This is a genomic window from Thioalkalivibrio sp. ALE20 (genome assembly GCF_000381405.1).
Taxonomy (GTDB): domain Bacteria; phylum Pseudomonadota; class Gammaproteobacteria; order Ectothiorhodospirales; family Ectothiorhodospiraceae; genus Thioalkalivibrio.
In genome coordinates, this window is sequence record NZ_KB906477.1 from 10,141 (window position 1) to 67,320 (window position 57,180).

The following is a 57,180-nucleotide window of genomic DNA, read 5'->3' on the forward strand; positions in this document are numbered from 1 at the left end:
AGGCCTTGGTCATCGCATCCGCCGCCTCGATCGCCGGAACCAGACCGCGGGTCTCGATCATGCCCAGGGCCACACCAAAGTTTTCACTCGCCATTGCTATTTTCTCCCGGAGTTACGGTTACTTCGAAAATTCGACGCTCACGCGGCCCTGCGTCCGCCATCCGAGCGCCCGGTATCGGTCTGGTCCTGCCCAGCCTTGTCCCTGGTCGACGACGACGTGTCGTCACTGCCGTCATCCCAGTAATCAATGATCCCCCCGATCGTCAGGTCGGTCAGGATCGAATTGTCGTCCAGCGCCAGGCGCGCGGCCGATCCGCTGATCGTGAACACCCAGTTCCCCGGGTGCGCACCGACCGGATCCACCGCGACCGCGCGACCGCCCTTCGCATCCACCAGCACGCGCAGGGACGCCGTTTTCAGGCCATCGACCCGACGGGTCACCGTCAGCTCGTCCTCCACGCGCATGATGTCCATGTCTTACTGCTCCTCCCAGTGATCGATGATCCCGACGATCGTCGCGTCACTGGGATAGGACTTGTCCCCGGCCGCTTCGCGCGCCGCCGACGAGCCCACCACGATCACCCAGTCCCCCGGGACGCAGCCCACGGCGTCCACCGCCACGGTCCGCGGCCCGCCGACCTTCTCCTGCACCACCAGCAGGGGCCGATGTCCCAGATCGCGAATGCGATTGGTCGATACCAGCGTCTTCTCTACCTTGCAGATCTTCATGTCGTTCCCGTTGGCCTCAGGCCTCCAGCGGCTCCAGCTGCGAACCGCTGCGCTTGTCCCGAATCACCATGTGGCAGCCGATCAGCCCCTTTTCGGACAGATCCCGATAGCGTTTCATGATCTCGTCGCGTACCCGCCGGCAGCGCGCCTCCACCCGCTCGCGCGAACCGGGCACCTTGCGGTCGTAGCGGAAATGCACCACCACCGGCACCGGCAGACCACGTTCCACGTTCAGCTTGCGGAACACCTTGTTCACGCCGACATCCATGCTCTCGGCACCCTCTTCCATGGTGTCCAGATGGGCGATGTAGGCGAAGTTGCGCACCTGCATCTCTTCCACTTCCTGGCCCACGATGATCATCCGTTCGCGATGCCCGACGTCGGCGTAATGGCCACCGTGATAGCGGGCGACGTAATCCAGCTGCGACAGGTTGTTCATCAGCAGCCGTGAGATGAATCGCAGCATGCCTTCGTGCGGCGCCCCGTTCCCGGTGCCCCAGCCCTGCTGATGCACCGTGTCCTGAATCGCGCGATACACCGCGAGCGACGCGTCCTGTTCGTTCATGTCCTGCGTCTCGCGGTACAGCGCCGCGCTGTCCACAAAGCGGTACAGGCTCATCCGCGTCTCGCCATCCGGCACGTGGACCTTGATGGCATCCGTATCCGTATCCACCCCGATCAGCAGGGTGTCCACCGACGCGCCGCAGCAGTAGGTGTTTTCCACCGCCTGCCGGAACGCCCGCAGTTGCCGCAGCGCGGCGTCCGCCGCCTCCCGTTCGCAGGAAGCATGAGCGGTGCAGCCCTGGTGATCCGGGTCCGCACTGCTGTAATGGTACGCCGCCACCTTCAGGTACCGGCTCGGCACGTCCGCAGTGGTCGGCCGCCCTTCACGAAACCGCAACAGCTCCCGCTTGGTCCAGTGCCGCACGTCCTCCTCGATATCGAACAGGGCGCCCGCGTAGCTCTTCACCCGCACCGCCATGTCCGGCAGGCGCAGGATAAAACGCCGCAGGCCGAGCAGGCGGCCATCGGAGCACGGCGAGATATCTACTTCGTGGAAATCGCAATCCAGGAACCACGCGATCGCCGACTCCGCTTCGGCCACCAGATCGTCGCGGCCTGCCCAGTACTCGTTCACCATCCGGTCAAACAGCCGGAAACTTCCTTCGAGGTACAGCCGCCGGGTATCCAGATGATTGATCCAGGCATCTTCCAGCACCTGCCGCGGCAGGCTCACCCCCAGGCGACGTTCCGCCACCGACTGAGCCCGTTCGGCGAAGTCCTTTTCGTGCTGCATTGCATGGATCTCACGCAGCACCGGGATCAGGGCGGCGAAGCGATCGCGAAACCCCTGTTCGAATCCCTGCAGGCGTTCGTTACCACGCACATCCGCCAGAGGATGCCCCGGCCGCACACCGCTGCCGTCGTCGACCGGCGCATAACGCCCGACCTCGCCGAGCTCGGGCCCGCCCGCTGGCTCCGTACCCACGAGGGGTGCCGGTTGAGCCTGCGGCGCCGACGCCGAGCCACGCCCGCTCACATTCCCGCGAGGGCGCAGAGACGTCGGTTTGCGGCGGCGGCGAACGACCATGAGCTCCCGACTCCCCGGATCAGCCGCGGGCGCCGCCGGACAGGGTCACCAGCGACCCGGCGTCCGTACTGCCCGAGGACCCGGTGATCCGGCTCGCAGGCACTTCCTTGCGTTCCAGCTCGCGGTTGCTCCAGGCACTGCTGCCTTCGCCCCGCGGATTCCCGCGCATGCTGACGTTGCGCCGCGTCGAAAAGCCTTCCGTGCCGGTCACCGACTCCCCGCGCTGCCAGTCGTCACCGGTAATCGCGAAGTCTCCGCCGGCCCCATTGACGGTCACGCGTTCGGCACCGCCACGGTCCTGCTCCGCAGCCTCAACCTCGGCCATCGCCGCCCGGGCCTGAGCCTGGGCCATGGCCATGGGTGCGCCCGCCCGGGCACGCGCCTCTCCGTAACGGAACTCCTCGGTGCCGGACACCAGGCCCACCGCCTTGTTCACCGAGCCCGTGATGGATCCGCTCGAACCGTAGGCCGTACCCGTCACGCGCCGTTCACGCGCCTCGCGGGCCGGAGACGGCACACTGAAGCCGCCCGCCGGCACTTCGGCATCACCCGCCGCCGGGGCGGCCTGGTATGCAGCGGTGGTCTGCATCACCGCGTTCCCTTCGAATCCTTCCGGACGCAGGCGGGGATGCAGGTCGCCGGCCACATTGGCGCAGGTGGACGCGAATTCGTCGGCACCGACATAGGGCGCGCCAGAAACGTCCTGGCAAGCACCGTGTTCGGTTCCGGTCACCCGGTCGTCATAACCCGGCTGACTGCCGGAAACGGCGTGCCCCGGGGTCGAATGCCGCTGTGCGACGCGCACGCCGGCCGAACGCGCTTCCTCGGGGGCACAGTACTGCTGATACTGGTCCGGACCCACGTACGAGGTGCCGCTGATCGGCTTGCACGCCCCGTACTCATCGCCGGTCACGCGCGAGGACGGTCCCATCGCCGGGCCCGAGACCCCCTGCTGCTTCCAGGTACGGCCCATCGTGACCTTGTCCGGGCCGGCTTCCGGCGTGGTGCCGCACAGTGTTTCGTAATGATCGGATCCCACGTATTCCGTCCCGGTAATGGGCTTGCAGCCCCCGTATTCATCGCCGGTGATGCGACTGGACGATTCCACCCGCGTTCCCGACACCTCGCCGCCATGCAGGGTATGCATCACGCCGACCTTGTGGACGCCACCGGCCGCCGGCTGCTCGCAGAGCTCCGCAAAATCGGCCCGGTTGTAGTAAGGCGTCCCCGTCAGCGAGGCGCAGGAACCCGTCTCGTCTCCGGTCACCCGCGGACTGCGATCCACGGCCACACCGGTCAGGGACCGGCCGTGCGCGGTGTGCATCTCGCTGACACGGGAGGCCGCCGGTTCGCCGCGCGTCCCGCAGCGCTGGAAGTCCTCGCTACCCAGGTATTCCGTACCCGTCACGGGCTTGCAGTCCCCGTGTTCAACACCCGTCACTGGAGAGGAGCGCCCGACGTCGGTGCCGGTCAGTTCACGACCCCGCAGGGTGTGCATCACACCGGCCCGCGCCGGCGCTCCGTCAGGCTTTCCCGTGCAGGGAACCTCACTGTCGCGGGTATTCAGATACTCGGTCCCGGTCACGCTCCGGCAGGAACCCGACTCATCACCCGTTACCTTCGGACTGCGACCGACCGTCGTGCCGGAGACATCCTCGCCGCGACCGGTGTGCATCACGCCGGTGCGCAGAGTGCCGGGTGCCGGACGCGTGCCGCAGAAGCCCTCGTACTGTTCCGTACTGAGATACTCGGTGCCGGTGATCGCCTCGCAACTGCCGCGCTCGTCGCCGGTGACCTGGCGGGACCGCCCCACCTCGGTTCCACTGACTTCCTGCCCGTGGCTCGTATGCGAATGGCCGACCTTGGGCGAATGGGCCTCGGGGAGGGTCCCGCAGTAGCGATCGAAATGTTCCGCGCCCAGGTATTCGGTCCCGGTCACGTCGTAGCAGCTGCCGGCTTCGCCACCGGTCACGGCATAAGTGCTCTCGACCTGGGTGCCGCTCACGTGCCCGCCGGAAAGGGTGGTCCCTTCCTCGACTTTCGGCGGCGCATCATGCTGGGCGTCGTGCCGCGGCCGGCCGCAAGGCCGGCCCGGCTCGGACGAACCGCGGCCAATGCTGCACAGTTCCTGGCGCCGCTGACGCGCGATCTCCCGGGTCGTCATGCCCTTGCGCTGGGCCGCTTTCCACGAGCCCTCGCGCGGCAGATCGGAAGGCCGCTTGGTGCCGGCCTGATAACGCCGACGCAGCGCCTTCTTGCCCTGGCTCGCCATTGCGTCCCGGCGCGCCATGCAGATGGCCCGCACGTCGGAGATCATCGGCTTGATCTCGCGATCGTTCTCGTCCTGACGCTGTTCCACCTGCTCGCACAGGCGATCCAGCCCCTGGTCCAGCGCCTCTCCCGCACGTTCGGCGGATTCATCGGCCGCCGGCGATTCCGGCTGCCGCGCGGCCTCCCGCGGCGGACGCGTCGGGCGCGGCGGTTCCGGGTCGCGCTCACGGCCACGCAGACGATCCTCGCGCCGCGGTTCGGTCGCCATCGCCTTCTTGCCGTTCTGCGCCAGCGCCTGACGGCGCAGGCGGCAGATCTCGCGGCCGCTCATGTTCTCGCAGTCAACGTCCTGGCTCTGCGCAAGGACTTCGAGCTGCCGCGAGCGTTCGGAGCCGGCCCGGGCAAATCCGCCCGAGCCGCGCGTGCTGCCCCGCCCCAGGGCCTTTTTGCCCTGACGTGCCATCTTCTGCCGACGCTCGAGCGCGGCCTGACGCCCGTTGGAGGCACCCTGGTGGGCGCCCGGAGGCGGCGCGTCGGACCCATCGGTCTGCCGCTCCGCCCGCGGTTCGGCGAACCGGGGCTCGGGCTGCGCGGGCGCGTCGGACTCACGCCCCGATTCCGGGGCCGAGGGAGCCGGCTCGGGCGCAGGCGCCGCGGGCGCGGGGTTCTGACGAACCACCTGGGACCGCGAGACGCCCTGGTTCGAGCCCTTCACGGCGGCCTTGCCATTGCGGGACATGGCCTTGCGCCGTTCGCGGGCCAGCTCGCGACCGGAGAGGCCTGCAGACGCGGATGTCGGATTACTCATGGCACTTCCTTACAGTTGGCGACGGCAACAGTAAAACCCTGTATGGAATGGCCGGGCCGGCGACAGCCGACCCGGCCGCAGCCGGATCAGCGGCCGCGATCGACCACGAAGGCCATGCCCAGGCTCTGGGCGTAGTTATCGTACGCGACGAAGCGCACCATCATGCCGGGATTGCTGCGACGGCACTCTTCGATTTCCTGCAGCACGGCTTCCACCGACTGCTCACCGAAGAAGGGCAGCTTCCACATGTACCAGTAGGGGGACATGGCGTGCTCCTTCTCGGAGTACTCCACGGAGGGGTTCCAGCCCTGCGCGAGGCAGTATTCGATCTGCTTGCGCACCTGGTCGGCGTTCATCTCCGGCAGGTAGGAGAAGGTTTCGTACTTCTGCACCGGCTTGAAGTTCTGAATATCGGACATGTCGGTCATCCTGTGTCTGGTTCGTTCAGGGTGCGGACGGCGCCGCCAGCGGCCGTCCGCACTCGGGCGATCACTTGTGCTGGGAATCGAGCTTGTCGACGGTGTCGAACTCGAACTTGATCTCCTTCCAGGTTTCCATCGCAATCTTCAGCTCGGGGCTGTGCTGCGCGGCCTGGGTGAGGATCTCCTTGCCTTCGCGCTCGACGTCGCGGCCTTCGTTACGGGCCTGGACGCAGGCTTCCAGCGCCACGCGGTTGGCCGTCGCACCCGGGGCGTTGCCCCACGGATGGCCCAGCGTACCGCCGCCGAACTGCAGCACGGAGTCGTCGCCGAAGATGGTGACCAGCGACGGCATGTGCCAGACGTGGATACCACCGGAGGCCACCGCGAACACGCCCGGCAGGGAGCCCCAGTCCTGATCAAAGAAGATACCGCGGGAGCGATCTTCCGGGACGAAGGATTCGCGCAGCATGTCGATCCAGCCGAGGGTCGCGGCACGGTCGCCTTCCAGCTTGCCGACCACGGTACCGGTGTGCAGGTGGTCACCGCCGGACAGGCGCAGGATCTTCGCCAGCACGCGGAAGTGGATACCGTGCTTCGGATGACGGTCGAGGACGGCGTGCATCGCACGGTGGATGTGCAGCAGCATGCCGTTGTCGCGGCACCAGTTGGCCAGGCCGGTGTTGGCGCAGAAACCGCCGGTGATGTAGTCGTGCATGATGATCGGCGCGCCGATCTCCTTTGCGAACTCGGCACGCTTGTACATCTCTTCCGGGGTCGGCGCGGTCACGTTCAGATAGTGACCCTTGCGCTCGCCGGTTTCGGCTTCGGCCTTCTCGGTCGCTTCCTGCACGAACTCGAAACGCTCGCGCCAGCGCATGAACGGCTGCGAGTTGATGTTTTCGTCGTCCTTGGTGAAGTCGAGACCGCCACGCAGGCACTCGTAGACCGCACGCCCGTAGTTCTTGGCCGACAGACCCAGCTTCGGCTTGATGGTGCAGCCCAGCAGCGGCCGGCCGTACTTGTTCATCTTGTCACGCTCGACCTGAATACCGGCAGGCGGACCACCGCAGGTCTTCACGTAGGCGATCGGGAAACGCACGTCTTCCAGGCGCAGGGCACGGATGGCCTTGAACCCGAACACGTTGCCCACCAGCGAGGTGAACACGTTCACCACCGAGCCTTCCTCGAACAGATCGATCGGATAGGCGATGAACGCGTAGAAGGACTCGTCGTCACCCGGCACGTCCTCGACGGCGTAGGCACGGCCCTTGTAGTAGTCCATATCGGTAAGGAGGTCGGTCCACACCGTCGTCCAGGTCCCGGTGGAGGACTCGGCGGCCACGGCGGCTGCGGCTTCTTCGCGGTCGATGCCCGGCTGCGGGGTGATCTTGAAGCATGCCAGCAGGTCGGTATCCAGCGGCATGTATTCCGGCATCCAGTAGGTTTCGCGGTAATCCTTGACACCCGCGGAGTACTTCTTGGCGGCCATGTGGCTTTCTCCTACGCGTTGGTTAATCGTGACGGTCGCCTAGGTTAGGAAGGTTAACCACTAATAACAAATAAATAATCTAGATACGACCGATTGACGTTCATCTATGGTTTCCCGGGATCCGTCGTTTACGGGTTCCCGGCGATGGGGGGCACGCGACCTTTCCCGCACGCTCCCGCTGATGAGCCGCCCGCGATTCTAGCCGAAAACCCCGGACGGTGCATGCCAATGACGACACGGTTTCGCGGACGCCGGCCGGCAGGCACCCGCAGCACGCCGGCCTGGACTGCGACGAAGGGATAGGGGATGCGAGGGGTGACGAAGGGAAGAAACGGAGCCGCCCGGGACGCCGGGCGACTCCGGGAAGGGCCCGGGAGGTGTCAGGTGCCGCGCAACAGGCGCACCATGGCGTCGGCGACCGCCCGCGCCGACTGCGGGTTCTGTCCGGTCACCAGGCGGCCATCAACCACCACGTGTTCCGCCCAGTCGTCGGCGGCGTCCACCTTGCCACCGCGAGCCTCCAGACGATCCTGCAGCAGAAAGGGGACCGCGGCATCGAGACCGACGCCTTTTTCTTCGCTGTTCGTGAAGGCGGCCACCCGCCGGCCGGAGACCGCGGGGCTGCCATCCTGGAGCATGGCGCCCACCAGACAGGCCGGGCCATGGCAAACCGCGCCGAGTACCTTGTCGTGCTCGAGGAATTCGACGACCAGCCGCTGGACATGCGGATTATCCGGCAGATCGAACATGGTGCCGTGCCCGCCGGGGAAGAACAGCGCTGCGTACTGCTCGTGCTGCACCGACGCATCCAGCGGGATGGTGTCATCCAGGGCCTGTTGCGCGGTCGCCGCCGCGGGCCCGGGGTGGGCCGCCTCGAGGCTCCGCGGGTCCAGCGGAACCGGGCCGCCCCGGGGACTGGCGACCTTGATCTCGTATCCGGCCTCGCGAAACCGCTGATAGGGGTCTGCGAATTCGTCAAACCAGAGTCCGGTCGCATGCCCCGGGGCGAGCTCGTCGTGACTGGTGGTCACGATCAGGATGGTCTGCATCATGGCGCCGTCTCCTTCCGATGGTTGTCCGTGGTGGACAAACGGTGGATCGGCCACGTTCCCGCAGTTGCCTCAGCGGGCCCCTTCCTCATGGTCGGGCAGAGTGATGTTGAGCTCGAGCACCTCGCAGTCCCCTTCGCGATCGACGTTCATCTGCACCGCGTCGTCGTCCACTTCGACGTATTTGCGGATCACCTGCAGCAGCTCCTGCTGCATTGCCGGGAGGTAGTCCGGGCCGGAACGCGCCGCGCGCTCGCGCGCCACGATGATCTGCAGGCGCTCCTTCGCAACGTTCGCACTCTTCTGCCGTGGCTGACGGAAATAATCGAAGATGCCCATGGACTCAGCCTCCGAACAAACGGCCGAAGAAGCCCCGCTTCGGCACGTCCACGAAACGCAGCGGACGCTCCTCGCCCAGGAAGCGGCCGACGGCATCGTCGTACGCCTGCCCGGCATCCGACTCCGCGTCCAGGATGACCGGCTGCCCCGCGTTGGAGGCATTCAGCACCGCCTGGGATTCCGGAATCACGCCCAGCAGGTCGATCGCCAGGATCTCCCCCACGTCCTCGATGCTGAGCATCTCCCCGCGCTCCACCCGCTCGGGGGAATAACGGGTCAGCAGCAGGCGCCCGGGCATGGGATCGCCGCCCTGTTCCACCTTGCGGGTCTTGGAGGCGAGAATCCCCAGGATCCGGTCCGAGTCACGCACGCTGGACACCTCGGGATTGGTGACCACCACCGCCTCGTCGGCGTGATAGGCAGCCATCAGGGCACCCCGCTCGATGCCGGCCGGGCTGTCGCAGATGATGTAATCGAACTCTTCCGCCATCTCGCCGAGCACGCGCTCTACGCCATCCTCGGTCAGCGCTTCCTTGTCGCGAGTCTGCGATGCGGGAAGGATGTGCAGATTCTCGACCCGCTTGTCGCGGATCAGCGCCTGTTTCAGGTTCGCGTCACCGTTGATCACGTTGACGAAGTCATAAACCACGCGCCGCTCGCAGCCCATGATCAGGTCGAGGTTGCGCAGACCGACATCGAAATCGATCACTGCGGTCCTGTGGCCCCGCTGGGCCAGGCCGGTCGCGATCGCGGCCGAGGTCGTGGTCTTGCCCACGCCCCCCTTGCCGGAAGTCACCACTACGATACGTGCCATGTTGGCTGCGTCTCCTTGAGAATCGAGGGAAGCGGAATCCGCTCAGGACTCCGTGATGTTGAGGCTTTCGCCCGCCAGTGTCACCAGCCGGTTGTCGCCGCGCTCGGCTTCCGTGATGTCTTCGGCAATCCGGTAGTGTCCACCGATCGACAGCAGCTCGGCCTCCAGGCGGCGACAGAAGATGCGCGCGCTCACCAGCCCGCGCACTCCGGCCAGGGCGCGGCCACGCAACGGCCCCAGTACGGTGATGTGGCCGTCCGCCAGCAGCTCCGCACCGGCGGAGACCGGAGCCGTCACCAGCAGATCCCCGCCGCGTGCGTAGACCTGCTGCCCCGAGCGCACCGGCTGGTCCACCACGCGTGTCGCGCTGTGCACCGCCACCGGCGCCGCCGAAGCCGCGGAATCGCGTTCCTCCGGGCCCTCCGCGGATGGGGCCTCCCGCCGCGCACGGCCCTCGCCCAGGGCCACCTCGCCGGAACCGCCGCGGCCACCCATGGCCAGACGCGGCGGCAGTCCGGCGGCATCCGCCGCTTCAAGCGCCTGCGCCGCCTCGCCGTCCTGCAGCCCGATCAGGCGAAAGCCCGCGGCCCGCACCTGCTGCACAACCGCGCGCAGCGCGGCGTCCCCGGCATCCGCCACCGGCTGCAGATCCAGCACAATGGGCATGTCGCGCATCAGATCGGGCGCCTCGTCGCGTCGCGCGGCGAGCATGTTGCCCAGGTTGTGCGGCTCGGCGTCGTGCACCCGCAGCACCGAGACCAGCAGCATGCGGCCCTTGAGTTCCATGGCCTGGACGGAGCTGGGGGAAGCGCTCATGCTCGGTTCCACGTTCGGAGGATGGTCGGCGTCGCCCCGGACGGGACGGAATCGCGCATTTATAGCGTGCCGGCCCCGGGTCCGGCAAGCCTGTGCGTCGCTCAGCGCCGGCGCGGGCGCCCCGGGATCAGCGCCGGGGTCCGTGCAACGTAGTCGGCATAACCCGGGCGGGTCTCGTGCAGGTGTGATTCGAGGAGCGTTACCCCGGATACCCGCAGGATCAGAACGATCATCAGAACCGCCGACGGGATACCCCACCAGCCGCCGGCCGCCAGCGCCAGCAGGCCGTAGCCCACCCACACCACGATCTCGCCGAAGTAGTTGGGATGCCGGCTGTAGCGCCACAGCCCCCGGTCCATGACCTCGCCGCGCCGCTGCGGATCGGCGCGGAAGCGGGCCATCTGCAGATCGGCCACGGTCTCGAAGACGAAACCGAAGGCCCATGCCGCAAGGCCCGCCGCCAGCAGCAGCGGCTGCATCGACTGCGCACTGACCCCCGCCAGCACCGGGAGGCCAATCACCGCCACCAGCGCACCCTGCAGACCGAAGATCGTGACCAGGCTGCGGCGCGCGAAGGCCGCATCGCTCAGCTCTCCGCGCATCGCGGTGTACCGCGCGTCCTCGCCATGGCCCCAGTTGCGCCAGGTGATGTAGGCCGACAGGCGCAGGCCCCACAGGACCACCGGCACCAGCATCCATAGTCCCGCTGCCGGGAACCCGGCCATCCCCCACCACAGGACGCCGACGACGATGAAGCCGATACCCCAGAAACGATCCACCAGGCTGGCGTCGCGGCGACGCATCGCCGCGCCCCAGACCAGGGTCATCAGACCCAGCGCCGCCAGCAGCCCCCAAAGAAAAGCGACCGAAAGGGTCATTCCGTGTCCTCGCGCAGCGGGCGTTCCAGCAGGGTATGCGAGACGAACCACTCACCCCCGCCGTTCCGGGCGAACAGCTCGGCGCAGGCCATGTAGAACATCCGCCAGCGCTGGAAGACCCGCGCCGGCTCCGTCGCATCCGGCGTCCGGGAGAACAGCGGCAACAGCCGTTCGCGGGCGGCATCCTGATGCTGCAGCCAGGCGTTCAGACTGCGCGCATAGTGTTCGCCGCCCACCCGCCACTGGTGACGCACCCGCAGGTGGTCCTGAAACTCATGCACCAGATCCTCGGACGGCATCAGCCCGTCGCGAAAGAAGTGCCGGGCCATCCAGTCCGCATCACCGTCGGTCTCGAAGAAATAGGCGCGGTCGCGATGGGCGAACACATGCATGAAGAACCACCCGCCCGGGCGCAGCCAGTCATGGATGCGACGGAACAGCTCCGGCCAGTTGCGCATGTGTTCGAACATCTCGACGGAAACCACCCGGTCGAAGTCGCCGTACGGAGGACTGAAATCGTTCATGTCGGCGGTCACCACCTCCAGGTTGGTCAGGCCGAGGGCATCGCGCCGGTGCTCGATCGCCGCGCGCTGGGTCGCCGAATTGGACACCGCCAGGATCGAGGCCCGCGGGAACTGTTCCGCCATCCACAGCGAGAGCGACCCCCAGCCGCAGCCCAGTTCCAGGATCCGCTGGCCGTCGGCCAGCCCGGCGCGCTCCGTGGTCAGCTGCAGCATCGCCGCCTCGGCTCCGGCCAGATCCTCCACGCCTTCCGGCCACCATCCGGAGGAATACTTCATCCACGGCCCCAGGCACGCCTCGAAATACTCGGTCGGCAGCTCGTAATGCTGTTCGTTGGCCGTATCGGTGGACAGAGCGACGGGCGCCTCACGCATGGCCCGTACCAGCGCCTCGCGCCGTGCACGCAGGGTCTCCGGCGACCCGCCACTCTCGCGCAGCCGCCGCCGCAGCAGATGCCGGATCCCGGCACGGATGGCCGCATCCGGCAACCAGCCGCGCTCGGCCCAGTCAATCAGTCGTTTCATCGTCCCCTCCGTCTGCCGGTGCCCGGGCCGCAGGCCCGCCGTCCGCAACACCATGGACCGACTGCGGCCGACCCGGTTCCGCGCGACCCGCCGATCACAACCCCGCCAGACGTCGGGTTTGACGTGACCCCGGTCACCCCTCGCCCCCCGACAGCGGTGATAGAGTGAGACCCAACGCTCAATTTCCACGTGATCATGGCCCAGACCTACCGAATCCCGCCCCGGCTGCTGCAGCGCGTCTGGACCCCGTTCATGGATGCGCTCGAGGAAAAGAACCGCGCATTCATGAACGAGCTCGACGACCGCCTGATGGACTCGGCCGAGAAGGCGATCGATTCCCAGCGCGCGCAGCAGAACATGATGCTGTCGCGGCAGATTCGCATGGCGGCTCAATCCGTGCTCGTTCAGTTCCGCAGCGGACTGGCGGAACGACTGACCCCGGCACAGCCGCCCTCGGGCACGGACCCCGGCGCCGACGATGTCGGCCTCGAGCTGAGCGTGATGGATCAGGAGGCCACCGAACGCGAAGTCGCCCTGCGCAAGGTAGTCGCCGGGGCGCGCTCGGTGATGTCGGAAGAGATCGACGCCCTGGAGCAGCTCACGCGGGATTACCGGCTCGCAGCATCCCCGGAGGCGGCCCCCTGGCATCCGCATGCCCTCGGGGATGCCTTCCTTCAGGCCGTCGAAGCCGTCCCCCTGCCCCCCGAAGACTGTCTGATGCTGCTGCACTGGTTCGACCGCGACGTGGTTCGCGACCTGCAGCCGGAGATGCAGGCGCTGCTCCGTGCCTTCGGCGAAGCGGGGCTGGCTGTCCCCGAAACGGGTCCCGTGGCGCGCACGCGGAGCACCGGCGGCGGCGGAGCCACCCGGGCCGGGACAGAAGAGCCGCCAGCGCACGCCGGCCCGGCGACCACCGCGACGGCCCGGCACGAGCCGGGACCGGCCGCCCCCGCCGGCCACTGGGGCCAGTTCGGCTACGTGGTGCCGGCCGGGGAGCGCGGCATGGTCCCCGCCGAGGGCGGAGCCATGCCGCAGGGCATGCCGGGCACGCTGGCCGTGGCCACCATGGTCCAGAATGCCCCCAGCCGCGAGTCGCTGGAACCGTTCATCATGGACCTGCTGCAGGGCCTGTTCGACCTGATCCTCAAGCGCGACGACCTCAACCCGGCCCTGCGCGAACCCCTGGCCGACCTCCAGCTCCCGCTGGTGCGCATAGCCATGCGCGACAGCAGCTTCTTCCGCGACAAGCAGCACCCGGCACGCCAGATGACCGGTCAGCTGCTCAATATCGCCCTGCGCGTGGACCCCGATCTCGACCTCAAAGACGCCCGCGAACTGCCACTGGCGCGGCTGGTCGCGGAACACGTCGAGCGTCTGCGGGGTGCCGGCCTCGACAGTGCCGACGCCTACCACAGCGCGCTGCAGGCCCTGCGCGAGGATCTCGAGCAGGTCGAATCCGAGATCGAAACCGAGGCGGCCGAGGAACGTCGGGAGGCGGAACAGGAGGAGACCCGGATCGAGGTCTCCTGGCAGATGGAGACCACCGTCCACCAGACCGTGGAAACCGCCGGACGCGGCCTGCCCGACCAGGCCCGCCAGCAGCTGATGGACGCCTGGGTCCCGCTGCTCACCGCGGAGGAGACCGCCCGCGTGGCGACAGCCCCTGAATCGCAGGGCAGTACGGACGCCGCCACCGCGCCGGCCCCTGTGCAGGACGGCGGTCCGGGATCCTCTCGGGCGTCCGACGTCCCGGCCGGCGCCGCGGAAACGGGCACCACGGACGGGACCGACGACGAGACCCCGGCCGCCACCCCCGGCGAACAGCCTGCGGACACCGCCGCATCCGCCGCCGATGACAGCCAGGAAGCCGACGACGGCCGGGAGTCCCCCGCCGGTCTGGCTCTGCTGGAGGAACTGCTGCAGCTGATGCGCGAGGCCCCGGACTTCAAGTCCTCGGCGCCACTGCTGGCCCGTATCCGCGCCTATCTCGACCGGGCTCCGCTGTCGGCGGAGGAACGTGCCCGCATCAAGTCGGACCTGGTCAGTGCCCACCTGATGGCCGCCGGGCGCAAGCCAAGCCATACCGAAGAGGCGAAACCGGCGGCAGAAAAGGAACCGGCGACTGGCTCAGCCCCCGCAACGGACGGAACCGACGCCACGGACACCACGAGCCACCGCGGCCAGGCCTCCGACAAGGGCAACGAAGAACGCTCGCGCGAACGCAGCCGGCGCAGCGAGGGCCGCTCGGCGGCCAGCCCGTTCGCCACCGCAGCGCGCCTCCCGGACGACGACCCGTCACTGATGCGCGACCACGACGACGAGCACGTGGACACCGCCGACAGCCTGGAATCGGGCACCTGGATCCAGTTCACCTCGCCCGCCGGCACCCGGGTCACGCGCATGAAGCTGGTCTGGCGCGGCACCCACTCCGGACGCTTCCTGTTCACCGATGCCGCCGGCCGCAGCAAGCGCCAGCACAGCCTCCAGGGGCTGGCCCAGGAGTTCCGCACCGGGCGCGCGCAGATCATCCCGGAAGAGTCCCTGTTCGATCATCTGATGGAGCAGAAGCTGGGCACGGGGGAATCGGCCGGCGCCACCGGCTGACGCCTCGCGCGGGCCGCCCCGCCGAACGACCGGCTCTACTCGGTCTGCGGGTCGGTCTGCGGGGTCCCGTATCCCCCGCCGCCCGGTGTATGGATCTCCACCGCATCGCCCGCTTCCAGCGCACGCCGGTCGCAGCCCTGGAGGCGCTCGCGGCGCCCGTCCGCGCGGATCAGCCAGTCCTCGCCCGCCGCCGCATCGCCACCACCGCACAGGCCGAACGGCGCCACGCGGCGGCGATTGGCCAGCAGGGTCAGTTCCATCGGTTCGTCGAAACCCAGACGGCGGATAACCCCGTCGCCGCCCCGCCAGGCCCCCGTGCCGCCCGAGCCCGTGCGCAGCGCAAAGCGCTCCACCCGCACCGGAAAACGGCTCTCAAGCACTTCCGGGTCGGTCAGGCGCGAATTGGTCATGTGGGTCTGCACCGCACTGGCGCCGTGGTGGCCGGGGCCTGCGCCGGCACCCCCGGCGATGGTCTCGTAGTACTGGTAACGGTCGTTGCCGAAAGTCAGGTTGTTCATCGTCCCCTGCGCGGCCGCCTGCGCCCCCAGGGCACCCAACAGGGCGTCGGTCACCGCCTGCGAGGTCTCCACGTTCCCGGCCACCACCGCGGCCGGCGGCACCGGATTGAGCATGCAGCCCTCCGGCACCCGCAGCTCCACCGGATCCAGGCAGCCGTCGTTGAGTGGCACCGGGTCGTCCAGCAGGCAGCGCAGCACGTACAGCACCGCCGCACGCACGATGGACACCGGCGCGTTGAAATTGTCCGCGCGCTGGGCCGAGGTCCCGTCGAAATCGATCACCAGCCGCGCATCCTCCGCCGATCCGGGCCGATCCGGGGTCACCGACACCACGATCTCCGCCCCGTTGTCCAGGGCACAGCGAAAGTGGCCGGGCTCCAGTTCCGGGATCAGCCGCCGCACGGCCGCGGCCGCGTTCTCCTGCACATGCTGCATGCTGGCAGTTACCAGCGCGGGGCCGCTTTCGGCCAGCAGGCGATCCAGTTCCTCCAGACCGCGCCGATTGGCCGCCACCTGCGCCTCCAGATCGGCACGGTTCTGCGCCGGATTGCGCGCCGGCCACGGACCGGACATCAGCAGCGTCTGGAGGATCTCGCCATCGAACTCGCCGTCGCGCACCAGCCGCACGGGCGGGATTCGCACACCTTCCTCCTCCGGAGCTGAAGAGAACGCCGGCATCGACCCCGGCGTGATCCCGCCGACATCGGCGTGATGCCCGCGCGAGGCCACGAAGTACCGCAGCACCGCCGGGGTCGCCGGATCGCTGGTGACCCCGCCCGCGGCATCCAGGAACACCGGCGTAATCACGGTGATGTCCGGCAGATGGGTCCCGCCGTTGAACGGATCGTTGAGCACGTAGGTATCGCCCGGACGCAGGTCGTCGCCGAAGGCCGCCACGATCGCGCGCACGCTGGCCCCCATGGAGCCCAGATGCACCGGCATGTGCGGCGCGTTCGCCACCAGCCGGCCGGCCCCGTCAAACAGCGCGCAGGAGAAATCCAGGCGTTCCTTGATGTTCACCGAATGGGCGGTGTTCTGCAGGGTGAAGCCCATCTGGTCGGCGATCGCCATGAAGCGGTTGTTGAAGACCTCCAGCCGCACCGGGTCGCGACGCTGCGGATCCTCGCTCCGCTTGCGATCACGCGCCCCCGCGGCGGGGTCGTGCTCCAGCACCAGCGTGCCGTCCGCGGCCATGCGGCCCCGCCAGTCCGGCTCCAGGATCACCGTGCCGGTGGCCTCGATCACGATCGCCGGGCCCTCCAGACGCATGCCGGGGCTCAGGGCCTCGCGGCGGTACAGCGGCACCTCGCACCACTGCCCTGCGGTGAACATCGACACCCGTTCCGCGCATTCCGCTTCGCCCGCCGCGGCCTCGTCATCCGCGGCGGCGCCCGCCGCTTCCGCGGGGTGTTCCGCCCCCGGCCCCACGGCCTCCACCGCGGCCACCGCCACCACCAGCCGCCGGTCCGGCGGGGCGAAGCCGTAACGCCGGCGCCAGGCCTCGGCAAACGCATGCTGCATCGCCTCCGGGCTCCCGGCCTCCACCTCCAGGGTCGAATCCGAGCCCTCCACCCGCAGCTGCACCCGCCGATGCAGTCGCAACTGCGCGGGCTCCACGCCCTGCCCGGCCAGCTCGTCCCGGGCCCGGGCCTCCAGCTCGCCCAGCGCCGTCTCCAGCCGCGCCACGCCATCGCCGTCCAGTGGACACTCCAGGCTCGCCTCGTGCAGCGCCCGCAGCTCGGCCAGGCCCATGCCGAAGGCCGACAGCACCCCGCCCAGCGGATGCAACAGCACGTGCCGCATGCCCAGACGCTCGGCGACCCGGCAGGCATGCTGCCCGCCGGCCCCGCCGAAGCAGACCAGCGCATAACCGCCGACGTCGTGCCCGCGCTGCACCGAAATCGTCTTGATCGCGCGCGCCATGTGTTCCACCGCGATCTCCAGCAGGCCTTCGGCCAGCGCCTCGGGCGACGGGGGCTCGTCCTGGGTCGCCCCCACCTCGGCCGCCAGCGCGGCAAAGCCCTCCGCCACCGCCCCGGCATCCAGCGGCCGGTCGCGATCCGGCCCGAACACCGCCGGGAAATACTCGGGCCGCAACCGTCCCAGCTGCAGATTGCAGTCGGTGACCGTCAGCGGACCGCCCTGACCGTACGCCGCCGGACCCGGCTGCGCCCCGGCCGACTCCGGCCCCACGCGCAGGCGCATGCCGTCGAACCGGCAGATCGACCCGCCGCCGGCCGCCACGGTGTGGATGTCCAGCATCGGTACGCGCAGGCGGACCCCGGCCACCTCGCTCTCCTGACGCCGCTCCAGCTCGCCCGCCAGATGCGCCACGTCGGTAGAGGTCCCGCCCATGTCGAAGGTAATCAGGCGCTCGAAGCCCAGCGGGCCCGCGGTGCGCAGCGCCCCGACGATGCCACCGGCGGGACCGGACAGCACCGCATCGCGCCCGCGAAAGCGTTCGCCATCCACCAGTCCGCCGGAGGACTGCATGAAGCGCAGCGGCACCGTCCCCAGCTCGGCGGTCACCTGTCGTACGTAGCGTCGCAGCACCGGCGACAGAAAGGCGTCCACCACCGCGGTCTCGCCGCGCGGCACCAGCTTGATCAGGCCGCTGACCTCGTGGCTGGCGACCACCTCCTCGAAGCCCAGCTCGCGCGCCAGCTCGGCCACCGCCTGCTCGTGCGCCGGGAAGCGGTAGCCGTGCACGCAGGCCACCGCCAGCGCGCGATAGCCGTCCGCCCGCGCCGCCTGCAGGCGCGACCGCAGGGCGTCCAGATCGGGCGCGCGCAGCACCCGTCCGGCGGCATCCACGCGCTCGTCCACCGGTTCCACCCGGTCGTACACCGGGACCGGCAGGCGGATGTCGCGCGCGAACAGCTCCGGGCGCGCCTGATGCCCGATGCGCAGCGCGTCCTCCAGGCCCGCGGTGATCACCAGCACCACCGGCTCGCCCTTGCCTTCCAGCAGGGCGTTGGTGGCCACCGTGGTGCCCATGCGCACTTCGTGTATGCGCGCCGCCGGCACCGGTTCGCCCGGCGCGAGCCCGAGGAGGTCGCGGATGCCCTGCACCGCCGCGTCGGCATAGGCCTCGGGGTGCTCCGACAGCAGCTTGTGCGAATGCAGCCGGCCCTCGGGGTCGCGCCCCACGATGTCGGTGAAGGTGCCACCGCGGTCGATCCAGAAGTCCCAGGCCCGCGTATCCGCGTGCCGGCCGCGGGCTTGTGCGTGATCGTCGCCGCCCGCCATCATTGCGCCCCGAACTCGCCGCGCCGCGGCCGGTCGCAGGACCACCCGCCCACGCATCGCAGGGAAACGCAGACCCCCATGGATCCCGTCACCCACGCCAGTCTCGGTGCCGCCGTCGGCGGCCTCGTCCTCGGTTCACGGCTGGGCCGCAAGGCCCTGGTACTCGGCGCGCTGGTCGCCCTGATTCCGGATCTCGACATCCTCATAGCTTACGGTGATGCGGTCTCCGATTTCACCCTGCACCGCGGGTTCAGCCATTCGATCCCGGTGCTGTTGCTGTTCTCGCTGGCGGCCGCCGGGCTGGCCTCGCGGATCCCGGCGACCCGCGACATCGGCTTTGCCCGCTGGTGGTGGTTCTTTGCGCTGGTCCTGGTCACCCATGTCCTCAACGATGCCCTGACCACCTACGGCACCCAGATCCTCTGGCCGCTGCCAGTCGACCCGGTGGGGACGGCCTCGATCTTCGTGATCGACCCGCTGTACACCCTGCCGCTGCTGATCGGGGTGATCGTCGCGGCCTTCTGGCGCTTCGCGCCGCGGGCGCTGGTGGCCGGGCTGGTGCTTTCCACCGCCTACGCCGGCAGCGGCCTGGCCCTGCAGGCTTGGCTGGACCGCCACATCCAGCCCGCGCTGGCCCAGGCCGGGCTGGAGGACCAGCCCCGGCTGGTCCAGCCCACCCCGTTCAACATGCTCGTGTGGCGGGTCACGGTGCTCGACGGCAACCACTTCCACGAAGCCTGGGTCGGGATCTTCGACCAGCCGATCCGTCCCGATTTCGAGACCTTCCGCCGCGACCCGCACGGACTCGAAGAAGCCGCCATGGAACTCGAAGACGGCTGGCGCCTGCGCGAGTTCAGCGGCCCGTTCCTGCGCTTTCACGCGCAGTACGACGAGGACCGTCCGCCGCGCCTGGTCGCCACGGACATCCGCCTGGGCGGTCCCGGCTACTTCCCCTTCGGCTTCGCCATCGCCGAACGCGAAAACGGTGAATGGCAACCGATCAGCAGCGAACGGGTGCGCGAGGAAGGGCCGCTGGACGACGCCCTGCACGCGCTGGCGCGGCGCGCCTTCCAGCCCGATCGCATCGGCTGCATGGGCGATCTGGCCGGGCCGGAGTACTTCGTGACCAATCCTCCACCGCGCTGCCGCATGCGCATGGGTCTCCCCGGCGCCCACCCCGGCGATCCCATCCGGCCGCGCCGCTGATCCCTGCAGCGGCTGCGAGCTCTTGAGCCCGGCGCCGTCGCGGGGTAGCGTCTGCGTCATGCTGTTTTCCGAACTCACCTCCGACGGCGTCACCTATCGCATCACCGGGCATGCCCCCGGGGCGATCGGGATCAACGATGTCGGCTATCACGCCAGTCTGATCGTGCGGCCGCGCTCGCTGCATGCGGACTGGCCAGTGCGCGCGGCCGGCGAACTGGACCTGGCGGCACTGGGCCCGGTCCTGGAAGAACCCCCGGAGGTCCTGCTGATCGGCACCGGCGAGGTCAGCCGCTTTCCGCCGCGCGAGCTGCGCCGCGAACTGCAGCGGCGCGAGCTGGGGGTGGAGATCATGGACACCGCGGCGGCCTGCCGCACCTACAACCTGATCATGGCCGAAGGGCGCGACGTGGCCGCAGCATTGATCGTGGAACCGGCAGAAGCCTCCGCCGGCGATTGAGTCGATGCCCAACCGCGCTCGGGAGCCCGGCGGCACTCAGGACCCGGGAAGCACCTCGTCACCCTTCATCCCGCGCGATTCCAGCAGCCTCCGCAGTCGCTTGAGCGCATCCATCTGGATCTGGCGCACGCGTTCGCGCGTGACCCCGATCTCCGCGCCGACCTTCTCCAGCGTGGAGCGCTCGAAGCCGTGCAGACCGAAACGGCGCACCAGTACCTCGCGCTGCTTCTCGTCGAGCTGACCCAGCCATTCCTCCACCAGATCCTGGATGTCCTGATCCTCGAGGATGGACGAGGGTTCCACCGCATTCACGTCGGCGAGGATGTCGGTCAATGAGCGATCACCATCCGGCCCCGGCGGCAGGTCCATGGAGGTCGAGGGTTCGGACATCGCCCGCAGTTTCTGGATCTCGGCCACCGGCTTTTCCAGGCGCGCGGCCAGTTCCTCTTCACTGGGGTCGCGCCCCAGCTCCTGGGTCAGTTCGCGCGCCACCCGCGTATGGGTACGCAGTTCCTTGGACACATGCACCGGGATGCGGATGGTGCGCCCCTGGTTCATCAGGGCGCGTTCGATGGTCTGACGGATCCACCAGGTGGCATAGGTGGAAAAGCGGAAACCGCGCTCGGGATCGAATTTCTCCACCGCATGCATCAGCCCGAGGTTTCCCTCCTCGATCAGGTCCAGCAGCGGCAGACCGCGATTGAGATAGCGCCGGGCGATCTTCACCACCAGACGCAGGTTGCATTCGATCATGCGCCGCCGGCCGGCCTCGTCTCCCTGGCGTGCCAGACGCGCGTAATGCCGTTCCTCGTCCGGCGTCAGCAGGGGGCGGAACTCGATGTCGCGCAGGTAGAGCTGGATGGCGTCCAGCTCCGCGGGGCGCGCATCGCGCAGGGTGCGCGGACGCACCGGAACCTCCTCCTCGGGCGTTCCCGCCTCGACCGGGTCGGGGGCTTCTTCTTCCAGAGGGGCTACGTCGTCCTCGACCCGCTCTTCTTCCGCCGGTTCATGCAATGCCGGCTCCTCCAGAGGAGATTCCGGATCCTCGCCTTCACGGCCGTCGAGATCGGCCGGGTGCCGGGGGTCGCTCATGCGTGATTCTGCCAGTCAATTGCTCGGTTCAACGATCCGGAAGGTAGCCCGCCGGGTCAACCGGCGAGCCGTCCACGCGGATCTCGAAATGCAACATCGGCCGGTCCGTCCCCGATGCACCCAGGCGCGCGATCGGATCGCCGCCTTCCACCGTGTCGCCTTCTTCGACCAGCAGCTCGTCGTTGTGTCCGTAGGCCGACAGCAAACGCTCGTCGTGACGCACGATGATCAGACGACCATACCCCACCAGACCGCCACCTGCATAGACGACCTCGCCGCTGCGCGCCGCCCGCACCGGATCCCCCCGCTCGCCACCGATACCCAGCCCTCGTCGGGTGCTGGAGCTGTCGGAGAAGGCACGCACCACGTCACCATCGGCCGGCCACACCCATTCGCCGTCACCGCTCGGGGCCGGCCGCGGCTCGGGTTCCGGCTCGGGTTCCGGGGCGGACGCAGGCTCGTCACCGGTGCCGGAAGGGCGCCCCCGCTCGCTCGATGAAGCCCCGGATCCGCTCGCCGTTTCGCGCGATGGCACCGGGGGCGGCGACGAACGCGCCGGACCGGTCAGGCGCAGGCGCTGGCCGGGATGAATGACATAGGGCGCACCGATCGCGTTGCGTCGTGCCACCGCCCGCCACTCCAGCCCGTAGCGGCTGGCAATGCTGTACAAGGTTTCACCGCGCGACACGGTATGCGTATCGGGAACCCGGGAATCGCCCGGCGTGCGCAGCGCACATCCGCTCACGGCCGCCACCAGCAGGGCCGCCAGCAACACGAAAATCAGGCCGCGCAGCACCCTCTCGTGCATGCTCACTCCAGGGCCAGATACACCGCGATGGCCACCACGAGCACGCCGATCCCGGCCCAGCCGATGCGTTCCATGTAGGGGCGCAGATGGCGCTCGGCGCGCGGCCCCGCCCAGGCCATGAACAGGGCCACCAGAAAGAAACGCGCACCGCGCCCCAGCAGCGAGGCGAGCACGAACGGCAGCCACGCCATGGCCAGGGCCCCGGCGGTGATGGTGAAGAGCTTGTAGGGAAGCGGCGAGAACCCCGCCACCAGCACCACCCACACCCCCCAGGTGGCGAACCAGTCCTCGGCCTGCGCGAGCTCCGCGGCGTAGCCGATGTCCCGCAGCCACGGGCCCAGCGACTCGAACGCCAGCCAGCCGGCGAGGTAACCCAGCACCCCGCCGATCACCGAGGCAACCGTGGTCAGGGCGGCCAGATACCAGGCCCGCGCCGGCGACGCGGCCGCCATGGGCGCAAGCATGACATCCGGCGGCGGGAACGGCAGCACGAACGATTCCACCAGGGAGAGACCGGCCAGGTAGCGGGGTGCATAACGGTGACGGGACCACCCCATCACCCGATCATAAACCGGCTCGAACAGTTTCATCGCGGCGCGATTCCGGACACGTCGCTACTGCTCCGCGCCCGGGAGCATGGGCACGAACATCACCCCGTCGAGGACATCGCGGACGAACGCATCCTCGGTTCGCGTATAGCGGACCAGATGCTGACGACCGTCCGCGCTCTCCACCGGGGCCACCAGACGCCCGCCGGGAGCCAGCTGGGTGAGCAGAGTCTCGGGCACCTCACGCGGAGCCGCGGTGAGAATGATCCCGTCAAACGGTGCGCGCTCGGGCCAGCCCTCCGCCCCGTCGCCGTGGCGCAGGTTCACGTTGTTGATGCCCAGCCGGCTGAGCAGCTCGCGCGCGCTGCGGGTCAGCGCCTGAATCCGCTCGATCGAGTACACCCGGTCGACGATCTGCGCCAGCACCGCCGCCTGATAACCGGAACCCGTGCCGATCTCGAGCACGGTGCTCACCGGCCCGCCCTCCAGCAGGGCCTCGGTCATGCGGGCGACGATGAACGGCTGGGAGATGGTCTGGCGGTGCCCGATGGGCAGCGCGATGTTCTCGTAGGCGCGGTGGCTCAGCGCGTCCTCCACGAACAGGTGCCGGGGCACGCTGCGGATGGCCTCCAGCACCCGCGGATCGCGGATCCCCTGCTGCTCGAGGATCCGGACCAGGCGGTCGCGCGCCCGCCCCGAGGTCAGCCCGGCACCCGAGGCGTCGCTCACCATGGTGTACCTCCCTGGTGGTGATCCCCCGGCGCGGCACCCTCCAGCCAGCGCCCGACGGTGTCGATCGCGTCGTAACGAGTGAGGTCCACCTGGATCGGCGTGATCGAGACGTAGCCCTCGCGCACGGCATGAAAATCGGTCCCGGGACCGGCATCCTGCTCCGGCCCTGCGGGACCCACCCAGTAGATCTCCCGCCCGCGCGGATCCTGGTCGGCGACCATGGGTTCGGCGCGATGGCGGTTCCCCAGGCGGGTGGTCTGCACGCCCTGGATCGACTCGAACGGAATATCCGGGACGTTCACGTTGAGGATGGTCGCCGCCGGCAGCGGGACCTGCCGCAGCCGATCCAGCAGATCCAGCACCACGCGCGCCGCGGTGTCGTAATGCCGCAGGTCGGTCCCCACCAGCGACACCGCGATCGATGGCAGGCCAAGGAAGCGACCCTCCATGGCTGCGGCCACGGTCCCGGAGTACAGCACGTCGTCGCCCATGTTGGCCCCGGCATTGATGCCGGAGATCACCAGATCCGGCTCCTCCTCCAGCAACCCCGTCAGCGCCAGATGCACGCAGTCGGTGGGTGTACCATCGACCTGCACACCGGCGTCGCCCACCGATCGGGCGTGCAGCGGCCGCACCAGCGTCAGGCTGTTGCTGGCGCCGCTGCGGTCGCGGTCCGGTGCCACTACCCGGACCTCGGCCACCGTTCGCAGGTGGCCGGCCAGGCACTGGATGCCGGGGGCATGGATTCCATCGTCGTTACTGACCAGAATGCGCATTCGGGAGCCGGAGGCTTTGAAAGGGTCTTCAATATACTGGAAACGGCTTCGGGACATGCAGTTTCCTGCCTGTGCCGGAGCCTCGGAAAGCGAGTATCCTGCCATGAATTCCGGGGACGGTCCCAGCGATTTCGACGAGTTTCTGCGTGCGGTGGGCCCGGTACGCCGGATTCACAGCGACCGCGCGGAGAAGGACACGCCGCGCCCGCCCGCCCGCGCGGCCCAGCGCGACCGCGACGAGGAACAGGCCCGGCGCGACTGGATGAGCGACCCGCTGGAATTCGGCGACCTCCAGCCCGGCGACGAGCTGCGTTTCAGCCGCGCGGGCATCAGCCAGCGGGTGTTCCGCAAGCTGCGCGGCGGCCATTACCGGATTCAGGACGAACTGGACCTGCACGGCCTGTTCGCCGACGAGGCACGCCAGGCGGTGGCCGGTTTCATCGACGAGGCGCGCGCGGATGACCGCCTGTGCGTGCGCATCATCCACGGCAAGGGCCAGCGCTCGAGCCCGCGGGGCCCGGTCCTCAAGGGGCTGACCGACCACTGGCTGCGCCAGCGCGACGACGTGCTCGCGTTCTGTTCGGCACGTCCGGCGGACGGTGGCACCGGCGCCGTATACGTCCTGCTCAAGAAACGCCGGGATTCGTCCTGAGTGACACCGGTATCGCCCGCGAACATTAGCACTGAACGGCGTGTTGATTTAGATCAAGTCCAGAGTTACCTTGACCGTTATCAGCGGATTGCCGCAGCCGCATGCCGCCCGGGTTGCAATCCCGCACCGGCTGCGAGACCATCCTGTACAAGCCTTGTACAATGAATGCATCCAAAGGCAACGGAAACTGCGACGAAGAGGTCCTGCTCATGAATCACTGGAAACTTGCCCCCATCGCCCTCGGCATCGCGGCCCTCGCCGCAGGCTGCTCCAACAACGAGGCGACCACGACCGCCGAAGAACCGGCAGCCACCGAGGTCAGCGAAGAGGAAATCGAACAGCGCGCCATGGAGAGCCGTGAGGCCATCCAGCAATTCGCCAGCACCCTGCAGGGCGAACTGATGAGCGCGATGGAAACCGGCGGCCCCACCGAGGCCATCCAGGTCTGCAACGAGGTGGCCCCGGAGATCGCCGCGGACATCTCCGCCGACACCGGCTGGGACGTCGGGCGCACCAGCCTCAAGCTGCGCAACCCCGACAACGCCCCGGACGAGTGGGAGCGCGCGGTGCTGGAAAGCTTTGACGCCGAAGTCGCTGCCGGCACCCCGGCCGACGAAGTCGCCCCGACGCACGAAGTGATCCAGACCGAGGATGGCGCGCGGTTCCGGTTCATGGCAGCGATCCCGACCGGCGGCCAGTGCCTGGCCTGCCACGGCGAGGACATCGATTCCGACATCAAGCACGCGCTGGAACGTCTCTATCCGGAAGACGAGGCCACCGGCTACCAGGCCGGGCAGGTGCGCGGGGCATTCACCATCACCCAGGAGATGTAACGCTCTCCGGGAATGGCGATACGAGAAGGGCCGCATCAGTGATGATGCGGCCCTTTCTTTTTGCGCTCTACTCCAACAGCCCCCCGGCAGGACGATTGAACAAACCGAATTCCGGCAGGGACAAAGGGACAGACAAGCGGCTTTATGACAATCTGTAAAGTTGACGGATGGAACCTATCGAACCGAAGACATGACGCGAACCATTGATGCCGAGCTGCTCGCCCTCGCGGTCGACGCCTCCAACGACGGGGTGGTGATTGCCGAACGCGAAGGCAACGACAATATCCTGATCTACGTGAATCGCGCGTTCGAGGAGCTCACCGGGTATCGTTCCGAGGAGATCCTCTACCGCGATTGCCGTTTTCTGCAGAACGACGACAGCGACCAGGATGCCGTGCGCGAAATCCGCGCCGCGCTGGACGAGGATCGCCCCTGCCGCGTGACCCTGCGCAACTATCGCAAGGACGGCTCGCTGTTCTGGAACGAGCTGTCGCTGACGCCCATCTTCAACGACGAAGACCGGCTGACCTACTACATCGGGATCCAGAAGGACATCACCGCGCGCGTCGAGGCCGAAGAACGCGCCGAACGTGCGGAGCGTCAGCTGGCCCGCTCCGGCTGACCCCCCAGCAACCCCGGAGTGATCCGGGGGTCAGTCCCCGGCCGACGTGCGCATCAGGGCCTCCGCCACACTCGTGGCATATTCCCCCGGGCCCAGTTCCAGCTTCAGACGCAGCACCCGCGACGTCTCCCATTCCCACTCCATGGATCGCGGCACCAGACGCAACGCCCGGCGCGCGGCCTTCAGACCCTCGGCCTCCAGGCCACGGGCCAGCACCTCGTGCTGCGCGGCAACCGCATCTTCCAGCTCGCGCACCTCGCCCCCGGTGCCCGGATCCCCGCGCCCCCACAGCGGCCCGGTGGGATGCACGTCGAGCCGCGCGGCGCGCGCCTCCAGCTCCGCATCCACCGTATCCGCGGTGAACACACTGCCGCTGCCGTCGAGGTTGACCCGCTCGCCCGGCAGGATGCGGTCCCAGTCGCCACGGCGCACGCGCTCGGCCAGTACCGCGTTGAACAGCTCCGCCCGCGCTGCGGACAGCAGCAGGCTGCGCTGATTACGCCCGCGCGGACGCCGACCGCCGCCCAGCCAGGCGTACGCCCGCTCGCGGTTGGCATGCCCGAAGCGCTGTTCGCCGAAATACGCCGGCACGCCGCCGGCGCGGATCCGTTCCAGCACCTGCTCGGCGATGTCGCCATCGCCCTCCAGCTCGCGCAGGCGCAGGGTGAAGCGATTACCCGCCAGGTGCCCGGTGCGCAGCTTGCGCGCATGCCGGTCGTGGCGGCAGATGCGCAGCCAGGCGTCCGCGGCGATCGCCTCGCCGGGTTCCGGCACCGTCCATGACCCCGGATCGACTTCCGGCGCGCAGGCCACGCTGAACCACTGCCGGGTCACGGCATGACGATCCTTGCGCCCGGCGTAGCTGACCGCGCCGCGGCCCACACCCGCGGACCGCGCGATCCACACGGCCACGTCCTCGGTGTTCAGACCGCGCTTTTCGATCTCCAGCCACAGGTGTTCGCCCGTGCCGTCCGGCAGGGTGGCCGGAAGCTCCTCCACCCGGAAATCCTCCGCACTCGCCTTCAGCCGGCCCTGTAGCGGGGGCTCCCAGGGCCACACCGGGGCATTCCCGGGCGCGCTCACGGGGTCGCCGCCGGACGTGCCACGTCGTCACGCAGATAGACCGGCTGCGCATCCGCCGGATCCACCCCCTCGCCGCGTTCCCGCGCGTCCACCGCCAGCAGGGCCAGGTCAAAGGCGTCCGGCAGGGCATCGGGGTCCACGCGCTCCGCAGGCAGTCCGCATTGACCAGCGAGTTCGGGGAAGGCACGAAAGCCGGTCCCCAGCCCCAGACGTTCGCCCGCCGGCCACTGCGGCACCACCGCCTCCGGCGGCGCCACGGCCTCCGGCGCCGGCAGGACCCGCTCCCCCGCCACCGGGCACAGGCTCCAGTAGACCTCGCCCATGCGCGCGTCCAGCGCGGCCAGCACCGCCGCCGGGGCCGGCTCCGGCGCCAGCCGCAGGCCCTGCTGGGCCAGCACCTGCAGCGAGGATACCGGGACCACCGAGCAATCCAGCGCGAACGCCAGTCCCTGCGCCACGCCCAGCCCCAGCCGCACCCCGGTGAAGGCCCCCGGACCGCGTCCCACCGCCACCGCATCCAGCGAATGGCGGTCGATCCCGGCCTCCGCCAGCAGGGTCTCGACCTGCCCCAGGATCAGGTCACCGTGACGCTGCGGTGCCCGCTCCGACAGCGAGTACAGTTCGCCGTCCACCCACAGGGCGGCGGAACAGCGTTCGGTGGCGGTGTCGATGGCGATCAGGCGCATGCGTGGCGCTCCCGGGCCTGTTGCAGAAAGTCCAGCGCCGCCCGCGGGCGGGTCGCCTCGTGGAATGGCGGCAGGCTGTTGAGAAAGCGCTTGCCGTAGGGCTTGCCGTCGATGCGCGGATCGCACAGCGCGAGGATGCCGGTGTCCGAGCCGTCGCGGATCAGGCGCCCGGCGCCCTGCTTCAGCGCCAGCACCGCCTGCGGCAGACTGAACTCCATGAACGGGTGCCGACCCTCGGCTTCCAGCGCTGCGGCGCGGGCCTGCAGCACGGGATCGTTGGGCGCGGCGAACGGCAGGCGGTCGATCACCACCACCGACAGCCCGGTCCCGCGGATGTCGACGCCTTCCCAGAAACTGTGCGCGCCCAGCAGCCAGGGCCGTTCGGCGGCGCGGAAACGCTCCAGCAGCTCGCCACGCGACTGCTCCCCCTGCACCAGCAGTTCGCGGTCCTCCGGCAGATGCTCGCGCAGCAGGGTCGCGGCCTCCTGCAGTGCGCGATGGCTGGTGAACAGGAAAAATCCGCCGCCCGGTCCGTCCTTCAACAGCGGCCAGGCCCAGCGCAGGCAGGCGCGGGTGTAATCCGGCGCGTTGGGGTCCGGCAGCGGCGGATCCGGGCGCAGCAGACAGGCCTGACGCGCGAAGTCGAACGGGCTGTCCAGACGCGCGGTGGCGACGTCTCCGGGCAGTCCCAGGCGGCGCGCCGCGTGGGTGAAGTCCTCGCCCACCGCCAGGGTCGCCGAGGTAAAGATCCAGGCCGCCGGGCGCGCCGCGCGCCGCTGCGCCAAAGGGCGTGCGGCATCCAGCGGGGTGCGGTGCAGGGTCAGGCTCTGGCGGAAACGCTCCAGCCAGGCGACGGTGTCTTCGGTATCCTCGCGCCACGCCGACAGCCGCTCGCGCAGCAGCTCGCAGCGCGCACGCAGCTGTTCCAGTCCGGGCGCCCGCGGCGCCGCGACCTGGAGGGCGTCGTGCAGCCAGCGCAGCGCGTCATCCAGGGCGTCCAGCTTCGGGCCCAGCGCGCCCTCGGGGTCGGCATCCTCCAGACTGGCGCGCCCTTCGTGCCCCTCGGTCACCTCGAGCAGACCGCCGGCCGCGGCCTCCACCTCGGCCACGCGCTGGCGCATGTCGGTCATCTCCGGGGCATGCTGCTCCTGCTCGCGGCGCGTGTCGCGCGCCAGTTCGCGCAGGGCCCGGGTGCTGAGGGCCACGCCGAAGAACGCCCCGGCGATCTCCGGCAGCTGATGCGCCTCGTCGACGATTACCGCATCGACCTCGGGCAGCAGCTCGGCGAAGCCCTCTTCCTTCAGTGCCATGTCCGCCAGCAGCAGGTGATGATTGACCACGATGACATCCGCCTCCTGCGCCCGGCGCCGCGCACGCACCACGAAGCAGTCATCCAGATGCGGGCATTCGTTGCCCAGGCAGTTGTCCACCGTCGAGGTCACCTGCGGCCACAGCGGCGAGTCCTCGGCCAGCAGACCGGACTGGCTGAGATCCCCGCTGTCGTCGGTACGCGCCATGGCCTGCAGCTCCTGCAGGGTATGCAGGCGCTCGGCCCGCGCGCCGGCGCCGGTGGCCCCGGACGCCTCGGCCTCGGCGACCTCCAGCCGGTAGTGGCACAGGTAGTTCGAGCGCCCCTTGAGCAGCGCGGTCTTCGGCTGATAGCCCAGCGCGCCGCAGACCACCGGGAGGTCCCGATGGTAGAGCTGGTCCTGCAGGGTCTTGGTGCCGGTGGAGATCAGCGCCCGCTTGCGCCGCTGCAGGACCGGGACCAGATAGGCATAGGTCTTGCCGACCCCGGTGGCGGCCTCCACCAGCAGGGCCGATGGCGCGGTGGCCACGCCTTCCTCCACCGCCGCGGCCATCGCCTGCTGGGGTTCGCGCGGCCGGAACCCGGGGACCGCCTCGGCAATGTCACCGCCCGGGCTCAGGGCCCGCACGGCCGGCGACTCCGCGGATTCAGACACGTTCGCCTCCGAGCGCGCGCAGGGCCTCGCGCGCCTCGCGCGCGCCCTGCGTATCGCCCCGGCCCTCGCGCGCCTGCAGGATCACGGTCCAGTTCTCCCGCTGCAGGGCGCGGTCGCCAGCGGCCATGCCCAGCGAACGCTGCGCCAGCCGCTCGGCCTGATCAAAGTCACGCTGTTCCAGCCGCACCGCGGCCAGGCGCTGCCACAGCCGGGCATCCCGCGGCGCGATGCGCAGGGCCCGCTCCAGCAACTGGCCGGCGCGTGCCAGATCGGCATCCGCGCGCGCCTGCTCGGCGCGCTGCGCCAGCCCCGATGCGGCGCTGTCCACCCCGGCCGCCAGCTCCGGATCCTCGGCCGCCCCGGGCTCGACCTCCAGGACCCCGGGTTCGGGCACATCGGTCGCGGGTTCCTCCGGCGCGGGACGCGGCTGCGGGGTCGCGCAGCCGGCCAGGATCGCGAACACGGCACAACCGCCCAGCAGCCGCAGCGCGCGCGGGGTGCGGTGCACGGAAAGTTCGCCTTGTCGCAGTTTCATCATCATCGGATATACCCGCTCAATCCTGGTTGCGGAACATGCGGCCGAACCAGCCGCCGGCGGCGCCGTCCGCCTCGCCTTCGCACTCGGCCACCGCCTCGGGGGCCGAATTCTGCCAGAACGGCAGGCGCCTGACGCGTTCGCAGGCGTGATCCCCGTCCACGATCCGTGCCCCGGACTCCAGGTCGATCTCGTGATATTCGATGGAAGGATGCCGACCGTGCTCGATCGATCCACCCGGCAGCTCCCCCATGATGCCGGCCCAAACCGGCGCCGCCCCGGAACCACCGGTCAGGCCGGTCGCCCGATTGTCGTCCATGCCCAGCCAGACCACGCCCACGTGGCGATCGTCGTACCCGGCGAACCAGGCATCACGAAAATCGTTGGTGGTCCCGGTCTTGCCCGCCAGGCGGCGCTGCGGCAGGCGCTGACCAATCACGCGACCGGTGCCGTCCACCGTCACGTCATGCAGGGCCGCGCCGAGCAGACGCACGGCGCCGTCCGGCACCGCGCCGCGCAGTTCCAGCCCGTAGTGCGACAGGACCTCGTCGTCGGCATCCAGGACGTCACGGATCGCGCGCGTGCCGGTGGCATAACCGCCGCTGGCCAGCCCCTGATAAAGCCCCGCCACCTGCAGCGGGGACAGCTCCAGTGCGCCCAGCGCCAGCGAGGGGTTGGGAGCCGGGGTAGCCTGCAGCCCGAAGGTCTGCAGGATCTCCACCAGCTGGGAGACTCCCATACGATCGGCCAGGCGCACCGTGGGCACGTTGTAGGACTGGACCAGCGCCTCCCAGGCCGTGACCTCGCCCCGATGTTCACGGTCGAAATTGCGCGGGGTCCAGGGCTCCCCGTGCGCCAGCTGCAGGGTCACAGGCCGGTCCTCCAGCAAGCTCGCCAGGGTGTAGCGCCGGGGGTTGGTCAGCGCTGCCAGATAGACGAACGGCTTGACCAGCGAACCGATCTGGCGGCGCGCCTCCACCGCCCGGTTGAACCCCGGATACGCCGGGTTACGGTCCCCGACCAGTGCCAGCACCTCGCCGGAGCGCGCATCGGTCACCACCGCGGCGGCCTGCAGATCCTCCGCATGTTCGCCGGCCCGCAGGGCCACCGCCGCCACCTCTTCGCGCACGCGCTCCTCCACCGCCAGCTGAATCACCGGGTCCAGCGAGGTAAAGATCCGCAGCCCGTCGGAGCGCAGGTCCTCGTCGGCGTATTCGGCGCGCAGCTCGCGGCGCACCAGATCGAGGAATGCGGGGAAGCGACTGCCGCCGGGCATCGCCGGCGAGACATCCAGTGGCATGCCACGGGCCGTCGCCACGGTGTCCGCGTCCGCCAGGCCCGTCTCGTGCATCGCGTTCAGCACGCGGTCGCGCCGCGCCCGGGCCCGCTCCGGATGGCGGCGCGGGTCGTAGTAGCTGGCCCCGCGCGCCAGCCCCACCAGCAGGGCGAGCTGGTCCAGGCGCAGCTCGTTCAGCGGGCGCTGGTAATAGAACCGGGCCGCCTGCCCGAAACCATGGATGGCACGTTCGCCGGCCTGCCCGAGAAACACTTCGTTGACATAGGCCTCGAGGATGGCTTCCTTGGAGTAGCGATGCTCCAGGATCAGGGCCATCACCGCCTCGTTCAGCTTGCGCGACAGGGTCTGTTCGCGGGTGAGGTAGAAGTTCTTGACCAGCTGCTGGGTCAGCGTGCTGCCTCCCTGAACCGTGCGGCCGGCGCGCAGGTTGGCCCAGGCCGCCCGGGCGATGCCGGCCGGGTCCACCCCGCGATGCGACATGAAACGCCGGTCCTCGATCGCGATCAGGGCACCGATCAGTGCCGGCGGGACCTCGTCGAGATCCACCACCACGCGGTCTTCACCGTGCGTCGGGTAGATGCTGCCGATCAGCAGCGGCTCCACCCGCATCAGGTCGACCGCCTCGCCCGTGTCGCGATCGGTGATCGAGCGCACATGGCCACGATCCATCTGCACCCGCACGGAACGCGCCGGCTCGGGCCCGTCGCCAAAGGTGAACGGGCGCGTAGTCAGGGCCACGGTGCCGTCGTTGACGGCGTATTCCCCGGCCCGGGCGCCCTGGCCGCTGCGCTGGTAATTCAGCGCCTCCAGCTCCGTCACCAGGCGCTCGCGGTCCAGGCGCCGACCGGGATACAGCTCCAGCGGTCGCGCATACACCCGCGCCGGCAGGGCCCAGCGCTGACCTTCGAACTGCGCGCGAATCTCGCGATCCAGGTTCTGCACATACAGCACGCCCACGCCGGCACCGGCCAGCAGAAGACCGAGCAGGGTCCAGGTGCCGGCACGCAGCACGCGGCGCAGCCAGCCGCCGGCGGGGCGGCGCTTGCGCGAAGATCGGGAGCGGGAGGAACGCGGCATGGCTCTCGCGGTCTGCAACAGGGACGGGTGAACACGGGCATCTCGCCCGCAACTCGCATAATGATAACCTGACCCGGGGCAACATTGATGGAGGCCGCATGACCGCGCTGGACGAGCAGCACCGCATTCTCACCCGGCTGATCGAGAGCGGGGCGTTCCCCGATGGCGGTCCGGCCGAACGGATCCGGCGCATCGAAACGCACATCTCCACGGTGATCCTGGCCGGGGACTGGGCGTGGAAATTCAAGAAACCGCTGGACCTGGGCTTCCTCGACTTTTCCACCCTGCAGGCGCGCCGCCATTTCTGCGAGACGGAGCTCGAGATCAACCGCCGGCTGGCGCCGGAGATCTACCACGAGGTCGTCAGCATCAACGGCGATCCCGAACACCCGGTGATCAACGGCCCCGGCGAAGTACTGGAATACGCGGTACGCATGCGCCGCTTCGACCGCGAACGCCAGCTCGATCGGCTGCTGGAGCGCGGCGCCCTGCCGCCCGAGGCGATGGACGAGCTGGGCCGCTACATCGCCCGCTTCCACGAGAGCGTCGAACGCACCGGCCCGGATTCCGCCCACGGCACCCCCGAGGCCGAGGCCGCGCCGATGCGCGAAAACTTTCCCGGCCTGTTCGAATCCGCCCGGCAACCCAGCGAACGCGAGCGGCTGCAGCGCCTGCAGACCTGGACCGAGAAGGAACTGGACCGCCTGCGCCCGCTGATGCAGGCGCGCCACGACGGCGGCTACGTACGTCACTGCCACGGCGATCTGCATCTGGGCAACATGGTCTACATCAAAGCCGGGGACGATGCCGGCGGCGAGCGCCCGGTGGCTTTCGATGCGATCGAGTTCGACCCGGAGCTGCGCTGGATCGATGTCATCTCCGAAATCGCCTTCACCACCATGGACCTGCTGGCCCGCGAGCACCCGGCGCATGCCTGGCGGCTGCTGAACGCCTGGCTGGAAGAACGCGAGGATTTCGACGGCCTGGCCCTGCTGCCGCTGTACCAGGTCTATCGGGCGCTGGTGCGGGCCAAGGTCCAGGGCATCCATGCCGCCGAGCCCAGCCTGCCCTCGGACGAGAAGGCCGCCCACCAGGCCGAGATGGGGCGCTACCTCGCGCTGGCCGAACGCCTGACCGAACCGCGGCGGCCCCGCCTGGTCCTGATGCACGGCGTGTCCGGGTCGGGCAAGACCGTGATCAGCACCCGCGTCCTCCAGGCCCTGGGCGCGGTGCGCCTGCGCAGCGACGTCGAACGCAAGCGCATGGCCGATACCGTTTCCTACAGCGAAGAGGCCCGCACGCGGATCTACGACCACCTGCTGGAACGCGCCGGGGAACTGCTGGAGCTGGGGCATACCGTCATCGTCGACGCGACCTTTCTCGAACGCGGCCAGCGCGAGCCGTTCCGCGATCTTGCCGCGCGCATGGAGGCCGGCTTCGCGGTCGTCGCCTGCCACGCCGACGAGAACCTGCTGCGCGAACGCCTGGAGGCCCGCGCCGCGCAGGGCCGGGATGCATCGGACGCCGACGTGGAGGTCATGCAGCAGCAGCGCCCGCGCCAGGAATGGCCCGGCGCCGACGAGCATGCCGTGGAAGCAGCCCCCGCACAGCCCCTGGATGTCGAACTTCTGGCGCAGCGGCTGGAACGACCGGCGTGACCGCGGTCAGGTCATTTGACGTACAATGGCGGGACCATCGGTCATCCGCGAGCCACACAGGAGTCACCCCATGTCCGGATTCCGCAACAAGACCCGCCAGGCCGCCCGCCGTATCACCGCCGGATTGCCCGCGCTGGCCCTGACGGCTGCGCTGGCCTTCCCCCTGCCCGCGCTGGCCTATGAGGTCGTCGAGGAGAGCGATGAGCGCGTGATCTACAGCGTCGAAGGGGACTTCGACCACTACTTCGAGATGGTCGAGTTCGCCATCGAAACGGAGGGGCTGGTGATCAACAACGTCGGCCACATCGCCGACATGCTGGACCGCACCGCGGGTCAGGAATCCGGCGAGGGCATCTACCTGAACGGCCGTTCGGTGGACTTCTGCTCGGCCACCTATTCGCGGGCGACCATGGAGGCCGACCCGCACAACATCACGTTCTGCCCCTATGTCATCGCCATCTACGAGCTGGCCGCGGAGCCGGGCACGATCTACATGAGCTATCAGCGCGTGCCGCAGATCGGCGACGAGGCCTCGCAGGAGTCCCTCGGCGACGTCAACGAACTGGTGGACCGGATCGTTACCGAAGCCCTGATGTTCTGAGACGGTCGGATCAGCCCGGCCGGACGGAGGCCAGTGCCGCCACCCGGCCGGGCGCCTGCAGCCAGGCCTCGGCCCGGTCCGCGGGCAGCCCCGGGCTGTACAGGAACCCCTGGCCGATATCGCAGCCGTGGGCATTCAGCCACGCTGCCTGGGCCGCCGTCTCGACGCCCTCGGCGATCACCTCCAGATGCAGATTGCGCGCCATCGCGATGATGGTCGCGGCAATCCAGCGCCCCCGGCCCTCGCGGTCCACCTGATCGACGAAACTCCGGTCAATCTTGAGCACGTCCAGCGGGAAGTCCTGCAGGGCCGCCAGTGACGAATAACCGGTGCCGAAATCATCGATCGCCAGACGCACACCCAGCGATTTCAATGCATTGAGCCGGGACACGGCCTGATCGCCCTGGCTCATGATGGCGGTTTCGGTTACCTCCAGTTCCAGCTGTTCCGCCGGGAACCCCGTCTCCGCCAGGATCTCGCCGACCCGGCGCACGAGCCGGGCACTGCGCAACTGCACCGGCGACAGATTGACCGCGACCACCAGGTCGTTGCGTACCTCGCGCAGCAGGCGCACGCCATGCCGGCAGGCCTCGCGCAGCACCTGTTCGCCCAGCGGGAGGATCAGGCCGGTTGCCTCGGCGACCGGAATGAACCGGTCCGGCGTAATGCTCTCGCCCTGCGGGGTCTCCCAGCGCGCCAGACACTCCACGCCCGCGGGTACGCCATCGCTCAGGCGCACCTGCGGCTGGAAATGCACGTGCAGCTCGCCGGTTCCGCCCGCGAGGGCCTCGCGCAGGCGACCTTCCAGTTCCAGCCGTTCGCTGGCCGCCCGGGTCAGCTCCGCCTCGTAGAAACTCCAGACCTCGCGCCCGTTTTCCTTGGAATGGAACATGGCCGCGTCGGCATGCTGGATCAGCGTGGTCGCGGTGTCGCCGTCCTCGGGGAAGCGGGCGATGCCGATCGAGGCATTGAGATGCACGCTGTGCCCGCTGTCCAGCAGCACCGGGGTATCCAGCGCGGCCTGCAGCTCGCGCGCCACCTCCCCCAGCGATTCGTGGTCGGCGGCCCGCTGACTGACCACCATGAATTCGTCGCCACCCAGCCGGCCGAGGATGTCCGGCGGGCGCACCGTGTCGCCCAGGCGCCGGGCGACCTCGACCAGGGCCTCGTCGCCGGCCGGATGGCCCAGGCTGTCGTTCACGTCCTTGAACCGGTCCAGGTCGAGGCTCAGCACGCCCAGCGGGTGATCCTCCGCGCGCGCCTCGTCCACCGCACGCGAAAGCAGCGCATGCAGCCGCGTCCGGTTGGGCAGGTCGGTCAGCGGGTCATGCTCGGCCAGATAGTTGAGCTCGCTCTCCGAGCGCTTGATTTCGGTCATGTCGGTGATGGTGCCGGCGTAATGGATCGGCTGCCCGCTCTCGTCCACCACCACCGACAGGCTCAGCCATTCGGGGTACACGGTGCCGTCGCGACGGCGATTCCACAGCTCGCCGGCCCAGTAACCGGTGCGCTCCAGCTCCTGCCACATGGCACGACAGAACTCGGCATCGTGATACCCCGACTGCAGGATGCGCGGATTCTTCCCCAGCACTTCGGATTCCGCGTATCCGGTGATCTCGGTGAACGCCGGATTGACCGCGATGATGCGCGACGACAGGTCGGTGATGACCACGCCGTCGCGGGTACTGCGGAACACCGCCTCCAGCCGGCGCAGGCCGACCACGGTCTCGCGCCGCGCCAGCGCGGCCCCCAGGCTGCTGGCAAAGATGCGCGCCACGCTCACGTCGGTCGCACTCCAGTTGCGTGCCCGCACCAGCCCATCCACCGCGACGAACCCGCGATATTCGCCCTCCAGGAACACCGGCGCCAGCAGCAGGGACTGCAGCCCCTGCTGCTCCAGCAGTGCCTGTTCCTCCGCGGGGAACTCCGCCCGGGTGCCGGCGACCGCCTCGCCGGCCCGCAGGCGTTCGGTCCAGCGCGCATGCAGGCTGTCGGGCGTCAGGTTGCGCAGGGCGGGCGGCCTGACCGGAACGGCCGAATCGCCGCGCAACCAGTAGTAACGGTGCGTCTCGCGGTTCTCCCGGCCCGGTTCCTCGGCGGCCATGACCACCACCCAGGCGCGATCCCCGGCCAGGGTCTCGCCCAGCCGGCCCAGCAGTGCATTCATGACCCGGTCCGGGGTCTCCGCCTGCAGCAGTGCCAGGGTCATGCGGGCCGAGCTCTCCAGCGCCTGCTCGCGCTGGTCCAGGGCCTGCGCCGCGTGCAGCTTCTGCACCGCCAGACCGGCCAGTTGCGTGAACTCGTCGATCAGACCCTGTTCCTCGTCGCGCGGCTCGCGCGCCTCGTTCAGGTAGGTGGCCAGCGTGCCCAGCACGTGCCCGTCGTCATCAAAGAACGGGAACGACCAGCAGGCCTGCAGCCCCGCGGCCTCCATGGGCGCCTCCAGGCCCTCCCAGTACGGATGGCCCGTCACCTGCGGTACCACCACCGTTTCGCCGCGGAAGGCCGCCGTGCCGCAGGAGCCCATGCGGTCACTGGCCGGCACCGGGCTGTACAGCCACGGCAGCGAACCCGGCAGGGACGGCGCCGCCACGCATTCGAGCATCCCGGTCTCGCGGTCCCGCAGCATGATGGACGCCGACAGCTCCGGCAGCAGTGACTCCAGCTCCTGGATCACGTCCGACAGGAACCCCGGATCACGTGTCCCGGTGGCCAGCCGGTCGAGCACCCGTGCACGCACGGCCGCCAGTCGCTGGTCGCGCACGCGCCGGGTCACGTCCACCAGGTTGCCGGAAAACCCGGTGGGCTGCCCGGCGGCATCCTGCTCGCAGCGCCCCTCCAGCTCCATCCAGTACAGCCCGCCCCAGCGGGTCACGATCCCGATCGCGGCTTCGTCCGGGAGCGTCGACACGGCCGCCTCGCCGCGCAGCACGTCCGCCAGCGCCTCGCGCTCCCCCGCCTCGACGAAGTCCGTCAGCGGATGCCCCAGGGCTTCTTCGACCAAACGTCCGGTCATGCGGGTCCAGGCGGGGTTGAGGAACGTGAGCCGTCCCTGCGCATCGGTCTGAAAGATGATGTCGCCGGCGCTGTCGATGACCTGGCGATAGCGACGTTCGCTCTCCGCCAGGGCGGCCTGTTCGCGCCGCAGCCGTCCGCGCGCCACCACCTGATCGACCAGTACCGGCAGTCCCTTGAGGTAGCCCCCGCTCTTGAGCACATAGTCGTCGACCCCGAGGCGCAGGGCCTGCGCGGCCAGTTCCTCGGTCCCCTGCCCGGTCACCAGGATCACGGGGATGTCCAGCCCCCGCTCGCTGCGGATGCGGCGCGCCAGCTCCAGGCCATCCATCCCCGGCAGGCGATAATCCAGCAACAGGATGTCGGGGTACACCGCGTCCGCCGCGGCCCCGCCGTCCAGACGCGCCAGGACCTCGTCGGCCGAATCGACCACTTCCAGTTGCAGATGCGGCGCCGCGCGGGCGAATTCCCGCCGGGTCAGGCTGACATCGAAGCCGTTGTGCTCGGCGTAGAGCACGTGCACCGTTTCCAGCTCCTCCGGCCGCCGGTGGCGACGCCCGAGGGCGTCCCGCACACGCGCCGGCAGGTGCTCCAGGTAGGTGTCGTTCTTCGGCAGATAGTCGTCGGCCCCGACGCGGAAGGTAGTCACCACGGTTTCCTGTTCGCCGTGGCCGGTCATCACGATGATCGCCTCCTCGCGCCCGGCCTCGCGCAGACGCGGGATCAGGTCCATGCCGTTGCCGTCCGGCAGCCGCAGGTCGAGCAGCACGCAATCGAAACGTGCCTCCTCCAGCGCCGCCCAGGCTTCGACCATCGACCCCGCCGTGCGGATCTCGACCTCCGCCCCGTCACGGCTCAGCGCCCGACGCTGCAGATCGGCATCCACCGGATTGTCTTCAACGAGCAGAATCTTCATCTCGCGGGGACCTCCCTGAGGTAAACACCGACGCCGGGGGCTGGTTCAACACGCACCAGTAGAGTTCGATCTGTTCGGCCACATCCATGAACCGGTCGAAGTCCACCGGCTTCACGATATAGGAATTCGCGCCGCACTCATAAGCAGTACGGATGTCGGCGTCATCCGCCGACGAGGTCAGCATCACCACCGGGATGTGCCCGCACTCCGGATGCGCGCGCAGTGCCCGCAGCACCTCCAGACCGCTGATCCGTGGCAGCCGGATGTCCAGCAGGACCACCGCAGGCACCGGTTCCTCGCCCCGCGCCCAGCGTTCCAGCCCCGCCAGGGCCTCCTCCCCGTCGCGCGCCACCGTCAACGGATTGGCCAGGCGGCGGCGACGGAAGGCATGGCGCAGCAGATCCAGATCCACCGGGCTGTCCTCGACCACGCAGATGGGCGGTGGCGAGCCCGGGTCACTCATTGGGGCACTCATTGCGGCAGCTCCACACGAAAGGTCGCGCCCTCGCCGGGGCGGCCCTCGGCCTCGATCCGGGCGTCCAGCCGGCGGGCCGCGCGACGCACCAGGGCCAGGCCCACGCCGGTGCCGGGGTAGTCCTCGGCGCGATTGAGACGCTGGAAGATCTCGAACATGCGCTCCCGGAACGCCTCGTCGAAGCCGATCCCGTTGTCCTCCACCTCCAGACGCACCACCGACGTCCGCCGCTGAGCGGCGACCCGGACCCGGGGTTCGTCGCGACCGGCACTGAACTTGAAAGCGTTCTCCAGCAGGTTGCGCAGGATCAATCCCAGACCGTCGGGATCGGTCTCGACCTCCAGTTCTTCCGGCACGTCGATCGCGGTCGTCGCCGCCGCCGGGTATTCCGGCTCCAGGGCGCGCAGAGTCTCCGCCACCAGGTCACGCAGCCGGATCCAGCGCTGTTCCAGCGGTCGCCGCTCCATGCGCGAGTACGTCAGCAGGTCGCCGATCAGTTCGTTCATCTGCGCCACGCCCTGGCGGATATTGCGCAGGAATTCGCGACCCTCGTCATCCAGGCGCCCGGCATGCTCCGCCTCCAGCAGCTGGCTGTAGCCCTCGATCCCGCGCAGCGGCGCCTTGAGATCATGGGAAACCGCGTAGGAAAAGGATTCGAGCTCCTGGTTGGCGATCTGAAGTTCCGCGGTGCGTCGCTCGACCCGGTGCTCCAGATCGGCATTGAGCGCACGCAGTTCCAGCTCGGCCTGGTGCAGTTCGGTGATGTCCAGCGCCGTACCCTGCACCCGCCACGCGCCACCGGGGCTTTCACCCGGAAACGACGACGCGCGCTGAATGCCGAACCGCAGCCAGGTTTCCGGCCCGCGCCCCGGGTGTCGGCGTACGTGCAGGTACTGGCTTTGCGGCGGGGTACCGGCGGCCATGCCCCGCAAGGTGGCAGCCAGGCGTGGCCCGTCGGCGGACTCGGTGTCGAGGTCGCGCTCCAGCAGCGTGGCCACGTCCGGTTCGGGACCGTCGGGCGGGCGCCCCAGCAACCGGAAAAGCTGGTCCGACCACCAGAACCCGTTCACCGGATCGTATTCCCAGCTGCCCAGGCCCGCGTCGCGTTCGGCCCGTTCCAGCCGTTCCATCTGCTGCTGACGCTCCAGCTCCAGCCGCCGGCGTTCGGTGACGTCCAGCAGCACCCCGTGGATGCGCGTCACCCGGCCGTCCGTATCCCGGCTGAGCCAGGTCCGGTCCTCCACCCAGACCGTACCCAGCTCGGGCAGCACCAGGCGGTAGAGCTGGGTGTAACGATCCGGCCCATGTTCGAGGTGCATTTGCACCTCCTCGACGATGGACGGCAGATCGTCAGGGTGAATCAGGCTGGCGTAATCCGGGTCGCCCGCCAGCAGGGCCTCGCGATCCAGCCCCCAGTCCGCGGCATTGGACGAGACATAGGTGACCGGCCAGCCGTCACGCGCCTCCCATTCGATCGCCAGCACCGGCGAGTGATCGATGATGCGCGCGGCCCGCCCCGCCTCCGCGGCCGCCCCGTCGCGGGCGGCCAGCGCGCGATGGATCAACACGAACAGCAGCCCGGCGGTCACCACCACGTAGGCCCAGCCCTTACCGGTCTGCAGCCGGGACAGCAGTTCCACGTCGTCCACCAGCGCCAGCAGCGCCCGGTCGGAAAACCCGATCCACATCAGGCCGAGCACCAGATAGATCAGGGTGATACCCAGAGCCGTGATTGCGGCACCGCGGCGGATCCCGGGACTCGCGTCGCGTGTCATGCCCCCCCTCCTCTTTGCGCGGTGCTTCCTTCCCCCAAGAATCCGCCGGACGGGCACACGACGCAAGACCCGGCCGCCCCGTGGCGCGGAATGTTATTCTTTGACGTTTGCGACCAAGTTGAACGACCCGCCATGTTCAAGAACCTGGAAAAAGCCCCGGCCGGCCACCACGAGCCGCTCGCCGATGTCCTCGACCGCGTCCGCTTCAACGCCGACGGGCTGGTGCCCGCCATCGCCCAGCAGGGCGACAGCGGGGAGGTCCTGATGATGGCCTGGATGAACCGCGAGGCCCTGGAGGAGACCCTGCGTACCGGGCGGGTCTGCTACTGGTCGCGCTCGCGCGGGGCGCTGTGGCGCAAGGGCGAGTCATCCGGCCAGGTCCAGCAGCTGCATTCCCTGCATCTGGACTGCGACGGCGACACCGTGCTGGCGAAGGTCGATCAGACCGGCCCCGCCTGCCACACCGGGCGGCGCAGCTGTTTCTATCTGCAGGTCGACGGCGATCAGGTTGCCGTGACCAGCGACCCGCAGATCGACCCCGAAACCCTCTACGGCGCCTCCTGAAACCGCGACAAGGAACACCGACCATGGCCGACGCCAGCGCACCGCAGCTCGTCATCCACAACACCCTCGGGGGGCAGCGCGAGCCCTTCGTTCCCGCCGACCCGCAGCGGGTGACGATGTATGTCTGCGGGCCGACCGTGTACAACCGCGTGCACGTGGGCAACGGCCGCCCGGTGGTGGTGTTCGACGTGCTGTTCCGCGTGCTGCGCGCGCTGTACGGCCCGGAGCACGTGGTCTACGCCCGCAACATCACCGACGTGGACGACAAGATCAACCAGGCCGCGCGCGAGAACGACGAACCCATCGCCGCGCTGACCGAACGCTTCACCCGGGCCTTCCACGAGGACATCGCGCGGCTCGGCACCCTGGAGCCGACCCTCGAGCCCCGGGCCACCGATCACGTCAACGAGATGATCGCCCTGATCGAGGACCTGCTCGCGCGCGGCCACGCCTACGCGGCAGACGGCCACGTGCTGTTCGACGTGACCTCCTGGCCCGCCTACGGCGCCCTGTCCGGGCGTACCCTGGAGGCGATGCAGGCCGGGGCCCGGGTAGAGGTCGCCGACTACAAGCGCCATCCCGGCGACTTCGTGCTGTGGAAGCCCGCCGGCGCGGACGAACCCGGCTGGGACAGCCCCTGGGGCAACGGGCGCCCGGGCTGGCACCTGGAGTGCACCGCGATGATCCGCACCCATCTGGGCCGCAGCATCGACCTCCACGGCGGCGGCCACGATCTGGTGTTTCCGCACCACGAGAACGAGATCGCCCAGGGCTGCGCGGCCGAAGGCTGCGACGAACACGGCGGCCATTACGCGCGTTACTGGATGCACAACGGACACGTGACCATCGAAGGCGAGAAGATGTCCAAGTCGCTGGGCAACTTCCGCCTGCTGCACGACCTGCTGCAGGTCTGGCCCGGCGAGGTCCTGCGCCTGGCGCTGCTGTCGCGCCATTATCGCGCGCCGCTGAACTTCTCCGAGGACACCCTGGAACAGAGCCGCAACGCGCTGGACGGCTTCTACCGTCTGCTGCGCGAACATGCCGGGGTCGTGGCCACCCCCGCCGATGCGGCGGACACCCCGGTCTTCACCGCATTGCTGGACGATCTCGACACCGCCGGGGCGCTCGCCGCCCTGCACCGCATGGCGGATGCCCTGCAGGCCGCCGACAGCGAGGACGAACGCGCCCGCCGCAAGGGCGAGCTGCTGGCCGCCGGCGAGCTCCTGGGCCTGCTGCAGCAGGACCCGGAGGCCTGGTTCCGCGGCGACGTCGCCGATGATGCCGATCTCGCCGCATGGGTGGAGGAACGCATCGCCGCGCGTGCCGAGGCGCGGCGCGCGCGGGATTTCGCCACCGCCGATGCGATCCGCGACGAGCTGACCGCCAGCGGCATCGAACTGGAGGACACGCCGGATGGCACCCGCTGGCAACGCGCCTGAGCGGGCTGTCCGCAGCGCCAGCCGGGCACGCGCCCGGCTGGCGCTGGCGCTCCTGATCGCGGTGGCCGCCGGCCTGCCCGCGATGGCCACCGCCCACCCGCATGCCTGGATCGACCTGCGCGTCACGCTCGACTTCGACGCCGACGGCCGACTGGCCTCGATGCACCAGTTGTGGGTCATCGACCCGACCTACAGCCACATGCTGCTGGAGGAGATGACCCGCGACATGGACGGCGATGCCGGCATCGACTCGGTGCTGGATAAGGTCGGCCCGCGCATGCTCGACAACCTTGCGGAATACGACCACTTCACCGAACTCGAGGCGGACGGCGAAACGCTGGACACCCCGCCCGCCGAATCCCCCGAGCTGCGCCTGGAGGACCGGCGCCTGCACCTGGGCTTCGAGATCCCGCTGGACCGGCACGACATCGGCGCCGCAGAGGATTTCACCTACCGCGTCTATGACCCCACCTACTGGATCGAGATCCGCCATGACCCCGGTGACGTGATCCAGGTGAACCGCGGCGACGGCTGCCGGGTCGAACTCGAGGAACCACGCCCGGATCCACAACTGGTGCGTTATGCCGCCACCCTGGAACGCGAATCCCGCAGCCCGATCGAAGATCTCGGACGCCATTTTGCCGAGATTGCGCGCCTGGAATGTGAATGACGTCGGGTTCCTCGCGCCATTGCTACGTTATAAAATAACGAAATGATCCGACACGCCCTCTCTCGCAACCGCCGCCCGGGACGGGCCGCAGCGGTCCTGCTGCTCCTGCTCGGCATCCTGCTGCCCGCGCTCGCGCTGGCCGGCCACCCCCTTGGCGGCGGCCCGGAGTCCGACGCGGATGCCGATGCCACGGAACAGCCACCGCCCGCCGAAACGACGGGACCCGCCGATGCCCCGGACGCTCGCGCCGACGCCGGGCTCCCGGGAGGGGATGACGCCGGACCGCTGGAACGGCTGGTCGGCTGGGTCCTGCATACCCAGCGCCAGCTGCACCGCGAACTGACCCGGGGACTGCACGGGCTGCGCGACGCGCCCTCGGCACAGGCGGGCGCCCTGCTGATCCTCGTGAGCTTTCTCTATGGGGTCTTCCACGCCGCAGGACCGGGGCACGGCAAGGCGGTGATCACCACCTACCTGCTGACCCAGCCGCAGAACCTGCGCCGCGGCATCGCCCTGTCGGCGGCGTCATCGCTCGCCCAGGGCGTCACGGCCATCCTGCTGGTCGGGCTGCTGGTCGGCCTGCTCGGCTGGCTGACACGCGAGACCCTGGGACAGGTCCGCCACCTGGAGATCGCCAGCTTCGCTCTGGTGGGACTGCTGGGCGTCTGGCTGATGGGGCGCGCCCTGCGGCAGGCGTGGCGGCGCCGGGCAGCTACCGCGCACGGGCATGACCACGGGCACGGGCATGACCACGGGTACGGGCATGACCACGAACATGACTGCGGCTGCGGCACACCCCACCACGTCGACCCCGATCACAAGGGCACCTGGTGGGGCACCGTGCTGGCCGTGGGCATCCGCCCCTGCTCCGGCGCCGTGCTGATCATGGCGGTATCCGCGGCCGTCGGTCTGGTCTGGGCCGGCGTGGCGGCCGTGCTCGCGATGTCCGCGGGCACCGCCATCACGGTCTCCGTGCTGGCCATGCTCGCGGTCTACGCGCGCGACTGGACCCGGCGGCGTTTCACCGGCACCCGCGCCGCGCGCCTGACCTGGATCGGGCCGGCCTTCGGCCTGACCGGCGGCGCGATCATCGCGGTACTCGGCTTCAGCCTGGTGCTGGGGGCCGTGGCCGCGGGCCCGGCGATGCATCCGCTCGGCATGTAGGGCGGCCGTCCCGCGCTTGCCCCCGCCCCGCGCCGTCCTCTACTTTGCAGGGCAAGACCAGTCCAGCGAGACCGTGCATGTCCAACGCCCGGGTCCACCCCGCGACCATCCGTCCGGAAGACGCCCCCACCCTGCCGGCGCTGTTCCGCGCCCGCGTGGCCGCGACCCCCGATGCCCCGGCCTACCGCCAGTTCGACCCCGAGCGCGAGGAATGGACCTCCAGCAGCTGGGGCGAGATGGGCCGCACGGTCGACCGCTGGCAGGCTGCGCTGGCCACCGAGGGCCTGCGGCCGGGCGACCGCGTCGCCATCATGGTCGGCAACTCGCGCGAGTGGATCGCCGCCGACCTCTCCGCCATGGAAATGGGACTGGTCACGGTACCGCTGTACACCGATGACCGTCCCGAAAATGTCGGTTACATCATCGGGCAGACCCAGGCGCGCGCCCTGCTGATCGGCGACACCGTGCATGGCCGCCGCCTGCTGGAGCATCTGGAGAAGATGCCGTCGCTCAAGCGCTTGGTGCGCCTGAGCGACAACGCGGGCACCTCGGGCGATCCGCGGGTCCTGCCACTGGAAGACTGGCTGCGGGGCGGCGACCCGTCCGCGATCCGCTATCCGGAACTCGACCCCGACGCCCTCGCGACCATCGTCTATACCTCCGGCACCACCGGCCGGCCCAAGGGCGTGATGCTTTCGCACCGCAACATCGTGGAAAACGCCTGGGCCTCGTCCCTCACGGGCCCGCTCGGACCGTCCGACCGTTTCCTGTCGTTCCTGCCGCTGTCGCACATGCTGGAACGCACCGCCGGCTGCTACATGCCCATGATGGTCGGGGCCGAGGTCGCATTCGCCCGCTCGATCCAGCGCCTGGGCGAAGACCTGCAGACCATCCGGCCGACGGTGCTGATCTCGGTGCCACGGATCTACGAACGCGTGCACGGGCGAATCCGCGCCGGTCTCCGGCAGAAGTCGGCGCTCGGCCGCTGGCTGTTCGAGAAGACCGCCGCCGTCGGCTGGCGCCGGTTCGAACACCAGCAGGGCCGGGGTCGCTGGTCCCCCGCCTTCCTGCTGTGGCCACTGCTCGACCGCCTGGTCGCGCGCAAGGTACTCGACCGCCTGGGCGGCCAGGTGCGTTTCGCGGTCTGCGGCGGGGCCCCGCTTCCTCCGCCGGTGGCGCAGCTGTTCATCGGGCTGGGGCTGCCGGTACTGCACGGCTACGGCATGACCGAGGCCGGCCCGGTGGTCACCGTGAACACCCCGGACGACAACCTGCCCGCCTCCATCGGCAAACCGTTGAAGGACGTCGAAGTACGCATCGGTGAAAACCACGAGCTGCAGACGCGCTCGAACTGCGTGATGCTGGGCTACTGGAAAAATGAAGAGGCCACGCGCGAGACCATCGACGCCGACGGCTGGCTGCGCAGCGGCGACCAGGCGCGCATCGACGACACGGGCCACGTGTTCATCACCGGCCGGATCAAGGACATCCTGGTGCTGACCAACGGCGAGAAGGTACCGCCGGCGGACATGGAAATGGCCATCGGCCTCGACGGCCTGTTCGACCAGATCATGGTGGTGGGCGACGGCCAGCCGTTCCTCACCGCCCTGATGGTCCCCGAACCGGACGCCTGGCAGACCTTCGCCTCCGACCAGGGGATCGACCCGGCGATTACCGGCGAGCCGCCGCGCAAGGCGGAACGCGCGATCCTCGACCGCATCCACCACCAGCTGGAGGACTTCCCCGGCTACGCGCGCATCCGCCACGTGTACGTAATCCACGAACCGTGGAGCGTGGAGAACGGCATGATGACCCCGACCATGAAACTCAAACGGCCGGTGATCCGGGAACACTACCGCGAGGCGATCGAGACCATGTACAACGGCCGCGACCGCTGAAGGAAACGCTGATCAGGACGGTTCCCGGGATTCGCCGGCTTCCGCTGCGTCCCCCTCCCCGTCGCCGTCATCGTCGGCCTCATTGGCCTCGTCGGTCGCCAGTGACAGCCCGGCGTCCGTGGCCACGTCGGCCAGATCGCGGATCTCGTCCAGCGGCGGCAGCTGGTCCAGGGCCTGCAGTCCGAGATCGTCGAGGAAGGTGCGGGTGGTGCCGTACAGCGCCGGTCGCCCCGGCAGCTCCTTGTGCCCCACCACGTAGATCCATTCCCGTTCCTGCAGCCCGCGCATGATCCCCGAACTGACCGCCACCCCGCGCACCGATTCGATCTCGGCGCGGGTGACCGGCTGGCGATAGGCGATGATCGCAAGCGTCTCCAGCAACGCGCGCGACAACCGCTGCGGGCGTTCCGGCCGCGCCGCGCGCACGCTGCCCGAGTACTGCGGCCGGACGCGGAAACGATACCCGCCGGCCGAACGCACCAGTTCGATCGCGCGGTCGGCATAGCGCGTCTCCAGACGCGCCAGCGCCGCTTCCACCGACGCGCGCTCGACCTCGCCCGATTCCGCGCAGGCGGCGCGCAGATCGCGCAGGGGTACGGGTTCGGTGGCGGCAAAAAGAACCGCCTCCAGGGTCAGCTCCAGCTCGTCGGGCGCATCGTGTCGGGACATCGGCCCTCCCGGGCATGCCTGGACCAGGCCACGATTATACCGGACCGCGCCGGCCCCGCATCCGCCGGCAGCGCTGCGAGCAGTATTTCACCTCGTCCCAGCAACGCGCCCATTTCCGCCGCCAGGTGAACGGACGGCCGCAGACCACACAGGTCTTCTGCGGCCTTTGCGGCCCGCGCGCCGCGCGGCTCACCGGGGCCTCACTGCGGCGGGCAGACCCCGTCGCGACAGCGGGAACGCCAGCGCGAACGGGCGAACACGTTGTACACCCGGTCCATCAGCCAGACCACCGGCGGCAGACGATGCAGCACCGCCCCCGCCACGCGGTAGTACGGCAGGTGCCGCCAGGTGGCGACGAAGGCGTAAGCCCCGCTCACCACCCGGCCGTGTTCGTCCACCGCATGCATGCGCCGCATGGCGTCCTCCCACGCGATGCCGCGACCTTCCAGCGCCGCGGCGTCCGCATGGATGTCCCGCCAGTCGATCCGCCCGGCCGTGTCCAGGCGCCGGTAGTGGCCGATCTCGCGGCGGCACAGCGGGCAGCCGCCGTCAAAGAACACCACGGGCCGTTCGCGCGGTTCAGGCATGGCCGACGGGCCCGCTCATTTCGTGGCGCGCCTCGGGCAGCGCCCGGAGCGCACGCTCCACCACATCGCGCGCGAGACCGCGGGTCATCTCGCCGTCGGCGGGGATCATTTCCGTGCGCACCGCCAGCGCCATCGCCAGCGCCTGCAGCAGATCACCGTTGCAGGTGTCACCCAGCACCGCCACTTCGTGATCCACCGTGGTCAGCACGCGATCCAGCAACTGCTGCACGCGCACGGCCGAATCGGTCTCGGGATGCAGCGCGAACTCGAAGGTCAGCTGCTCCCCGCTTCCGCTGGTGTAGCGATACGGCAGGTATTCCATGGCTCGCCTCCTTGTTGTCTCTGATGGGCCGGAACGCGTCCGGCCGGCCTGTCGCGTGATCCGCGGCGAATGGCGATCTCCGTGATCCTTGGGCCGTGCGGAGATCACGGAGTTCGCCACAGCCGGACCTTTCCTGCGCTATTCTTGCTTCCGATGAAACGGTACTCCGGGTACAACCACCACGAAACCCCGACGGCGGAGCGGCGCCCGCGATGATGCTCCTGGGTCGACGTCGCCGCGCCCGGCCACCGGGGCCGCTGCGCTACCTCTTGTGGCTGCTCGTCGCCCTGCTGGGGCTGATGCTGGCCGCGGTGGTCGCGGTGCTGCTGTATTTCGCCCGGGTCGATCCACCTTACGGCATGGCGATGGTCACGGCCACCGACCGCGCGGCCGCCTCCCGGCACCGGCCCGTGTGGCGCTCGCTGGACGAACTGCCGGACGCCGTGCTGCTGGCGGTGATCGCGTCCGAGGACCAGCGCTTCCCGCGGCACCGCGGATTCGACTGGTCGTCGGTGCGCCAGGCCCTGACCGACCACGCGCGCGGCGGACGCCTGCGCGGGGCCTCGACCATCACCCAGCAGACCGCCAAGAACCTGTTTCTCTGGCATGAGCGTTCCTGGCTGCGCAAGGCCCTGGAGGCGGGTCTGACCGTGGGCATGGAACTGCTGTGGTCGAAGGAGCGCATCCTCGAGGTCTATCTCAACCTGGCCCAGTGGGGCCCCGGGATCTATGGCATCGAAAATGCGGCACAGCATTATTTCGACGTCCCCGCGAGCGAACTGACCCCGCAGCAGGCCGCGCGTCTGGCGGCCATCCTGCCCTCCCCCGGACGCCTCGATCCGGTGACCCCGGGCGAAACCCTCGAGCGCCGCATTGCGTGGATCGAGGAGCAGATGAGGGTACTGGGACCCGGCTGGCTGCGGCCGGTGCGGGAATCCCCGGGGAAACACTGAACGGGACTTTGGTCCGGGCTTACGGACCTTTACACTGCGAAGTTCCATCCCGCCCGTCCGAGGTTCCGCGTGGCCGCACCACTTCGCTCGCCGCAGCACCTGCTTTTCGCCTTCCTGGCCCTGCTCCTGATCACGCTGGCCCTGACCACCGGCCCGGCCATGGCGGACGACGCCCCCTCCTCCGCCGAGACCCACGCGGCCCTGATCGAGCTGCTGGAAGACCCGGAGGCGCGGGAACGGCTGCTGGAGACCCTGCGCGCGGAGGGAGGCGCCGCGGATCCGGCGGAGAGCACGGCGGAAGACGAAACCGCCGAACAGGCGGTGACCCTGCCCCGCCGCATCGCCCGGCTGACCCAGGGGCTGGCCGAGGGCACGGTGGCCGAGGTCCGCGCGCTGGGCACGGTGGCCGAAGACACCGTTGCGCAGCTGCGCGCCATCGACCCGATCCCCTTCGGCATGGCGGTCGGAGACCTGGCGATCATCATCCTGATCACCCTGGTGATCTACTGGGTCCTGCGCCGCGTGGCGTCGCCGATGTTCGGCGGCATCGATCGCTGGGTCCTAAACGCGGCCGAACAGTACCGCCTGCTGCGGACCCTGCCCGGGGTCGGCCTGGCCGCGATCATCGACTTCGTGGCGGTGGTCCTGGCCTGGGTTGCCGGCTACGGCCTGGCGCTGTTCGTACTGGGCGAACCCGGCGCCATGGAGACCCGGCATTCACTGTTCCTCAATGCCTTCCTGCTGATCGAGCTGGCGCGCGCCGCGCTGCGGCTGATCTTCGCCACCCGCTACCAGGGCCTGCGACTGCTGCCCATGGCCGGGGAAGAAGCCGCCTACTGGAACGCCTGGCTCGCGCGCATCGTGTCCTACATCGGTTACGGCCTGCTGCTGCTGGTGCCACTGACCGGCATGCATGTCTCCGCGGAGGCCGGCCGGTCCCTCGGCCTGCTGGTGATGCTGACGGCCTTCCTGTACGCCGCCACCATCATCCTGCAGAACCGCCAGCGGGTGCATGACCGGCTGATGATGCTGGCGAACCGCTCGTATTTCTCGTTCACCCGCATCGTCACCAGCCTGCTGGCACGGTCCTGGCACCTGCTGGCGCTGCTTTATTTCCTCGCCCTGACCGTCGTCAGCATCGTCCGCCCGGACGACGCGCTGCCGTTCATGGCCGCGGCCACGCTGCAGACCCTGATCGCGGCCTTCGTCGGCTTTTTCATCGCGACCCTGCTGACCCAGATCATCGGGCGCGAGATCGCCATCCCCGACGAGACCCGCGAGAAGTTCCCGCTGCTGCAGGCCCGTCTCAACGCCTATGTACCGCGGGCCCTCAAAACCATGCGTCTGGTGATCCTGCTGATCGTGCTCGCGGTCATCGCCGACGGCTGGGGCGCGTTCAACCTGTTCGACTGGGTGCGTTCGGATGCCGGAGCGCTGATCCTCGGCACGGCGATCTCCGTCGCCCTGATCCTGCTGGCGGTGGCGCTGGTATGGCTGGTGTTCGCCAGCTGGATCGAGCACCGGCTCAACCCCGCGACCGGCGACGGCGAGCCCACCGCGCGCGAGCAGACCCTGCTCACCATCTTCCGCAATGCGGTGGCGATCGCCCTGCTGGTATTCACCGTGATGATCGTGCTCGCCGAGCTCGGCATCAACATCGGCCCCCTGCTGGCCGGCGCTGGCGTACTGGGCCTGGCCATCGGCTTCGGCGCGCAGAAGCTGGTGCAGGACATCATCACCGGGGTGTTCATCCAGCTGGAAAACGCCATCAACGTCGGCGACGTCATCACCGTTACCGGCACCACCGGCACGGTGGAGAAACTCACCATCCGCTCGCTCGGGCTGCGCGACCTCGCCGGCACCTACCACCTGATCCCGTTCTCCGCGGTGGATGCGGTCTCCAACTACATGCGCGAATACGCCTACCACGTGGGCGAGTACGGGGTGGCCTATCGCGAGGACATCGACGAGGTCATCGTCCGCCTGCGCGAGGCCTTCGAGGAGCTCAAGCAGGACCCGGAACAGGGCCCCAACGTGCTCGACGAGATGGAGGTGCACGGAGTCACCGCGCTGGACGACTCCTCGGTCAACATCCGCATCCGCATCAAGACCGCGCCCGGCACCCAGTTCGGCCTGGGCCGCGCGTTCAACCGCCTGGTCAAGCGCCACTTCGACGCTGCCGGCATCGAGATCCCGTTCCCGCACACCACGCTGTACTTCGGCGAGGACAAGGACGGCTCGGCGCCGGCCGCCAACCTTCGGGTACTGGAATCGCGGCGCGTGCCCGAAGCGGATACCGACGATACCGATTACTCGCGGGATCGCCGGGCACGCCCCAATCCGAAACACAAGGGCGACTACGACGACGTCGACGAATGACGGACCAGTGACCGGCCGGCCGGTATACGCCCCGCGGGCTGCCGGGGGTTCTTGGACCGGCGGGCCGCTCCGGTGAAGATCATGGCATGCGTCTGCTGATCCTGGTCATACCGCTGCTCCTGCTGATCGCCTGGCTGCCGGGCTGGTGGGTTCGGCGCACCATGGAGAAATATCACCGCCCCGAAGACCGCTACCGCCACAGCGGAGCGGCCATGGCGCGCGAGCTGCTGCACCGCCATGGTCTGACCCATATGGACGTGGAGACCACGAAAGACGGCGACCACTACGACCCCGGCGACCGCACGGTGCGGCTGTCGCAGGAGAACTATCACGGCCATTCGCTGACCGCGGTCACCGTGGCGGCCCACGAGGTCGGCCACGCAGTGCAGCACGCACGGGGCTATCGACCGCTGCAGCTGCGCGGCACCCTGGTGGCCGCCACCCGTCACGCCCAGCGGCTGGGCGCGATCCTGATGATCGGCATCCCGATCATCACCCTGATCACCCGCCACCCGGCGCCGGGGATCCTGTTCTTCCTGGCCGGCGTGCTGTCGATGGGCATGGCGGCGCTGGTCCATTTCGTGACCCTGCCCACGGAACTGGACGCCAGTTTCCGTCGGGCGATGCCCATGCTGCGCGAGGGCGGCTACCTGCACGAGCCGGATTACCGCCACGCGGAGCGCATCCTGCGTGCCGCCGCGTATACCTATCTCGCCCAGTCACTCGCCAGCCTGCTCAACATCGCCTCGTGGTTCCGCTACCTGCGGCGCTGATCGGGCGAGTCGCCCACCAATGGAACGCAAGGGCCTCCTGCGCGGTCTCTCCACCACCGCCACAGCCGGCATCATGCCCCGTTGGCGGGCCGACACCCGGCCCTCGAGGCTGTTAAGCTGTGGTTCATCACTCGCCTTCAGAGTGGCAAGAGACATCCTTTCAGGAGAGCAGTACGATGCAGAAACATTCCCGGTCGATCATCGGCCTGACCGCCGCCGCAGTCCTCGCACTGGCCAGCGGCATGGCCCACGCCCAGGGCATGGGCCAGGGCATGGGCGGCCAGCAGCAGCCGCAGCAGGGCGGCCCGCAGATGGAGATGCAGGAACTCCAGCAGACCCTCGCGCAGACCCAGCAGCAGGCCATCGAAAACAACCCCGAGCTGGAGCGCAAGGGCGAGGAACTGGAACAACTGGTCCTCGACAAGATGGAAGCCGCCGGTTTTGAACCGCGTTCCGATCTGGACACCCTGGAATCCGCCGAGGAAGGCCTGCGTGATCCCGACCTGAGCGCGGAAGAACGCCAGCAGCTGATCCAGTCCGAAGACGTTCAGCAGGCGCAGCGCAACCTGCAGGAAGCCCAGCAGGCCGTAGCCGAGGATCCGGAGATCCTGGACGCCCAGGAATCCCTGCGGGAAGACCTGATGAGCGCCATGCGCGCGGAAAACGCCGACATTGACGATGTCATCGAGCGCATGGAAGCCCTGCAGCAGGAAATGATGCAGCAACAGCAGCCCGGGGGTGGCGGTGGCGCGCCCGGCATGGCGCCCCAGCGGTAAATCCGATCACGCGCATTTCCCGCGTCGGATCCGAAGGCCCGGTCACCTGACCGGGCCTTTTTCGTTTCCGCCGAGGCCTCCCCTCGGACCGGCCGGAACGTCAGCCCTGCCCGCCCTCGGGCAGCCGGCCGTGCGCCTCGGCCAGTGCCCGCATCTCGCCGGCACGTTCCCCGGGCACCCACTCCCAGTCAAAACGCCAGTCCCAGTTACCCTCCACCGTCCCGGGACGGTTCATCCGGTGTTCGCTGTCCAGCTCGAGCACGTCCTGCATCGGCAGGATCGCGATACGCGCCGGCGAGGCGTACGCCGTGCGGATCAGCGGCCAGGGCATGGTGTCGGCCGCATCTTCCGGTTCCCCCAGGACATTCAGCACGTGCTGCTGCATGGGTTCATCCAGTGACGCGAACCAGCCCACGGTGGTGTCGTTGTCATGGGTGCCGGTATACACGGCGCTCATCTCGTCATGATTCGCCGGCAGGTACGGGTTGGCCTCGCCGCCCTCGAACGCGAACTGCAGGATCCGCATGCCGGGAAAATCGAAGCGCTCGCGCAGCGCAGTGACCTCCGGCGTAATCACCCCCAGATCTTCGGCCAGCACCGGCAGGTACCCGAGTTCGTCGGCCAACGCGTCGAAGAATTCGGCACCGGGCCCCTCGAACCAGTAACCCCGGGTCGCGTCCGGCTCCTCGGCCGGGATTGCCCAGCTCGACTCGAACCCCCGGAAGTGGTCGATCCGCAGGGCATCCACCGTCTCCAGCGCCCGCCGCACGCGAAGGATCCACCAGGCGTAGCCGGTCTCGGCGAGGCGGTCCCAGCGGTACTGCGGATTGCCCCAGCGCTGTCCGGTCTCGGAGAAATAATCCGGCGGCACCCCGGCCACGGTGCGCGGCTGTCCCTGCGCATCCAGGTCGAACAGCTCGCGATTCGCCCACACGTCCGCCGAATCATGGGCAACGAAGATTGGCATGTCCCCCAGCAGCATCAGTCCGCAATCGTTGGCATGGCGGCGCAGCGTACGCCACTGATCGGCGAACACGAACTGCACGAAGCGCACCTGCTCCAGCGCCTGCGCTTCTTCGCGGGCCACCCGCGCCAGGGCGTCCGGGTGGCGATCGCGGAACTCCGGGTCCCATTCCCACCAGGGGCGATCGTCGTGACGCGCCCGGATCACGCAGAACAGCGCGAAGTCATCCAGCCAGATCGGCCCCTGTTCCTCGAGAAACGCACGGCAGGCCGAATGCAGCGCATGTTCCTCCCGTGCCACCGCCTCACCGGCCCGTTGCAGCAGTTCTTCCACCGGGCGGCCGTCATCGACGATCCCGGTCGCCTCCGCCAGCCGCGCCGGATCGATCATTCGCGGATCCCCGGCAAAGGCCGAGATGCTGGCGTAGGGAGAACCATCGCTCTGCACCGGGTGCAGCGGCAGGATCTGCCACAGGGTGAATCCCGCCGAAGCGGCCCAGTTGACGAAGCGAAACGCGTCGTCGCCCAGGGTGCCCACCGGATGCGGCCCCGGCAGCGAGGTCGGGTGCAGCAGCACGCCGGCACGCCGACGCTGCAGCAGCGGATTGGAATGCTGCGTTTCTTCCATCAATCAGTCCTGCCCTTTCCGCATGGTCCCTCCGGCAGCCGGATCGCCGCCGCCCACCGACAGCACCTCGTCCAGGGCCTCGGGCACCGTCAGTCCGGCCAGCTGGTAGAGCCGCGCCAGGTGGCGCCGATAGAGCTGTTCGAAGTCGCTGACCGAACCCGCCGGGTTGTAGGCCCCGAACCACCAGCACCAGTCGGAACCCTCGCAGATGGCGAGCTGTTCGCGCAGTTCCGGTGTATCCAACGAGGGGTCCTCCGCAATCGCGGCATCCACGGCCTCGCGGGCCTCGATCAGCCGATCCCAGCCACGGTTCTTGTCGGGGTCGCCGATCCAGGTGGAAAAGGTCCCGTAGACCCAGGAGCCGGCCACCACGCCGGGGAGCTCCACCGGCTCCGCACCCCCGGCAGTCGTCGCATGGGCGCACACGTCGTCGAAGGTGCACAGGTTGAGCCGCTCGTGCTGCGCCAGGGCCTCGTACAGCCCGTTGAGGAAATGGAAGCCGTTCTCGGGGTAGTACTCCCAGGCGTTCTCGCCGTCGAGTATCACCGACACCACGCTGCCGGCCGGGGCCACCTCGGCGATGTTTCCGATGTGGTGCACGAAGTCGGCCACCGCGTCATCGGCGTGCCAGTCGGCGTAGCGGAAGCCGATCGCGTCGGACAGTCCGTCATCGCGGAAATACAGCGCAATCTCGGTGTCCCGCAGTCGATAGCCACGGTGCAGCCAGCCCTGCAGGTCGCGGGGCCCGTCTTCCTCGCCCTCGCCGTTGCCGTTGCCATTGTCCTCCGCATCCGGCATGCCGCCGGCGGCTTCCAGGCTGTTGCCCAGCACGCCCTGGCCGCTGGCCGTCCATCGCAGGCCGTATTCGTCCAGCAGGCGAATGGTGGCCTCGCTCAGGCTGCCCTCGGACGGCCAGCAACCGGTCGGACGCATGCCGAAGTGCTTCTCGAACACCTCCAGCCCGCGTTCGATGTGCCAGCGCACCCGGGCTTCACCATCGGGATACGCCGGGGCCTCCGGCAGTTCGGCCTCGGGCATGGCCTCGCGGGCCGAAGCCAGGTCCTGCAGCAGCGGCATGATGGGGTGGGCGTAGGGGGTGAACGACAGCTCCACCCGTCCCTGTTCCGCCAGTTTGCGGTAGCGCGGGATCACGTTGTGCAGCTCGTCGCGCAGGATCTCCAGCAGACGCCGACGCACCCCGGACTCGAAGCCGGCTTCGGCCTTCAGCCAGCCCTGCAGTTCGGGCCGCGCGCGGCGCACGGTCTCGCCGGTCCAGGCCAGGTGATAGCAGGTGGCCAGTTCCTGGAAAAAGCGCCCGTCCAGATGCGCCAGCAGAATGTCGTCCTCCAGCGCCTGGCGTCCGATGGCCGCAAGCCGGGCAAACAGCGGAAACGGGTCGATCATGCGCGGCGCGTGGGCCCGCAGACAGGCGCGGATGATCTCGCGGCGCTGGTCCGGCTCCACCGGCACGATGTCCATGTGGAGCATGTCCAGCACCGGATCCCCGACCGGCACACAGTTCTTCAGGGCCCGGTCCACGCGCCGTGCATAGTCGGCGATCTGTTCCAGCAGGATGGGGGCGAAGTTCACCACCGCCCGCGCCCGCGGGCAGGCCTCCAGATGGGCCGCCATGTCGGTGTAGTCCTTCAGCGCATGGAGGTAGGTCCACGGCAGGGCATACTCCCGGCGGCCGCCGTCGAAGTACTGCGGCTGGTGCATGTGCCAGCACAGCACCACGTCCAGCTTGTCCGGAACACGGGCGAGGGCCTTCGAGGAGCGCTCAGCGGACATGGTGACGTCCCTGACCGAGCATCTCCGGGGTCACCACACGCACGCCCCCGGGCGAGACGTAGTAATCGCGGGCATCGGCCTCATCGTCCAGTCCGATCTCGGTCCCCGGCGGGATGCGGCAGGCCTTGTCGATCACCGCGTTGCGGATCACGGCGTTCTCGCCCACCTGCACG

The 57,180-nt window shown here is 69.2% G+C and carries 51 protein-coding genes (1 of these 51 only partly in view); 17 read left to right on the forward strand and 34 right to left on the reverse strand.

Annotated elements, in window-relative coordinates; genetic code table 11:
* From F790_RS13850 to F790_RS0110370, 13 genes are all read right to left on the reverse strand, one after another.
* The coding region (locus tag F790_RS13850) for a BMC domain-containing protein (RefSeq protein ID WP_038030644.1) at positions 1–94 on the reverse strand (94 nt) is incomplete at its 3' end.
* 44 nt (positions 95–138) lie between these two features.
* Positions 139–474, reverse strand: a complete 336-nt coding sequence (locus F790_RS0110315; RefSeq protein ID WP_018870590.1) for a carboxysome peptide B — start codon at positions 472–474, stop codon at positions 139–141.
* 3 nt (positions 475–477) lie between these two features.
* Positions 478–729: a carboxysome peptide A gene (locus F790_RS0110320; RefSeq protein WP_018870589.1), complete on the reverse strand. Its 252-nt coding sequence runs from the start codon at positions 727–729 to the stop codon at positions 478–480.
* A gap of 16 nt (positions 730–745) precedes the next feature.
* Positions 746–2,218 carry a carboxysome shell carbonic anhydrase gene (locus F790_RS0110325; protein ID WP_019589541.1) on the reverse strand — a complete coding sequence of 491 codons (1,473 nt, stop codon included), beginning with the start codon at positions 2,216–2,218 and terminating at the stop codon, positions 746–748.
* A 121-nt stretch (positions 2,219–2,339) separates the two neighbouring features.
* The gene (locus F790_RS0110330; protein ID WP_019591613.1) at positions 2,340–5,399 is read right to left on the reverse strand and encodes a CsoS2 family carboxysome shell protein; all 3,060 of its coding nucleotides are present in this window, start codon (positions 5,397–5,399) and stop codon (positions 2,340–2,342) included.
* A gap of 86 nt (positions 5,400–5,485) precedes the next feature.
* Positions 5,486–5,818 (reverse strand): ribulose bisphosphate carboxylase small subunit, encoded by a 333-nt coding sequence (locus F790_RS0110335; RefSeq protein ID WP_019022376.1) that lies wholly within the window; start codon positions 5,816–5,818, stop codon positions 5,486–5,488.
* 70 nt (positions 5,819–5,888) lie between these two features.
* Positions 5,889–7,310 (reverse strand): form I ribulose bisphosphate carboxylase large subunit, encoded by a 1,422-nt coding sequence (locus F790_RS0110340; protein WP_019022375.1) that lies wholly within the window; start codon positions 7,308–7,310, stop codon positions 5,889–5,891.
* 380 nt (positions 7,311–7,690) lie between these two features.
* Complete coding sequence (locus tag F790_RS0110345; RefSeq protein ID WP_019022374.1) at positions 7,691–8,362, reverse strand: type 1 glutamine amidotransferase domain-containing protein; 672 nt, start codon at positions 8,360–8,362, stop codon at positions 7,691–7,693.
* 69 nt (positions 8,363–8,431) lie between these two features.
* Positions 8,432–8,698, reverse strand: a complete 267-nt coding sequence (gene minE / locus F790_RS0110350; protein ID WP_018870583.1) for a cell division topological specificity factor MinE — start codon at positions 8,696–8,698, stop codon at positions 8,432–8,434.
* 4 nt (positions 8,699–8,702) lie between these two features.
* Positions 8,703–9,512 carry a septum site-determining protein MinD gene (minD, locus tag F790_RS0110355; protein ID WP_019022373.1) on the reverse strand — a complete coding sequence of 270 codons (810 nt, stop codon included), beginning with the start codon at positions 9,510–9,512 and terminating at the stop codon, positions 8,703–8,705.
* Positions 9,513–9,554: 42 nt separating this feature from the next.
* Entirely contained in the window at positions 9,555–10,328 is a 774-nt protein-coding gene (gene minC / locus F790_RS0110360) for a septum site-determining protein MinC (protein WP_051081909.1), read from the reverse strand.
* Between the two features lie 101 nt (positions 10,329–10,429).
* A complete protein-coding gene (locus F790_RS0110365) occupies positions 10,430–11,206 on the reverse strand; it encodes a DUF1295 domain-containing protein (protein WP_019591615.1) in 777 nt (258 codons plus the stop codon).
* Positions 11,203–12,252 carry a cyclopropane-fatty-acyl-phospholipid synthase family protein gene (locus tag F790_RS0110370; protein ID WP_019591616.1) on the reverse strand — a complete coding sequence of 350 codons (1,050 nt, stop codon included), beginning with the start codon at positions 12,250–12,252 and terminating at the stop codon, positions 11,203–11,205. Before F790_RS0110370 ends, F790_RS0110365 begins: the two co-directional genes overlap by 4 nt.
* Before the next feature lie 195 nt (positions 12,253–12,447).
* Between F790_RS0110370 and F790_RS0110375 the strand changes: the two genes are divergently transcribed.
* Positions 12,448–14,856: a DUF1631 family protein gene (locus F790_RS0110375; protein ID WP_026332928.1), complete on the forward strand. Its 2,409-nt coding sequence runs from the start codon at positions 12,448–12,450 to the stop codon at positions 14,854–14,856.
* Between the two features lie 35 nt (positions 14,857–14,891).
* On the opposite strand, the gene F790_RS0110380 is transcribed toward F790_RS0110375, so the two are convergent.
* Positions 14,892–18,626, reverse strand: coding sequence for a hydantoinase B/oxoprolinase family protein (locus F790_RS0110380; RefSeq protein ID WP_019591618.1), 3,735 nt, complete (start codon positions 18,624–18,626; stop codon positions 14,892–14,894).
* Between the two features lie 75 nt (positions 18,627–18,701).
* On the opposite strand from F790_RS0110380, the gene F790_RS0110385 reads away from it, so the two are divergent.
* Together F790_RS0110385 and F790_RS0110390 are read left to right on the forward strand one after the other, a co-directional pair.
* A complete protein-coding gene (locus tag F790_RS0110385; protein WP_019591619.1) occupies positions 18,702–19,829 on the forward strand; it encodes a metal-dependent hydrolase in 1,128 nt (375 codons plus the stop codon).
* Between the two features lie 58 nt (positions 19,830–19,887).
* Positions 19,888–20,286, forward strand: a complete 399-nt coding sequence (locus F790_RS0110390) for an Mth938-like domain-containing protein (RefSeq protein WP_019591620.1) — start codon at positions 19,888–19,890, stop codon at positions 20,284–20,286.
* Between the two features lie 36 nt (positions 20,287–20,322).
* On the opposite strand, the gene rpoS is transcribed toward F790_RS0110390, so the two are convergent.
* Genes rpoS through surE form a run of 5 tightly spaced genes read right to left on the reverse strand, consistent with a single transcriptional unit; the run spans position 20,323 to position 24,242 of the window.
* Entirely contained in the window at positions 20,323–21,378 is a 1,056-nt protein-coding gene (rpoS, locus tag F790_RS0110395; protein WP_019022364.1) for an RNA polymerase sigma factor RpoS, read from the reverse strand.
* Between the two features lie 28 nt (positions 21,379–21,406).
* A complete protein-coding gene (locus F790_RS0110400) occupies positions 21,407–22,186 on the reverse strand; it encodes a peptidoglycan DD-metalloendopeptidase family protein (RefSeq protein ID WP_019022363.1) in 780 nt (259 codons plus the stop codon).
* A 2-nt stretch (positions 22,187–22,188) separates the two neighbouring features.
* Entirely contained in the window at positions 22,189–22,776 is a 588-nt protein-coding gene (locus F790_RS0110405) for a YqaA family protein (protein ID WP_019022362.1), read from the reverse strand.
* A 24-nt stretch (positions 22,777–22,800) separates the two neighbouring features.
* Positions 22,801–23,466, reverse strand: a complete 666-nt coding sequence (locus F790_RS0110410; RefSeq protein ID WP_018870571.1) for a protein-L-isoaspartate(D-aspartate) O-methyltransferase — start codon at positions 23,464–23,466, stop codon at positions 22,801–22,803.
* Positions 23,460–24,242: a 5'/3'-nucleotidase SurE gene (surE, locus tag F790_RS0110415; RefSeq protein WP_018870570.1), complete on the reverse strand. Its 783-nt coding sequence runs from the start codon at positions 24,240–24,242 to the stop codon at positions 23,460–23,462. The genes F790_RS0110410 and surE overlap by 7 nt, the downstream gene beginning before the upstream one ends.
* 103 nt (positions 24,243–24,345) lie before the next feature.
* Between surE and F790_RS0110420 the strand changes: the two genes are divergently transcribed.
* The 3 genes from F790_RS0110420 (at position 24,346) to F790_RS0110430 (ending at position 26,349) form a co-directional block, all read left to right on the forward strand.
* Entirely contained in the window at positions 24,346–24,894 is a 549-nt protein-coding gene (locus F790_RS0110420) for a Smr/MutS family protein (RefSeq protein ID WP_019022360.1), read from the forward strand.
* A 209-nt stretch (positions 24,895–25,103) separates the two neighbouring features.
* A complete protein-coding gene (locus tag F790_RS0110425; protein WP_019591621.1) occupies positions 25,104–25,727 on the forward strand; it encodes a DUF3365 domain-containing protein in 624 nt (207 codons plus the stop codon).
* Positions 25,728–25,917: 190 nt separating this feature from the next.
* Entirely contained in the window at positions 25,918–26,349 is a 432-nt protein-coding gene (locus F790_RS0110430; protein WP_019589553.1) for a PAS sensor domain-containing protein, read from the forward strand.
* A gap of 30 nt (positions 26,350–26,379) precedes the next feature.
* On the opposite strand, the gene truD is transcribed toward F790_RS0110430, so the two are convergent.
* Genes truD through mrcB form a run of 5 tightly spaced genes read right to left on the reverse strand, consistent with a single transcriptional unit; the run spans position 26,380 to position 32,991 of the window.
* Positions 26,380–27,408: a tRNA pseudouridine(13) synthase TruD gene (gene truD / locus F790_RS0110435; protein WP_019591622.1), complete on the reverse strand. Its 1,029-nt coding sequence runs from the start codon at positions 27,406–27,408 to the stop codon at positions 26,380–26,382.
* 20 nt (positions 27,409–27,428) lie between these two features.
* Positions 27,429–28,118: a tRNA (adenosine(37)-N6)-threonylcarbamoyltransferase complex dimerization subunit type 1 TsaB gene (gene tsaB / locus F790_RS0110440; RefSeq protein WP_019591623.1), complete on the reverse strand. Its 690-nt coding sequence runs from the start codon at positions 28,116–28,118 to the stop codon at positions 27,429–27,431.
* Positions 28,109–30,082, reverse strand: a complete 1,974-nt coding sequence (locus F790_RS0110445) for an ATP-dependent DNA helicase (protein ID WP_019022356.1) — start codon at positions 30,080–30,082, stop codon at positions 28,109–28,111. Before F790_RS0110445 ends, tsaB begins: the two co-directional genes overlap by 10 nt.
* Complete coding sequence (locus F790_RS0110450) at positions 30,075–30,623, reverse strand: tetratricopeptide repeat protein (RefSeq protein WP_019591624.1); 549 nt, start codon at positions 30,621–30,623, stop codon at positions 30,075–30,077. Before F790_RS0110450 ends, F790_RS0110445 begins: the two co-directional genes overlap by 8 nt.
* Positions 30,624–30,636: 13 nt before the next feature.
* The gene (gene mrcB, locus F790_RS0110455) at positions 30,637–32,991 is read right to left on the reverse strand and encodes a penicillin-binding protein 1B (protein ID WP_019591625.1); all 2,355 of its coding nucleotides are present in this window, start codon (positions 32,989–32,991) and stop codon (positions 30,637–30,639) included.
* 98 nt (positions 32,992–33,089) lie between these two features.
* Here mrcB and F790_RS0110460 point away from each other — a divergent pair, with 98 nt between their 5' ends.
* Together F790_RS0110460 and F790_RS0110465 are read left to right on the forward strand one after the other, a co-directional pair.
* Complete coding sequence (locus tag F790_RS0110460) at positions 33,090–34,649, forward strand: bifunctional aminoglycoside phosphotransferase/ATP-binding protein (protein WP_019591626.1); 1,560 nt, start codon at positions 33,090–33,092, stop codon at positions 34,647–34,649.
* 70 nt (positions 34,650–34,719) lie between these two features.
* On the forward strand, positions 34,720–35,250 hold the full coding sequence (locus F790_RS0110465) for a hypothetical protein (RefSeq protein ID WP_018870560.1): 531 nt from the start codon (positions 34,720–34,722) through the stop codon (positions 35,248–35,250).
* 10 nt (positions 35,251–35,260) lie between these two features.
* Here the strand turns inward: F790_RS0110465 and F790_RS0110470 are convergent, their stop codons facing one another.
* The 3 genes from F790_RS0110470 to F790_RS0110480 are packed head-to-tail and all read right to left on the reverse strand — an operon-like array spanning position 35,261 to position 41,431.
* On the reverse strand, positions 35,261–39,181 hold the full coding sequence (locus F790_RS0110470) for an EAL domain-containing protein (RefSeq protein ID WP_019591627.1): 3,921 nt from the start codon (positions 39,179–39,181) through the stop codon (positions 35,261–35,263).
* A complete protein-coding gene (locus F790_RS0110475) occupies positions 39,162–39,644 on the reverse strand; it encodes a response regulator (RefSeq protein ID WP_019591628.1) in 483 nt (160 codons plus the stop codon). Before F790_RS0110475 ends, F790_RS0110470 begins: the two co-directional genes overlap by 20 nt.
* A gap of 8 nt (positions 39,645–39,652) precedes the next feature.
* The gene (locus F790_RS0110480) at positions 39,653–41,431 is read right to left on the reverse strand and encodes an ATP-binding protein (RefSeq protein WP_019591629.1); all 1,779 of its coding nucleotides are present in this window, start codon (positions 41,429–41,431) and stop codon (positions 39,653–39,655) included.
* 132 nt (positions 41,432–41,563) lie between these two features.
* On the opposite strand from F790_RS0110480, the gene hisI reads away from it, so the two are divergent.
* The 5 genes from hisI to F790_RS0110505 all read left to right on the forward strand — a co-directional run bounded on the left by hisI (position 41,564) and on the right by F790_RS0110505 (position 47,166).
* Positions 41,564–41,995, forward strand: coding sequence for a phosphoribosyl-AMP cyclohydrolase (gene hisI / locus F790_RS0110485; protein WP_018870556.1), 432 nt, complete (start codon positions 41,564–41,566; stop codon positions 41,993–41,995).
* Between the two features lie 23 nt (positions 41,996–42,018).
* Positions 42,019–43,434 (forward strand): cysteine--tRNA ligase, encoded by a 1,416-nt coding sequence (gene cysS, locus F790_RS0110490; RefSeq protein WP_019589561.1) that lies wholly within the window; start codon positions 42,019–42,021, stop codon positions 43,432–43,434.
* Complete coding sequence (locus tag F790_RS0110495) at positions 43,409–44,104, forward strand: DUF1007 family protein (protein WP_019591630.1); 696 nt, start codon at positions 43,409–43,411, stop codon at positions 44,102–44,104. Before cysS ends, F790_RS0110495 begins: the two co-directional genes overlap by 26 nt.
* Positions 44,105–44,146: 42 nt before the next feature.
* On the forward strand, positions 44,147–45,268 hold the full coding sequence (locus F790_RS0110500; RefSeq protein ID WP_019591631.1) for a nickel/cobalt transporter: 1,122 nt from the start codon (positions 44,147–44,149) through the stop codon (positions 45,266–45,268).
* A gap of 77 nt (positions 45,269–45,345) precedes the next feature.
* Positions 45,346–47,166: a long-chain fatty acid--CoA ligase gene (locus F790_RS0110505; protein ID WP_019591632.1), complete on the forward strand. Its 1,821-nt coding sequence runs from the start codon at positions 45,346–45,348 to the stop codon at positions 47,164–47,166.
* A 12-nt stretch (positions 47,167–47,178) separates the two neighbouring features.
* Here the strand turns inward: F790_RS0110505 and scpB are convergent, their stop codons facing one another.
* Genes scpB through F790_RS0110520 form a run of 4 tightly spaced genes read right to left on the reverse strand, consistent with a single transcriptional unit; the run spans position 47,179 to position 48,744 of the window.
* Positions 47,179–47,835: an SMC-Scp complex subunit ScpB gene (gene scpB, locus F790_RS0110510; RefSeq protein WP_019022345.1), complete on the reverse strand. Its 657-nt coding sequence runs from the start codon at positions 47,833–47,835 to the stop codon at positions 47,179–47,181.
* A 34-nt stretch (positions 47,836–47,869) separates the two neighbouring features.
* A complete protein-coding gene (locus tag F790_RS14270; RefSeq protein WP_081617424.1) occupies positions 47,870–48,028 on the reverse strand; it encodes a DUF2256 domain-containing protein in 159 nt (52 codons plus the stop codon).
* Between the two features lie 7 nt (positions 48,029–48,035).
* Complete coding sequence (locus F790_RS0110515) at positions 48,036–48,422, reverse strand: thiol-disulfide oxidoreductase DCC family protein (protein WP_019022344.1); 387 nt, start codon at positions 48,420–48,422, stop codon at positions 48,036–48,038.
* Entirely contained in the window at positions 48,415–48,744 is a 330-nt protein-coding gene (locus F790_RS0110520) for a hypothetical protein (RefSeq protein ID WP_018870549.1), read from the reverse strand. Before F790_RS0110520 ends, F790_RS0110515 begins: the two co-directional genes overlap by 8 nt.
* A gap of 212 nt (positions 48,745–48,956) precedes the next feature.
* On the opposite strand from F790_RS0110520, the gene mtgA reads away from it, so the two are divergent.
* The 4 genes from mtgA to F790_RS0110540 all read left to right on the forward strand — a co-directional run bounded on the left by mtgA (position 48,957) and on the right by F790_RS0110540 (position 53,625).
* A complete protein-coding gene (gene mtgA, locus F790_RS0110525; protein WP_019591633.1) occupies positions 48,957–49,697 on the forward strand; it encodes a monofunctional biosynthetic peptidoglycan transglycosylase in 741 nt (246 codons plus the stop codon).
* Positions 49,698–49,766: 69 nt separating this feature from the next.
* Entirely contained in the window at positions 49,767–52,076 is a 2,310-nt protein-coding gene (locus tag F790_RS0110530) for a mechanosensitive ion channel domain-containing protein (RefSeq protein ID WP_019591634.1), read from the forward strand.
* An 86-nt stretch (positions 52,077–52,162) separates the two neighbouring features.
* Positions 52,163–52,849 carry a zinc metallopeptidase gene (locus F790_RS0110535; protein WP_019591635.1) on the forward strand — a complete coding sequence of 229 codons (687 nt, stop codon included), beginning with the start codon at positions 52,163–52,165 and terminating at the stop codon, positions 52,847–52,849.
* A gap of 176 nt (positions 52,850–53,025) precedes the next feature.
* Positions 53,026–53,625, forward strand: coding sequence for a hypothetical protein (locus F790_RS0110540; RefSeq protein ID WP_019022340.1), 600 nt, complete (start codon positions 53,026–53,028; stop codon positions 53,623–53,625).
* A gap of 100 nt (positions 53,626–53,725) precedes the next feature.
* Here F790_RS0110540 and malQ read toward each other — a convergent pair whose 3' ends face one another.
* The 3 genes in view from malQ to glgC are tightly spaced (at most 3 nt apart) and all read right to left on the reverse strand, a layout consistent with a single transcriptional unit that may run on beyond the window.
* Positions 53,726–55,216 carry a 4-alpha-glucanotransferase gene (gene malQ / locus F790_RS0110545; RefSeq protein ID WP_019591636.1) on the reverse strand — a complete coding sequence of 497 codons (1,491 nt, stop codon included), beginning with the start codon at positions 55,214–55,216 and terminating at the stop codon, positions 53,726–53,728.
* Between the two features lie 3 nt (positions 55,217–55,219).
* Positions 55,220–57,007, reverse strand: coding sequence for a glycoside hydrolase family 57 protein (locus F790_RS0110550; protein ID WP_019591637.1), 1,788 nt, complete (start codon positions 57,005–57,007; stop codon positions 55,220–55,222).
* Positions 56,997–57,180, reverse strand: the final stretch of a protein-coding gene (gene glgC, locus F790_RS0110555; RefSeq protein WP_019591638.1) for a glucose-1-phosphate adenylyltransferase. It continues 1,082 nt past the right edge of the window; the window shows 184 of its 1,266 coding nt (coding positions 1,083–1,266); its start codon lies off the right edge, out of view — the gene reads right to left on this strand; the stop codon is at positions 56,997–56,999. Before glgC ends, F790_RS0110550 begins: the two co-directional genes overlap by 11 nt.

Bases quoted from the DNA above. Each gene is read 5' to 3' on its own strand.
- F790_RS0110335 (WP_019022376.1), bottom strand. From the start codon at position 5,818: ATGTCCGATATTCAGAACTTCAAGCCGGTGCAGAAGTACGAAACCTTC.
- F790_RS0110345 (WP_019022374.1), bottom strand. From the start codon at position 8,362: ATGATGCAGACCATCCTGATCGTGACCACCAGTCACGACGAGCTCGCC.
- F790_RS0110410 (WP_018870571.1), bottom strand. From the start codon at position 23,466: ATGGTGAGCGACGCCTCGGGTGCCGGGCTGACCTCGGGGCGGGCGCGC.
- F790_RS0110420 (WP_019022360.1), top strand. From the start codon at position 24,346: ATGAATTCCGGGGACGGTCCCAGCGATTTCGACGAGTTTCTGCGTGCG.
- F790_RS0110400 (WP_019022363.1), bottom strand. From the start codon at position 22,186: ATGCACGAGAGGGTGCTGCGCGGCCTGATTTTCGTGTTGCTGGCGGCC.
- F790_RS0110330 (WP_019591613.1), bottom strand. From the start codon at position 5,399: ATGAGTAATCCGACATCCGCGTCTGCAGGCCTCTCCGGTCGCGAGCTG.
- F790_RS0110315 (WP_018870590.1), bottom strand. From the start codon at position 474: ATGGACATCATGCGCGTGGAGGACGAGCTGACGGTGACCCGTCGGGTC.
- F790_RS0110385 (WP_019591619.1), top strand. From the start codon at position 18,702: ATGGATCCCGTCACCCACGCCAGTCTCGGTGCCGCCGTCGGCGGCCTC.
- F790_RS0110375 (WP_026332928.1), top strand. From the start codon at position 12,448: ATGGCCCAGACCTACCGAATCCCGCCCCGGCTGCTGCAGCGCGTCTGG.
- F790_RS0110365 (WP_019591615.1), bottom strand. From the start codon at position 11,206: ATGACCCTTTCGGTCGCTTTTCTTTGGGGGCTGCTGGCGGCGCTGGGT.
- F790_RS0110520 (WP_018870549.1), bottom strand. From the start codon at position 48,744: ATGGAATACCTGCCGTATCGCTACACCAGCGGAAGCGGGGAGCAGCTG.
- minD (WP_019022373.1), bottom strand. From the start codon at position 9,512: ATGGCACGTATCGTAGTGGTGACTTCCGGCAAGGGGGGCGTGGGCAAG.
- rpoS (WP_019022364.1), bottom strand. From the start codon at position 21,378: ATGAGCGACCCCCGGCACCCGGCCGATCTCGACGGCCGTGAAGGCGAG.
- F790_RS0110475 (WP_019591628.1), bottom strand. From the start codon at position 39,644: ATGAGTGACCCGGGCTCGCCACCGCCCATCTGCGTGGTCGAGGACAGC.
- F790_RS0110430 (WP_019589553.1), top strand. From the start codon at position 25,918: ATGACGCGAACCATTGATGCCGAGCTGCTCGCCCTCGCGGTCGACGCC.
- surE (WP_018870570.1), bottom strand. From the start codon at position 24,242: ATGCGCATTCTGGTCAGTAACGACGATGGAATCCATGCCCCCGGCATC.
- F790_RS0110540 (WP_019022340.1), top strand. From the start codon at position 53,026: ATGCAGAAACATTCCCGGTCGATCATCGGCCTGACCGCCGCCGCAGTC.
- mtgA (WP_019591633.1), top strand. From the start codon at position 48,957: ATGATGCTCCTGGGTCGACGTCGCCGCGCCCGGCCACCGGGGCCGCTG.
- F790_RS0110495 (WP_019591630.1), top strand. From the start codon at position 43,409: ATGGCACCCGCTGGCAACGCGCCTGAGCGGGCTGTCCGCAGCGCCAGC.
- F790_RS0110460 (WP_019591626.1), top strand. From the start codon at position 33,090: ATGACCGCGCTGGACGAGCAGCACCGCATTCTCACCCGGCTGATCGAG.
- minC (WP_051081909.1), bottom strand. From the start codon at position 10,328: ATGAGCGCTTCCCCCAGCTCCGTCCAGGCCATGGAACTCAAGGGCCGC.
- F790_RS0110405 (WP_019022362.1), bottom strand. From the start codon at position 22,776: ATGAAACTGTTCGAGCCGGTTTATGATCGGGTGATGGGGTGGTCCCGT.
- F790_RS0110380 (WP_019591618.1), bottom strand. From the start codon at position 18,626: ATGATGGCGGGCGGCGACGATCACGCACAAGCCCGCGGCCGGCACGCG.
- F790_RS0110425 (WP_019591621.1), top strand. From the start codon at position 25,104: ATGAATCACTGGAAACTTGCCCCCATCGCCCTCGGCATCGCGGCCCTC.
- F790_RS0110450 (WP_019591624.1), bottom strand. From the start codon at position 30,623: ATGATGATGAAACTGCGACAAGGCGAACTTTCCGTGCACCGCACCCCG.
- F790_RS0110370 (WP_019591616.1), bottom strand. From the start codon at position 12,252: ATGAAACGACTGATTGACTGGGCCGAGCGCGGCTGGTTGCCGGATGCG.
- F790_RS0110535 (WP_019591635.1), top strand. From the start codon at position 52,163: ATGCGTCTGCTGATCCTGGTCATACCGCTGCTCCTGCTGATCGCCTGG.
- mrcB (WP_019591625.1), bottom strand. From the start codon at position 32,991: ATGCCGCGTTCCTCCCGCTCCCGATCTTCGCGCAAGCGCCGCCCCGCC.
- F790_RS0110505 (WP_019591632.1), top strand. From the start codon at position 45,346: ATGTCCAACGCCCGGGTCCACCCCGCGACCATCCGTCCGGAAGACGCC.
- F790_RS0110550 (WP_019591637.1), bottom strand. From the start codon at position 57,007: ATGTCCGCTGAGCGCTCCTCGAAGGCCCTCGCCCGTGTTCCGGACAAG.
- F790_RS0110515 (WP_019022344.1), bottom strand. From the start codon at position 48,422: ATGCCTGAACCGCGCGAACGGCCCGTGGTGTTCTTTGACGGCGGCTGC.
- F790_RS0110470 (WP_019591627.1), bottom strand. From the start codon at position 39,181: ATGAAGATTCTGCTCGTTGAAGACAATCCGGTGGATGCCGATCTGCAG.
- hisI (WP_018870556.1), top strand. From the start codon at position 41,564: ATGTTCAAGAACCTGGAAAAAGCCCCGGCCGGCCACCACGAGCCGCTC.
- malQ (WP_019591636.1), bottom strand. From the start codon at position 55,216: ATGGAAGAAACGCAGCATTCCAATCCGCTGCTGCAGCGTCGGCGTGCC.
- F790_RS0110500 (WP_019591631.1), top strand. From the start codon at position 44,147: ATGATCCGACACGCCCTCTCTCGCAACCGCCGCCCGGGACGGGCCGCA.
- F790_RS0110340 (WP_019022375.1), bottom strand. From the start codon at position 7,310: ATGGCCGCCAAGAAGTACTCCGCGGGTGTCAAGGATTACCGCGAAACC.
- tsaB (WP_019591623.1), bottom strand. From the start codon at position 28,118: ATGCGCCTGATCGCCATCGACACCGCCACCGAACGCTGTTCCGCCGCC.
- F790_RS0110390 (WP_019591620.1), top strand. From the start codon at position 19,888: ATGCTGTTTTCCGAACTCACCTCCGACGGCGTCACCTATCGCATCACC.
- minE (WP_018870583.1), bottom strand. From the start codon at position 8,698: ATGGGCATCTTCGATTATTTCCGTCAGCCACGGCAGAAGAGTGCGAAC.
- scpB (WP_019022345.1), bottom strand. From the start codon at position 47,835: ATGTCCCGACACGATGCGCCCGACGAGCTGGAGCTGACCCTGGAGGCG.
- cysS (WP_019589561.1), top strand. From the start codon at position 42,019: ATGGCCGACGCCAGCGCACCGCAGCTCGTCATCCACAACACCCTCGGG.
- F790_RS0110480 (WP_019591629.1), bottom strand. From the start codon at position 41,431: ATGACACGCGACGCGAGTCCCGGGATCCGCCGCGGTGCCGCAATCACG.
- F790_RS0110465 (WP_018870560.1), top strand. From the start codon at position 34,720: ATGTCCGGATTCCGCAACAAGACCCGCCAGGCCGCCCGCCGTATCACC.
- F790_RS0110320 (WP_018870589.1), bottom strand. From the start codon at position 729: ATGAAGATCTGCAAGGTAGAGAAGACGCTGGTATCGACCAATCGCATT.